The organism is Stenotrophomonas sp. SbOxS2 (assembly GCF_013416715.1).
Lineage (GTDB): Bacteria > Pseudomonadota > Gammaproteobacteria > Xanthomonadales > Xanthomonadaceae > Stenotrophomonas > Stenotrophomonas lactitubi.
In genome coordinates this window covers 170045-226481 of sequence record NZ_JAAVXD010000003.1, presented here as the reverse complement: position 1 = coordinate 226481, position 56437 = coordinate 170045, and the positions used below count along the sequence as shown (strand labels likewise).

Below are 56437 nucleotides of genomic sequence, written 5' to 3'. Positions count from 1 at the left end.
TTCTTCGGCGGCGGCGGCAGGCCGCGCTTCTTCGCTTCGTGGAAGGCATCCAGCTCATCGGCCTTGGGCACCACGGCGAAGTTGTAGAACGGCGGCGGCGACGGCGTGGCCCATTCCAGCGTGCGTGCATTCCACGGGTCGCCGGTGAGGTCGAGGTTGCGCTTGCGGTCACGCACGCTGACGTAGATCTGCACCAGCATCAGGATGATGCCTGCGAACACGAACAGCGCACCAATGAACGCAGCGATCAGGTACGGCGTCCACGCCGGGTTGTCGTACTGGTTCATGCGTCGGGTCATACCCATGAAGCCGAGCATGTACAACGGCATGAAGGCCAGGTAGAAGCCGATCACCCAGCAGGCGAAGGACCACTTGCCCAGGCGCTCGTTGAGGGTGAAGCCGAACACCTTCGGGAACCAGTAGACGAAGCCGGCCAGGTAGCCGAAAAGCGCGCCGCCGATGATGGTGTTGTGGAAGTGGGCCACCAGGAACAGGCTGTTGTGCAGCAGGAAGTCCGCGCCCGGGATGGCCAGCAGCACGCCGGTCATGCCACCGATGGTGAAGGTGACCAGGAAGGCGATGGTCCACAGCATCGGCACGCTGAACTCCACGCGGCCGCCGTACATGGTGAACAGCCAGGTGAAGATCTTCACGCCGGTGGGGATGGCGATGATCATCGTCATGATGCCGAAGAAGGCATTGACGCTGGCACCGGAGCCCATGGTGAAGAAGTGGTGCAGCCACACGATGAAGGACAGGATGCCGATCGCCAGGGTGGCGCCGACCATCGACTTGTAGCCGAACAGCTTCTTGCGCGAGAACGTGGCGGTCACTTCAGAGAAGATGCCGAACGCAGGCAGCACCAGGATGTACACCTCCGGGTGGCCCCAGGCCCACACCAGGTTCACGTACATCATCGGGTTGCCACCCAAGGTGTTGGTGTAGAAGTTGAAGTCCAGGTAGCGGTCCAGGGTGAGCGCACCCAGGGCCACGGTCAGGATCGGGAAGGCGGCGATGATGATCACGCTGGTGACCAGCACGGTCCAGGTGAACACCGGCATCTTCATCAACGTCATGCCCGGCGCACGCATGCGCAGGATGGTGATGAACAGGTTGACGCCGGTCAGCAACGTACCGATGCCGGACGCCTGCAACGCCCAGATGTAGTAATCGACACCCACGCCTGGACTGAACTCGATGCCCGACAGCGGCGGATAGGCGACCCAGCCGGTCATGGCGAATTCGCCAACGCCCAGCGAGATCATCATCAGCGCAGCGCCGACCACGAAGATCCAGAAGCTGAAGGCGTTGAGGAACGGGAACGCCATGTCGCGCGCGCCGATCTGCAGCGGCACGATGATGTTCATCAGGCCGACCACGAACGGGGTGGCCACGAAGAAGATCATGATCACGCCGTGCGCGGTGAAGATCTGATCGTAGTGCTCCGGTGGCAGGAAGCCATCACTGCCCGGCCCGGCCGCCGCCAGCTGTGCGCGCATCATCAACGCATCGGCGAAGCCGCGCACCAGCATGACCAGCGCGACGACCACGTACATGATGCCGATCTTCTTGTGGTCCACGGTGGTGAACCAGTCGCGCCAGAGCACGCCCCACAGCTTGAAATACGTCACCGCGCCGAGCAGCGCGAGGCCGCCCAGCACCATGGCCGCCAGCGTGACCACCACGATCGGCTCGTGCAGCGGCACGGCCTCCCACGTCAATTTACCCAACATGTTCGTTACTCCTGGGAAACCTGGGCACCGGCGGCCGTACCGGACGGTGCCGCAGCAGCGGTGTTCTCACCGACGCCGATGAACTGGTCGATGACTTTCTTGAACAGCAGCGGTTCAACGCTGGAGAAGTGCTGCACCGGCGCGTTCTTCGACGGTGCGGCCAGCGCCTTGAACTGATCGAAGCTGAGCGCATCCGGTGCGCTTCGCACCTCGGCCACCCAGCGATCGAAGTCTTCATTGCTGCTGGCGGTGGCGATGAACTTCATGTTCGAGAAGCCATGCCCGCTGTAGTTGCCGGACATGCCACGGAACTGGCCGGGCTCGTTGGCGATCAGGTGCAGCTGCGTGCGCATGCCGGCCATCGCGTAGATCTGCCCACCCAGCTGCGGGATGAAGAAGGTGTTCATCGTCGAGTTGGAGGTGATGTTGAACGCCAGCGCGCGGTTGGCCGGGAAGTTGAGCTGGTTGACCGTGGCGATGCCCAGATCCGGGTAGACGAACACCCACTTCCAGTCGGTGGCGATCACGTCCACGTGCAGCGGCTCGCCGGCCACGTCCAGCGGCTTGTACGGATCAAGCTCGTGGGTCGACTTCCACACGATCACCGCCAGCACCGCGATGATGATCAACGGCACGCCCCAGACCACCACTTCCACCTTGGTGGAGTGCGACCAGTCCGGCGTGTACTTGGCCTTGGTATTACCGGCGCGGAAGCGCCAGGCGAACACGAAGGTCAGCACGATGGCCGGCACGACGACGATCAGCATCAGGCCGATGCAGATCAGGATCAGGTCGCGCTGTGCGATCCCGACCATGCCTTTCGAATCCAGCAGCACCCAGTCGCAGCCCGTCAGGGCGATGCAGGCCAGGGCGACCAGCGCCAGGCGGATGCGGTTCCAGCAGATATTCATTGGAGGTCAACCCTGTTGAAGATGCGCGCTTGACCGGCTCGCCTGCGCGCAGCGCCCGGGCGTGGAGCGGCTACACTGTGGGTACGAGGTCGCCTACAAAAAGGCGAGCCACTCCAATCAAGCCCATACAAGATACAGCATTGTATGGACTTGTGCATCTGCACGTATGGAAAAATCCGACCGATGACGCCTCCTGCTGCCGGCCGCCGCCTGAAACACCCCAACCGGACCTGGGTTCGCCCCTTCCGCGATGGCGCAGGACCGCTGTACCTGCAGATCGCCCAGCAGGTGCGCGAGGCGGTGGACGATGGCGTGCTGCGCCCGGGCGACCGCCTGCCACCGCAGCGCGATCTGGCCCAGCAGGTGGGCGTGGACCTGACCACGGTCACCCGCGCCTTCGCCGAACTGCGCCAGGCCGGGCTGCTGGATGCACAGGGGGCCGGCGGCACCTTCATCGCGATGTCCGCCGGCAACCGCAGCACCTCGGTCGACCTGAGCATGAACATCCCGCCGCTGCTGGGCAGCGCGCCGTTCGCGCAGGGCATGGAGGCCGGTTTCCAGCACCTGGGCCAGCAGCTGGGCCAGGGCGAGCTGATGAGCTACCACGTCGGCGCCGGCAGCCGCGACGACCGTGCTGCGGCCGTGCAATGGCTGGCGCCGATCCTCGGCCCGGTGGGCGCCGAGCGGGTGGTGATCTGCCCCGGTGCGCAGACCGCGCTGTGCGCGCTGATCCTGGCCCGCACCCAGCCGGGCGAACTGATCGCCGCCGAACAGCTGACCTACCCGGGCCTGCTGGCCGCCGCGCGGGTGCTGCAGCGGGGCGTGGTGCCGGTGGCGATGGACGCCGAGGGCATGCTGCCCGATGCCTTGGAAGAGGCCTGCCAGCTGCGTCGGCCGCGCCTGCTGTATCTGGTGCCGACCATCCAGAACCCGACCACGGCGACGATGTCGGCACAGCGCCGGCAGGCCCTGCTGGCGGTGGCGCGGCGGCACGAACTGACCGTGGTCGAGGACGATCCCTACTGGCTGCTGGCCGGCGATGCCGCCCCGCCACTGGCGGCGCTGGCCGACGGGGGCTGCCCGGTCTATTACATCTCCACCCTGTCCAAGTGCCTGGCCCCCGGCCTGCGCACGGCCTACCTGGTGGTGCCGGCCGGGCAGCCGATGGAGCCGGTGCTGGACGCCCTGCGCGCGATCGCGCTGATGCCCACCCAGTCGATGGTGGCCGTGGCCTCGCACTGGATCCGCACCGGCCAGGCGCAGGCGATGGTGCAGCGCTTCCAGCAGGAACTGCGCGAGCGCCAGGCCATCGCCGCCCGCTACCTGCCCGCCCGCCGCCAGGCCCATCCGGCCGGCCTGCATGTGTGGCTGCCCTTGCCGCCGCGGCTGGACCAGTACCGCTTGATCCAGGCCGCGCAGGAACAGGGCCTGGGCATCGCCAGCTCCGACGCCTTCAGCGTGGAGGAACCGCCACCGGGCAATGCCATCCGCCTGTCGCTGGGCGGTGCCGTGGACCAGGAGGCCTTGGCCGGCGCGCTGGCCAAGCTGAACGAGATTCTGTCCGAGGCACCCGACGCGCGGCATTCGGCGATCGTCTGAGCCCCCCCTGTGAGCCATAACCATACAAGATGATATCTTGTATGCAATGTATGGACCGAGGGACGTGCCGCCGATGGCCGCCGACAAACTGAAGTTCCACTTGGTGATGGCCGGCTGCGGCGGCTTCGTCGTGTTGATGCTGGCTGCCCTGGCCTGGGTCTGCCTGCAACCGCAGACCGTGGATGTGCAGGCCGCCGAGCGCCACGCCATCGAACAGTGCCTGCAACGCAGCGAGGACGCGGCGCGCAGCGAGATCCAGCGCCGCGCCCAGGCCGATTCCTGCCGCGAGATGCGCAAGCAGTACGTGCACAAGTTCGGCGAGGACGGCTCCTGATGGGCGCAGCCGCGCCGCGTCCACGCCGTTCGATGCTGCCGGTGATGATCGCCCTCGCCTGCCTGTTCATGGCCGGCGTGGCGGCGGCACTGTGGCAGTACTTCGGCTATGGCGAGCAGTCCACGTTCGCCGAACAGGCCATCGTCTTCGATGACTCGCAGCTGCGGTTGCCGGCGGAACTGGCCGGCGACACCGGCCGCATCCGCGTGGTGCATTTCTGGGACCCGGCCTGCGGCGTGTGCAACCGCGAAACCGGTGCGCACCTCAGCTACCTGATCAGCATGTACCGCCGCGCCGGCATCGACTTCTATGCGATCCGTCGCCCCGGCACCCAAGGTGAACTACCCGAGCCGCTGCGCAACAAGGTGATCACCCTGCCGACCATCGACGGCATCGAGAACATTCCGGCCAGCCCGGCGGTGGCGATCTGGGACCGCCAGGGCCACCTGGCCTATGCCGGCCCGTACAGCATCGGCATGGTCTGCAACTCGGCCAACAGCTTTGTCGAACCGTTGCTGGACAAACTGGTGCGCGGGGAAACCGTGCGCCCGAAAGGACTGCTTGCCGTGGGCTGCTACTGCCCCTGGCAAGCCAAGCGCTGAGGACGCGCGATGACATCACCGATGCTGGCCGGCGCAGCCGCCACAAACAACAACGGCGGTCACCTGTCCGAACCGACCGATGGTTATGGACAGGCTCCCGCCGTTGGAAGCAACGATACGCTCCGACATCCTCCGTACATGCCGCGACCCGATGTCGCAGTGCCTGGCGTCGCAGGGCTGGGCTGGGTGCAGGACGTGCATGTGCACAGCGGGCCGATCTACCTGCGCATCGTCAACACGCTGGAGCGCACCATCAATCGCGGCGGCCTTGCGCCCGGGCAGCGACTGCCCTCGCAGCGCGCACTGGCACAGCAGCTGGGTGTGGACCTGACCACGGTAACCCGAGCCTTCGATGAAGCACGCAAGCGTGGACTGATCGAAGCACGTGGGCCACAGGGCAGCTTCATCGCACCGCCCAAGGCCGGATTTGATCAGGCCGTGGATCTCAGCATGAACGTGCCGCCGGTACCCGACGCCGATGCACTGGCGGACATGCTGCGTCGAGGCGCAGCGGCGGTACTGGCGCGCAGCAATGCGCCGAACCTGATGACCTATCACCTGGGCGGTGGCAACCCGACCGATCGCCACGCGGCGGCGCGCTGGCTGCAGCCGATGCTGGGCACGGTGGACGATGCACGCCTGTTGCTGACCGAAGGCGCGCAGGTGGCGCTGGCGGCGATCCTGGTCAGCCAGGGGCGCGAGGGCCATGCGATCCTCTGCGACCGCTTGGTGTATCCGGGCCTGCTGCAGGCGGCTGCGGCACTGGGGCGGCGGCTGGTCACGGTGGAGGGCGACGAGCAGGGGATGTGCCCGGAGGCGCTGGCACGCCGGGCGCGGGAATGTGGCGCGCGCCTGGTCTATCTCAACCCCACCTGCCAGAACCCGACGGCGCTGACCGTGCCCACCTCGCGGCGCGAGGCGCTGGCGCGGGTGCTGGAGCGCGAAGGCCTGCTGGCAATCGAGGACGACCCGTACTGGCATCTGGCCGTCACCGCGCCCATTGCGCTGGCGACGCTGGCACCTCGACATGTGTTCCATGTAGCCACCCTGTCCAAGGTGATCAGCCCCGGCCTGCGTACCGCGTTCGTGCAATGCCCAAGCGCCGCCCACGCCGAGGCGATGGCTGCCGCACTGCGTGCCACGCGGTTGATGGGCCATCCGCTGGTATCCGCGCTGGCCAGCCAGCTGCTGCTGGATGGTTCGGCGCAGGCGCTGCTGGTGCAGGTGCGCGAGGAAGCACGCGAGCGCACGCGGATGGCACGGTATCTGCTGGCGCCTTCATTGCTGGAGCGCGCCGATGGGCTGCATGCGTGGTGCCGGGTGCCCGCACCCTGGACCGATGCCACGCTGGTGCGTACGGCCCAGCTGCAGGGCCTGGCGATCGCACCTTCATCGGCATTCTGTCCGCCGGGCGCAGCGTTCGCGAGTGGGGTGCGGCTGTCGTTGGGATTGGCTGCGGACCGGCGGCAACTGGAGAACGCGCTGCGGCGGATCGATCGGTTGTTGTTGTCCGACGCGCTGCCGGCGATTGAGCGGTAGGCGGAAAACATCCACGCATGGCGTGGATCTGCTGGGCCCGTTTCGGTGGATGCCAACCTTGGTTGGCAATGCCCGTCCACGCCATGCGTGGGTGCGGTGCCAACCAAGGTTGGCATCTACCAGAGCGGTGGGCGTTCAGGCCAGCGCCGCCAGCGCCTGCACCAGCGCATCCATCTGCGCGGGGCGGGTGAACACCGATGGCGTCACCCGCACGCAGGCACCGGAGTCCAGACCATCGCGATGCGTGGTGAATATCCGGTGCTCATCCAGCAGCCGTTTCTGCAGCGCCACGTTGTCTTCCACCGAGGTATGGCCGCGCAGGCGGAAGCTGGCCAATGCACTGGCCAACGCCGGATCCGGCGACGACAGCACCTCGATATGCGCCATCTGCCGCGCTGGCACCGTCCACCGCTCGCGCAGATAGCGCAGGCGCGCCTGCTTGTTGGCTGCTCCGATGCGCTGGTGCAATGCGATGGCCTCGGGCAGCGCCAGATAGGCAGCGAAGTTGACCGTGCCGGTGTGCACGCGGCTACCCACGCGACCGTCGTCGGTCTCGCCCATGTAAGGATCCAGGTCGGCCACGCGCCCCTTGCGTACGTACATCGCACCCACGCCCACCGGTGCGCCGATCCACTTGTGCAGGTTGATGCCAACGAAATCGGCCTTCAACTGCGGTACCACGTAGTCGATCTGGCCGAATCCATGTGCGGCATCGACAATCACATCGATGCCGCGCGCACGCGCACGCTCGGCGATCTCCGCTACCGGCAGCACCAGCCCATGGCGGTGACTGACCTGGGTCAGCAACACCAGTTTCAGGCGCGGCAGGCGCGCGAACGCGTCATCGTAGGCCTGCAGGATCTGCTGATGGGTTGGCACTGCTGGCAACGCAATGCGCTCGACCTGCACGCCACGGCGCAGCTGCAGCCAACGCATGGCGTTGATCATGCTGTCGTAGTCGATGTCGGCGTACAGCACCTGGTCGCCGGGCTGCAGGCGGTTGTAGCCGCCGATCAGCGCCAGCATCGCCTCGGTGGCGCCGCGGGTCAGCGCGATCTCGTCCGCACCGACACCGAGCATGTCGGCCACCTGCCGATGCACCGCCATGTACTGCGTGGGAAACGCATGGCGCCCGTACCAGGCGTTGCCGCGATTCACTTCGGCGGTGTGCCGCTGGTAGCTGGCCAGGGTCTCCCGGCCCATCGCGCCCCAGTAGCCATTCTCCAGGTGGTTCACTTCATCGGTAATGTCGAAGTGGCTGGCCACGGTTGCCCAGTAGCCTTCGTCGCGGGCCAGCACGTCCGGCGCCACGGTCGTTGCGGGAATCTGCATGGGCCCAGCGTAACGCGCGGCGCCTGCGGCAGGCAGTGAAGACAACGCCGCACTGGCCGGCAGCAGCGCACCCGCGCGCAGCAGGGAACGACGGCGGCTGTCCATCAGAAGGTCAGCCGGTACTGCGCGTACACATTGGCGCCGTCGGTGTCATACGGGGCGTTGCGCGAATAGATCAGGCCGCGGCTGGCCTGGAACGTGGCTTCATCCGGGTAGCGGTCGAACACGTTGTCGGCACCCACGCGCAGGCTGTGGTGTTCGTTGATGCGATAGCCCACCGCCAGGTCGAGGAAGGTCATCGCACCGAACTGCTGGTAGATGTCGCCCGTAGCGTTGCCGGTGGAGTCGGTCCACTTGCCGTAGTAGCGCACGCGCGCCATCAACGACCACGCGCCGACGTCCCAGCTGCCGGTGAAGCTGCCCTTATGCTCGGGCAGGCGGTCTTCGAACAGCACGCGCTGGGTCTCGTTGGTCGCCACCGAGGTGCTGCCGTTGTCGACGCGGGTCTGGTTGTAGTTGTAGGCCAGGGTCAGCGTCATGCGCCCGGCGCCGAGATCGCGCAGGTAGTTGCCGACCACGTCCACGCCGGTGGTGGTGGTGTCGAAATCGTTGGTGAAGTAGTTCACCGAGGTATAGCCCAGCGGGTTGGGCGTGCCGGCCGGAATGGCGAAGCTGGCCGACTGGCTGAAGCGGTCGCTGAGCGTGATCCGGTAGACGTCGACCGACCCCGACAGCCCCATGTCGGTGCGCCAGGTGAGGCCCAACGAGGCGGTGCGCGATTCCTCAGGGGTCAGCGGCTTGGCACCCAGCAGCTGCGCCAACGGATCACTGGGCGAGAGGCGGCCGCTGGTGAAGATCTGCAGCGTGCGCGTGTCCAGGCCCTGGGTGGTGCTGGTGGTGTTGAGCTGGGCCGGCGTGGGTGCGCGGAAGCCGGTGGAGAGCGTGCCGCGCAGCGCCACGTCCGGGGTGATCGCAAAACGAGCCGACAGCTTGCCATCCACCGTGCTGCCGAAGCTGGAGAAGTCTTCATAGCGACCCGCCGCGCCGATGCTCCAACGCTCGCCCAGCGGCACTTCCATGTCCACGTAGGCGGCCTTGCTGTGCTGGCTCCACTGCCCGGCCTGGCTGGCCGAAAAACCCGGCGCGCCGTTGGAATTCGCTTCCAGACCCGCCGCCGCACCACGGCCCACCGCATACGAGGCAGGGTCACCGGCGCGCACCTGGTAGGTCTCCTGGCGGAACTCGGCACCGAAGGCGACGTTGATTGGCTTCGACAGCGCAGCCACGTCCCATTCGTAGTTGAAGTCCGCATTGGCGTTCTTCTCGGTCTGGGTCAGCCGGCCGAGGTCGAATGCGGTCGGGCTGTCCGGGCCCAGCGATGCGTTGATCGAGTTGTCCAGGCTGTAGTCGATGGCATTGCGGCCATACGAGGCGCTCAGGTCCCAGCGCAGCTTGGGGGTGATTTCACCGCGCAGGCCCGCGACCAGCTGCAGGTCGTTCTGCGTGTTGCCGTACTGCGGGCTGAAGCCCACCGGATACAGCGAGCGCAGGTTCCAGCCCGGGAAGATGCTGGTCGTACGGTACGCGCCAGTGGTGGTATCCGGGTTGCGCCAGTTGAAATCGCTGACGCCATCGCTGTGGCTGTACAGGCCGAAGGCATAGAGCTCCAGGGTGTCGCTGGCATTGGCCTTCAGGTTGAAGCCCACGCGGCGGCTTTCCAGCTCCGGCTGGCCCCAGCGCTGCACCGGGTTGGGCACGTCCAGCTCTGGATGCGCGGCCTGGAAGGCGAAGGCGTCGGGACGCTGGCGGGTGCGCGAGGTCGCATCGGAGTTGGATGATTCGGCGAACAGGGCCAGGCTGCCGTAGTCCCCCAGCGCCCAGCCGGTGCGTGCACTGAAGTCACGCGAGGCGCCATCGCCCTGCGCGTACTGCGAATAACCGGCGGTGATCTCGGTGCCCGGGCTGTCTTCCAGGATGATGTTGATGACGCCGGCAATGGCATCCGAACCGTACTGCGCCGACGCACCATCGCGCAGCACTTCGATGCGCTTGATGGCACTGGTCGGGATCTGCGCCAGGTCGGCGGCCTGTGCGCCGCGGTTGCCAAGCAAGGCACTGCGATGGAAGCGGCGGCCGTTGACCAGCACCAGCGTCTGGTCCGGCGACAGGCCGCGCAGCGTGGCCGGGCGCACGAACACCTGGCCATCGGCCATCGGCAGGCGCTGCACCACGAACGACGGCACCAGCTGCGCCAGCACGTCCTTCAGATCGGTGGAGTCGACCGACTGGATGTCCTGCTTGGTGAACACGTCCACCGGCGCCAGGGTTTCAAACTGGGTGCGGTTGGAGGCACGGGTACCGGTAACCAGCATCGCGTCAAGCTGGGTGGGTGCGGCGTGGCTGCCACTGCTGCTGGTGTCTGCCGTTCCGGCATCTGCTGCGATCGCGCCTCCTGCGCTGACCAGACCAAGGGCGAGGAGGATGGAACGCGACAGCTTCGAACGATGCACGGCAGGACTCCGGGAAGGCACGACAGGGCCAGGTGGGACCTGGACAAGGCGCGCAGTCTCGGGGCGGGATGTGAAGCAGCGATGACGTGGAGACGACAGTTGCAGCGGTTACGGTGCGGGTGCCGCCCGTACCGGGCGCGCGCTAACCCGCAGCGTCGTCGTCGTCGAAGCCGAAGGTGGCTGGCCGCACCGTCCGCAACGGGATGAACAGTGCGATCGCGAAAACGAACAGGAAAGGCGCGGAGAGGATGGCAGTGTCCTCGGTTCCAAAGGCAATCAGGTTCATCTGCAGTTGGCCGATCCACTCGAGGTCCATGAGTACCAGCACAAGGCCACCGATGGTGGGGCACGGCAGGCCGCCATGGCCTGCCATCAACAGCGTGGGCGCCAGCAGTGCTGCCAGCAATGAGAACATCACACGGTACAGCCAGGGGTCCCCGCGCCAGCGCGGCGCCCGCCGCCACATGATCACCAGCAGCGCCAGTGGCAGCAGCGCCGGCAGCAGGGCAATCGCAATGATCATCAACATGCGTCGATCTGCGCGGTCTGGCTGATAGCGGTGACTTCCGGCATGTCCCTGGCCTCCGTCGTGTCCATGAAGGCCGCATTGTTGCCGGTACAACGGCAAACGCAAAGCCCCGCCACCGCAAGAACTGCTAAGCGCTCCACCCTGTCGATCCGTTACGCTGCCCGGCATTCGAACAAGGAACAGCGCGATGAGCGCGGCAGGCAAAGCGTTGTGGTACATCGAAAGCCATGCGGACAAGCCGCTGGCGCTGGCCGACATCGCGGCTGCCGCTGGACTGTCGCCGTTCCATCTGTCGCGCCTGTTCCAGGCCCGCACCGGTACGTCGGTGGTGCGCTACCTGCGCGGACGCCGCCTGACCACCGCTGCGCAGCAGCTGGCCAACGGTGCCGGCGACATCCTGCAGGTAGCTCTTGCGACGGGCTACAGCACGCATGCCGCGTTCACCCGTGCCTTCTGCGAGCAGTTCGGGCAGACCCCGGAGCGCGTGCGCGAGCAGGGCCTGCAGGAGCTGGCACTGGTGCACGCGATCCGTCTCGACGATGCACCACAGGCCTGCAGCGAGGCGCCCAGGCTGATCGACTGCACACCGTTCCAGGTGGCTGGCATCGGCATGCGCCACACCCGCGACAGCGGTGGTGCGATTCCGGGGCAGTGGGCACAACTCAATCGCGAATGGCCAATGCCGGCACCGCTCAGTTTCGGTGTGTGCTGCAACAGCGACGACGAGGGTGGTTTCGATTACATCGCAGCGCTGCCGGTGAATGCACTGCCATCGGTACCGGCACACTGGCAGCGGGTGGGTGTGCCTGCGCGCCGTTACCTGGTGGCCTGGCATGGCGGCCATATCTCCACCATCCGCTCGACCTGGTTCTGGCTGCTGGACCAATATCTGCCCGCCAACCGCCTCAACCTGGCCAACGCGCCGGACCTTGAACGCTACGACACCCGATTCGACGAGCATAGCGGCCACGGTGGCGTGGAAATCTGGCTGCCGGTCGATCAACGCACTGCCTGACCCGGAGAGACTGATGATGCATGCGACGCGATGGATGCTGGCCCTGCTGTTGGCTTCGCTGACACCGCTGGCGATGGCGGCAGCGCCCATCACCGCCGGTGAACGCCACGGCGTGACAACGCTGGAAAGCGCGGCGATACGCGATGGCGCGCACCGCGATGTGCTGCGCTTCACCGTGTGGTACCCGGCAAGCCCTGGCAGCCAGGAAACGCCGCTGACCATCGGGCCAGCGGACGCGCCACTGTTCGAGGTGGGGCGCGCCGCGAAGGACGCCCCCATCACAGGAGGGCGCCTGCCGACGCTGTTGCTGTCGCATGGTAATGGCGGCACCGCGCGCATGATGGGGTGGCTGGGCACTGCGCTTGCGCGTGCGGGCTACCTGGTGATCGCCGTGGACCACCCGGGCAACAATGGCGCCGATGAGATGACGCTGGCCAGCAGCGTGCTGACCTGGCTGCGCGCCGACGACCTGAAGGCCGCGCTGGCCGCAGTGCAGGCCGACCCGCAGTTGGGGCCACACATTGATGCGTCGCGGCTGGGCGTGGTCGGCTATTCCGCCGGTGGCTTCACCGCACTGCTCAGCGCCGGCGCGCGGCCGGACATGGCGCGGCTGTTGGCGTTCTGCAAGGCGCACGCGGACGACGGCGTGTGCAGACCGCAGCAGGAAGCGGCCACACATACGATGGAGGTGCGTCTTGCTGCAGCAGCATCGCCGCAACTGCAGCCCTACGTGCAGCACGCGCAGGATGATCGTTCGATTCCCGGTGTCCGCGCAGTCTTCGTGCTGGCGCCAGCCATCGTGCAGGCATTCGCACCGGAGCAACTGAAGGCGTTGCAGCAGCCGGTGGCGATCGTACTGGGCGCTGCTGATGAGGTGGCGCCGCCAGCAACCAACGGCGATGTGGCGGCGGCACTGATTCCGAAAGCAACGCTGCACGCGCTGCCCGGTGTTGGCCACTATGATTTCCTGTCTGCCTGCACGCCGCTGGCGAAGGAGCGGCTGCAGGCGCTGTGCATGACTGCGGTACCGAAGGAGCAGACGCACGCCGTGGTGGTGGAAGATGCGGTGCGCTTTTTCGGTGAGGCACTGCGGTAGACGCTGTCGAGCACGGTTTGACGTCGGCGGTTGGCAGCAACGATTCGTTGCGCAGGTGATGACGCGGCGCGAAGGTGCGCGGGACTACACTGCACCCAGCGCTACACGGAGGATCGACCATGCGCCTGCTGCACCTCACCCTGCCGGTATCCGACGTCACCCGCGTGGCCGCTTACTTCCGCGACGTGCTGCAACTGGAGGTGGCCGGTGACCAGGTCCGCATCGGCTGGAGCACGATCCAGCTGCAACCTGCCGGCGACCACCCTGTCGGCGGCGTGCACCTGGCCTTCAATGTGCCGGACAACCGCTTCGCCGACGCCATGAGCTGGCTGCGTGTACGCACGCCCTTCCAACGCAACCCGGAAGGCCTCGATTACTTCGCACTGGAAAGCAGTTGGCAATCGCAGTCGGTGTACTTCACCGGACCCGATGGCCTGATCCTGGAACTGATCGGCCGCAGGCGCTTGCCGGCCAGCGACCGCAGTGGCGCCTTCCATGGCAGCGAGTTGACCTGCCTGAGCGAGGTTGGCCTGCCCAGCCACGATGTCGATGCGGTGCGCGAACAGTCCAGCCAGCGCTTCGGCCTGCAGCCGATCAGCCCGCCGTCGCCACAGTTCGCGCCGATGGGCGATGACGAGGGCCTGCTGATCGTGGTCACTGCCGATCGTCGTTGGTTCCCCGAGCTGAAGGACCTGCCCAACGCGCAGGGACTGCAGCTGCAGGTGAGCGATGTGAGCGGCAGCGGCGAACTGCACGATGCCGCGCTGGGCTGGCGGGTGCAGGCGGCCTGAGCTACCAGCTGCCCGAGGCGCCACCGCCGCCGCTGCGGCCACCCCCACCGGACCAGTCGCTGGAACTGCTCGAGGACGAACTGGACGACGAAGTGCTGGAGGAGGAACGGTAGCCTCGGGACGAACCGCGGCCGCCGCGGGCTTTTTCGCCGGGCAGCAGGGTGAACACCCAGATGAAATACAGGAACAGCGTGCCCACGCTGGACACGATCGTCGTCAGTACGCGGGCGTTCTCATCGCCGGCACGGTCGACGGCCAGCAGTGCGCCCAGCGCATAGCCACCGGTCAGCAGCACCAGCACCACAAAGCGGATGGCGAAGCTGTTGCGGTTCTTCCGCCAGCGCGCACGACCGGCCTGCACCAGGAAGAACACCAGCATGGCAGCGATACCGACCGCCAGGTTCAGCAGCGTGTGCAGCGCAAGGCTGGGCGGCAACTGACCACGGACCAGCATCACCGCGAAGAAGCCGGTACTGACGGCCAGCATGCCGTACAGCACGATGCGTACGCCACGGCTGCGATGCCAGCACCAGCCCAGCAGCGTTGCCACCAGTACAGCGGGCACCATCACGAAGAAAAGAACCGGCAGCACGTGGCGCGGCAGCAGCAGCGTCGCAGACAGCAGCCCTGCGGCGATCACCGCCATCACCAGCAGCGGCCGGCCCCAGGCAGGCAGCGTCGGCCACGTCGGCCTGGGCATCGTCGCATTGGCTGCCAGTGCCTTGCGCCGCCGCTCGCGACGGTTGCCCATGAAATCGGCTTCGGTGCGGGTCGCCAGCAGACGCGGTGGCGATCGCCACAGACCGGCCAGGAAGCCCGCCAGCAACGTCAGCGCAGCGACCGAATCCCCCGTGCGCCAATCCGGCGGCAAGACGTTGCGTGCCAATGAATCGTCCCAGGGCGGCAGTTGCTCGCCATCGACCAGCGCCACCAGCACCGCGGTGCCGTCCAGCACGCCCTGGTCCAGGTTTCCCTCGCGCAAGCGCGGCACGATCGCCTTGTCGATGATGCGTGCGGCATACGCATCAGGAATGGTGCCTTCCAGACCATAGCCGGTCTGGATGCGTACGCGCCGATCCTGCACCGCCACCAGCAGCAGCACGCCATCATCGATACCGGCGCGGCCCAGCTGCCATTGGTCGAAGACGCGCTGCGCATAGGCTTCGATGCCTTCCTCGCCAACGCTCGGCACCACCAGCACCTGCAGCTGCGCGCCCTTGCGTGCCTGCAGCTGCAAGGCCTGCTCGCGCAGCGTGGCGCGGGTGCTGGCCGACAGTGCATCTGCGGTGTCCACCACCGGATCATTCAACGCAGGGATCGGGGCTGCCGCCAACGCCAGCAGCGGCAGCAGGCAGAGCAGCAGTGCAAGCCACTCCCACGGCCTGGCGATGCGCGCCTGCCGCACCCGGCTCATGTGCCCTGCCCTGCCTCGATCTGCGAATACAGCGCCTGCAGCCGGGCAGCGTTCTGCGCGAACACCTGCAGATCGGCGTCGACCAGTGCCGGCCAGTCCGGTGCATGACCCAGCAACTGCGCCACCTGTTCCTGCGGGGCGCGGTCGAAGCCCTCACCCAGTACGGTCAGATAGCGCTGGCGGAAGCCCTCCGGATCCTGCTGGTCCTGCACATACAGCTGCACCGCCAGCAATCCGGCATAGAGATAATTGACCAGATACTGCGGGTCGTCATACATCAGGCGCTTGCCGATCCAGGTGCTGCGCAGCTGCGGGTAGCGCTGCGGCTGCTGGCCGTAGCGCGCCAGCACCTGGCCAGTGAGCGCGTCCAGATCATCGGCGGTGCCCAATGTATTGCTGGCCACGCCCTGGTAGATCGACTGCTCCAGCTGTGCTTCCTCGGAGGAGGTGAACAGCTGCAACACCATGTCGTCGAGCAGCGACTTCAGGTAGTACGCCTTGGCGCGCGGGTCCTGCGCCTGCCGGTACAACTGGTCACGGAAGCGCAGCTCGTTGTAGATGGCGAACGCCTCGGTCATCCACGCGCTGCCATTGAGATGCAATGGCGAGGCATGCCCGCGCAGCATCCACTGCCCATGCATGGCGTGACCTGCTTCATGGGCGATCTCCACGTCGCTTTCCAGATCGCCGCTGCGCAGCCCCACGAACAGCAGCGCCGGCGTGTCCGGTGCGAACACATGGAACGCGTCCTGGCTGCGACTGCCCAGCACGGTGGCCAGGTCCATGCGCTTGTGCGCCGGATCCAGCAACGCGCGCAGCTCGGCGACATACTCCGGCCCCAGCGGCTGCATGGCGTCGGCCGCGGTATCGCGCAGCTGCTCCAGGGTCAGCACCGGTGGCGTGTAGCCGGCATCCGGCACGGTGGTATCCCACAATTGCGGTGACACCACACCGCTGCGCCCGGCATGCTGCAGCAGCATGTCCTGGTAGTCACGACGGTCTGCCGCGTGGCGCTCGATCGCCGCCAGCGTCGCGTCGACCGTCTGCGTATCCATGCCCATGCGTCGATAGCCACGTGCGGTGGCCGAGCCGTCGCCCTGCAGACGCGCGGCGGCATCATTCACCTGCACCAGGCCCAGCAGTACCGACGCCATCGGCTCGCGGCGCGACTGCACGCCCTGCCAGTATCCCTTCCAGCCGGCCTCACGCAGCGCGCGGTCCGGATGCTGGGCCAGGGCCTGCTTGTCGGCGCCGGTATCCCAGCTGCGGCCAGCACCCTCGATACGCGGGTATTCCGCGCTGTGCATGATCTGCCGACGCAGGCGCGCGAAAGTATCCAGCGCCGGATCGGCCAGTACATCCACGGCATCATCCAGCTGCGCATTGGCCGGCGCCGCGCCTTCCTGCAGCGCGCGGGCGCGCAGGAATCCATAGGGCGTCAACCAGGTGGCGTCCACCGGCGCCTCACGCAGGGCGGCCCTGCCGGTACGGGCGATACGGCTGCACAGCCCCATCACCTGGTCCAGCGCCTGCGCCGGGCGACGATCGCGTGCGTTGCGCGCGGCCTGCAGATGCAGAAACGCATGGTGACGCATGCACTGTGCCTGCAGCGCTTCGGCCTGGCGGAAGCGCGTGGCCGGCTCGCCCGCCGTGGCGCTCTGCAATGCCTCAACGCGCTCGCCCAAGGTGACCCGTGCCGCCTGTTCGGCGGCGGCGCTGGGGAAGTAAGCGCGGTCATCGGCGTGCAGCGACTGTGCATGGGCGCCGAGGGAGGTGGTCATCGCCCACAGCGTGGCGATGACGACGGTAGTGGTGCGCATCCTGCGGGCCTGCATCGGCGTCTCCGTGCCTTGATCGGGCTTCGAGCCTAGCAGCCGCCGACGGTCCGCGCCTGTCCCGATCTGGCCTCAGATCGACTCGTCTTCACGCTTGACCAGTGTCCAGCACGGCTTCTGCGCGAAGGTGTAGGTCTGCTGGTCGCTGCTGTCCGGCGTGCGGATCTGCACCTGCATCTGCCCATCGGCCATGGCCGTCACCTGCATCTCCCGGCCCTGCCCGGCCAGCCCGGCTGGATCGGGCATCACCGGCCATTCGACATCGGCCAATGCCACTGGGCGTTCCACAGTGCGCGGCTCAGGCTCGGCGCCAGCGTCAACGTAGCTGTCCAGCAGCGGATCGGCGGTGGCCTTTTCCTGCAGGGTGATCTCGTTGCCGAAATGCTTCAGGAAGGTATCGAACGCGGGATGGTGGCACGCCACGGTCGCCACTGCGGGCGCGGGTTCCACCGCCGTCGCTGTGCCGGCAGGTGCCGCTGCAGGGGCCGGGGCTTCAGCAGGCGCTGGCTGCGGCGCAGGCGTGCAGGCGGACAGCGCAAGGCCAAGGGCGGGTGCCAGCAGCGCAAGGGAACGGCGGGGCTTCATGGGGATCGTCCTGATTCCGGTTTGGTCGCGCCATCCTATCCTGCCCCCTACAATCGCGCCTTCCCGCCTGTTCGAGATGCCCATGCGCCGCCTCCTGCTCCTGATCGGCCTGCTGCTGCCCGCCCTGTGGCCAGCCTTGGCGATGGCCATCGAGGTCCGTGAAGGCGACCTGCTGTTCGTCACCGCGGGTCACGGTGGCCTGAGCGCGGCCATCGACGACGCGACGGGAAAACAAGGGGCGCCCAGCTTCGACCATGTTGCGCTGGTGGCGTCGGCACCGCAGGGCTGGGAGGTGCTGCATGCCGACGAGAAGGGCTCGCGCCGGCAGACGCTGGACCAGTTCCGCCAGGATGCGCGTGGCAAGCAACGGCAGGTCGTGGTCTATCGCCTGCGCGCGCCGCCAAGGAATGCCATCACCGATGCCGTGACCACCGCACGCACGATGCTGGGCAAGCCGTACAACACCGCCTACGTGTTGAACGACGAAAGCTACTACTGCTCGGACTTCATCGAACGCGCGTTCCGTGCGCACCATGTGTTCGCGCTGCAGCCGATGAACTTCCGCAACCCGCAGACCGGTGAAATCTCCCAGCATTGGGTTGATCTGTACCGCGGCATGGGCCTGGACGTACCGCAGGGCCTGCCCGGTACCAATCCCAACGACATGGCCGCAGCACCGGTGCTGCAGCGGATCGGCGTGCTCGAATAAGCGAAGCCCCGCACGGGGCGGGGCTTCGTCGGTGATGGATGGCGGCTGCCAGGATCACTCTTCCTCGTCCTGCCCGCCCTGCTGCTGGTTCTGGTTGCGCTTCTGCTGTTCCTGCTGCTGTTGCTGCTGCTGGTCGCGGCCGCGCCCCTGCTGCTGATCCTGCTGGTTCTGCTGGCCCTGCTGCTTCTGGTTCGGGTTCTGGTTCTGCTGTGCCATGTCCGATCTCCAAATGCCACGCGCGGAATGCGGTGGACGGGGCCATCGTCGGCAGCGATTGGTTAACCATGCGTTGTGAGCGGGCTACACCGATGTGTACACGCGTGAATGAACCGGCGCCAGCCCTTGCGGCACAAGCCACTGAAGGATTCATGCGGGTTTGGCATGTAGTCATGCTGCAGCCGGAAAAGAACGCATTCAGCGGCCTGCACTGCCGGGGGTGCACAGCGGCCGCCTACGCCTATGGTCCCATTTGCAGCATGCCGGGGCGCCGCCTATCGTCGGGTGACATCACCCCGGAGATGCGCATGGCCCGCGACACTGCAGCACGCCCCACCTACGAACAGGCACTTGCCGGTTTCAGCATCGAGCTTGCGCAGCGCCAGCTGCATGGCGACCTGCAGGCCGGCATCAATGCCTGCGTGGAGTGCTGCGACCGTCACTGCGGCCGCAATGCGCTGGCGCTGCGCTGGGTGGATGCCCACGGCGTCCTGCACCGGTACACCTTCGAGGACCTGCGCGACGCCTCCGCGCGTGTTGCCCAGGTGCTGACCGCGCAGGGCATCGGCAGGGGCGATGTGGTGGCCGGCCTGCTGCCGCGTACGCCCGACCTGCTGGCGACCATCCTCGGCACCTGGCGGGTGGGCGCGATCTACCAGCCGCTGTTCACCGCGTTCGGCCCCAAGGCCATCGAAACCCGGTTGAACACCGGACGCACCGCACTGGTGGTGACCGACAGCGCAAACCGCAGCAAGCTGGACGAGGTCGATGGCTGCCCGCGGGTCGCCACGATCCTGGCATCCGGACAGGCGCTGCGTGCCGGCGACATCGACTGGAGCGCACGCAGCGCCGATGCCAGGCCCGACTTCGCGCCGGTGATGCTGCGCGGCGATGCGTTGATGGCACTGCTGTCCACCTCCGGCACCACCGGTAGTCCCAAGGGCGTGCCGGTGCCGCTGCGCGCATTGCTGGCCTTTGCCAGTTACATGCGGTTGGCCGTGGACCTGCGCGCAGACGATGTGTTCTGGAACATCGCCGATCCCGGCTGGGCCTACGGGCTGTACTACGCGGTGATCGGCCCACTGCTGCTGGGCCAGGCCACCACCTTCAGCGAAGCCGGTTTCAGCGTGCAGGGACTGAACGACATCGTCGCGCGGTTGGGCGTCACCAATCTTGCCGGCTCGCCCACTGCCTACCGGCAGATCATCGCCGCCGGCCCCGAGGCCAGCGCTGCCATCAAGGGACAGCTGCGGGTGGTGAGCAGCGCGGGCGAACCGCTGAACCCGGAGATCGCGCGCTGGTTCGCTGCCCATCTGGGCACCACGGTGCTCGACCACTATGGTCAGACCGAGACCGGCATGGTGGTCAACAACCACCACGCGCTGGAGCATGCGGTGCGGCCGGGGTCATCGGGCGTTGCGATGCCCGGTTACCGCGTGGCGGTACTGGACGATGCCCGCAACGAACTGCCACCGCGCACGCCGGGCATCCTCGCCGTGGACCTGCGGCAGTCGCCGATCATGTGGTTCACCGGCTACTACGGTGCCGACACACCGGCGCTGGGTGATCGCTACTACCTCACCGGCGATTCGGTGGAATGCGAGGACGACGGCTCGATCAGTTTCATCGGCCGCTCGGACGACCTGATCACCTCGTCGGGCTATCGCATTGGTCCATTCGATGTGGAGAGCGTGCTGATGGAACACCCTGCGGTGGCGGAGACGGCGGTGATCGGCGTGCCGGATCCGGAACGCACCGAGATCGTCAAAGCATTCGTGATCCTGTGCGATGGCTTCATCGGCAGCGACACGCTGGCGCAGGAACTTCAGCAGCATGTGCGGCGCCGGTTGTCCGCCCATGCCTACCCACGGCAGGTGGAATTCGTGTCGGAACTGCCGAAGACACCCAGCGGCAAGCTGCAGCGCTTCCTGCTGCGCAAGGCGGAGATCGACAAGCAGGCGGCGGCTGGCTGAGGGTGTCTGGGGTCAGAGCCCTTCCTTCGGAGGGATCTGACCCCGGGCTCTGACCCCACATGACCCCGTCTTTGCGCTACGGCATCACCGGCGGCACATAGACCAGCGTCATCCCCAGCAGCCACAGCAGGCCCAGCACCAGCGGGATGTGCACCAGCAACTGGATGAAGGTGAAGCCGACGATGTCGCGGGCCTTCAGGCCGAGCACGCCCAGCAGCGGCAGCATCCAGAACGGATTGATCAGGTTCGGCAGCGCTTCGGCCGCGTTGTAGACCTGCACCGCCCAGCCCAGGTGCGCCTTCAGTTCGTTCGCGGCCTGCATCACGTACGGTGCTTCGATGATCCACTTGCCGCCACCGGACGGCACGAAGAAGCCCAGCACTGCCGAGTACACGCCCATCACCAGCGCGAACGTATCGGTGCTGGCCACGTGCACGAACAGGCTCGACAGCCGATGCGCCAGCGTCTCACCATCACCACCGGCGGCGTGGGTGAGGATCATCGCGATGCCACCGTACAGCGGGAACTGGATCAGCACACCGGTTGTGCTGGGTACGGCCTTGGCCACCGCATTGAGGAAGCTGCGCGGGCGCCAGTGCAGCAGCAGGCCCAGCGAGATGAACATGAAGTTGTAGGTGTTGAGGTTGGCGATCGCGGTCACCAACGGCTTGTTGGCGAACTCGTTGAACAGCCAGCCGAAGGCCAGCAGCGAAAGCAGCACGGTCAACAACGGGCTGTATTCCAGCCATTCACCGGGCCGCGTGCGGCGCTGCAGCGGTTCCGGTTCGGCCTGGGCGGCGCCGGGGAAATCTTCGGCGGTGCGAGCACTGCCAGCGGCAGGTGCGGTCAGCCAGGCGATCAGCAACGAGACCAGAATCAGCACGGCGGTCAGCACAATCGACTGCCACAGGAAGATGGTTTCGGTGAACGGCAGTACGCCGGTGATCTCCACCAGCCCTGGCGGCATGCTGGCCGGATTGGCCTGCAGCTGTGCAGCCGACGAACTCAAGCCCATCGCCCACACCGCGCCCAGCCCCAGATAGGCCGAGGCACCGGCAGCACGGTAGTCCATGCGCAGCTCGGTGCGGCGGGCCAGTGCACGCACCAGCAGACCACCGAACACCAGTGAGAAGCCCCAGCTGAGCAGCGAGGCCAGCATGCTGACCAGGCCGACGTACACCACTGCACCACGACCGGTGCGTGGCACGCGGGCGAGGAAGTCGATGAAGCGCGCGACCACCGGCGCAGTGGCCAAGGCATAGCCACCGATGACCACGAAGGCCATCTGCATGGTGAAGGGAATCAGGCTCCAGAAGCCGTCGCCGAAGGCGCTGGCGGTGGCCTGCGGGGTGGCACCAAAGCTGATCGCGGCCACGGCGACGATGACCACGCCGAGCACTGCGAACACGTACGCATCGGGGAACCACTTTTCCGCCCAGGCGGCCGAGCGCAGCGCTGCGCGCGCCATCCAGCCGTCCTGTACTGCCGCGGTCGATGCCATTGCCTACCCTCCCAGGTTCGATGGCCTGATTCTGGGCGGTGGGGTGCGGGCTGTCAGCCACCTATTGGTCGTAGGTGGCGGGAGGCCCGGCGCTGTGCGCCGCCGCCCGAGCATGGGCTCGGGCGCTACAGAAGCACTGTCAGCTGTAGAGCCGAGCCCACGCTCGGCTGCGCGTCTCAATGCAGCGCCAGATCCACGGCGATACCGGCAAACAGCGCGGCACCCACCCAGTTGTTGTGCAGGAAGGCCTTGAAGCACGGCCCGCGCTCGCGGTTGCGGCAGATCCAGAACTCGTACACCACCAGCAGCGTCGCCACCGCAACGCCGGCCAGGTAGTACCCGCCCAGCCCACCGCGCACGCCGACCAGCGCCATCGTGGCCAGGAACAACGCGTACAGCACGCCCTGGATGACCAGGTCCAGATCGCCGAACAGGATCGCAGTGGAGTGCGAACCCATCTTCAGGTCATCCTCGCGGTCGACCATGGCGTACCAGGTGTCGTAGGCCGTAGACCACAGGATGTTGCCGGCATACAGCAGCCAGCCCAGCATCGGCACTTCGCCCTGCACGGCGGCAAAGGCCATCGGGATGCCCCAGCCGAACGACATGCCCAGGTAGACCTGCGGCAGGTGGGTGTAGCGCTTCAGGTAGGGATAGCTGGCGGCCAGAAACACGCCGATGAAGCTGAGGGCGATGGTCAGGCCGTTCAGGGTCAGCACCAGGCCGAAGGCCACCAGCATCAGCACCGCGAACAGCGCCAGCGCTGCCCGGCCGCTGATCGCACCGGTCGCAAGCGGCCGCGCCTTGGTGCGCTCCACATGCGGGTCGAGCCAGCGGTCGGCATAGTCGTTGATGACGCAGCCGGCCGAGCGGGTCAGCCAGACGCCGACGGTGAACACGAACAGGGTCCACAGCGGCGGCAGGCCGCCCGCAGCCAGCCACAACGCCCACCAGGTGGGCCACAGCAGCAGCAGCGTGCCGATCGGGCGATCGGCGCGCATCAGACTCCAGTAATGACGCCAGCGCGGCGTCGGCGCCGGATGCGGCGCGGAAAGGGGGGTATCAGCCATGGCACTAGGATACTCCTGTGCCTTCTGACCGACTTTGCCGGCGGGGGGAGATTTGTGCGGCGAAACTGGATAGAATGCCCATCCCGCACCGCCTCATTGCGTTGCGATGCCCGCCCCGGCCCTGGCCGACGGCGTGGCGGTTCCACCACGCGCTCGTAGCTCAGCCGGATAGAGTAGTGGCTTCCGAAGCCATTGGTCGGGGGTTCGAATCCCTCCGGGCGCGCCATCCTTAACTCCATGACGGGTTTGAACTGGCTGTAGATTGCCAGCGGACGCCGAAGCGTGCTTTCTGTCTCATTGCCTGAGACATCCATGGCACAGGATGAAGTTCCGCACTCGTTGTTTCTCCTACATTGGGTAGACTCACCCGAATGGGAATCGCCCTGCCAGCTCCAGACAGCCTCGGTCTCGGCCTCTATTCGTACGCCGATGCCGCGCGCTTCATTGGCGGCAAACCATCCGAGCTCAGGCGCTGGATCAAGGGATACGAAAGCCGACGTCACGGCAATGTCCAGGAACATCCGCCCCTCTGGTCGTCGCAGTGGGCTGGATCGGAAATTGATGGGATCGGCTTCCGCGACCTCATCGAACTCCGCTTCATACGCACGTTTGTTGCATGTGGCGTACCACTCAACCTGATCCGACGGACCATCGCGGAACTTCACGAGCGGCTGGGCAAGGACTATCCCTTCACCAGTACGAGCTTCAAGACCGATGGCCGGCGGATCTTCATGGAGCTTCTGGACGAAAGCGGAGACGCTGCCTTGGTTGACGTTGTGAAACGTCAGGACGTCATGCGCAAAGTCATCGCGCCATCTCTGCGCGATGGAATCGAACTGGGAATCGATGATCGCGCCGAACGATGGTTCCCCATGAAAGGTTCACGGGCAGTGGTATTCGATCCAAAGCGAAGCTTCGGTCAACCCATTCTCTCCGAATCGGGTGTTCCTACGATCGCCATCGTCGAAGCCTTGCAAGCCGAAGGCGGCGACGCGCGGCAGGTCGCCCGATTGTTTGACCTGCCTCTGGCTGCAGTGAGGAAAGCGCTGCAGTTCGAGGGTCGGGCGGTATCTTGAAGGCGCAGATCGACGAGAATCTGCCGCCTGCTCTTGCCCGGGCGATCGATGCCATTGCACGCGGTTATGATCATGAGGTGCTTCACGTAAGGGAATTCGTGAAACCAGGTACCACTGATCTGGAATTGTTCGAGGCAGCCATCCAACGCGACATCCGCGTTCACGTCACTCAGGATCATCATCAGCGCAAACCTGTTGAACGTGACGCCATCGCACGCCTCGGTTTGACGGTCTTTGTACTTGCCAAGGGGTGGGGCACGCTCAGTCACTATGATCGCGCAGCGCGGCTGCTGGAATGGTGGCCAAAAATGATGCAGCAAGCCGAGCTCGTCCAACCCGGAGCCATGTTCCGCGTACCGCATGCGAGAGCGTCCGGCGCACGGTTGGCGCAGATCAAAGCTACGCGATAGGCGTATACAAAAACGCCGGGCAATACCCGGCGTCTCCGTCGCAGCGTGGAAGGTTGTAAACCTCAATACTTTCCGTCAAACGCAAAAATCGGCTTGCGCTTCTGCCACAGCCCCGCCGTGAAGTCCGGGAACTCCAGCGTCTGGAAACTGTTGGCAATCGACTGCTCGCTCAACGGGGTAATCGCACTCCACGTCACCGCGTCGTAAATATCGATCGGCATCGGTGCCTTGGCCTTCAGCGCTTCCACGAACGCATGGATGACGAACCAGTCCATGCCACCATGCCCTGCACTCGCAGCAGTGTCAGCATTCTGCTTCCACAGCGGATGCTCGTACTGGTCCTGGTACGTCTTGAACTCTTCCCACTGGTGCGGCGGGCTGCGGCCTTCGATGTGGATCGAATGGTTCACGTCCATCCACAGGCCCTTGGTGCCCTGCACGCGGAAGCCCATCGAATACGGGCGCGGCAGCGAAGTGTCGTGCTGCAGCAGGATGGTCTCGCCGTTCTCGCAGGCCAGCGTGGTGGTGACGATGTCGCCGAGCTTGAACTTGACCTTGGTGCTCGGGTGGGTGGTGCCACCACTCTTGGCCACGGTGTAGTCGTGCAGGCCGCGTGCCTTGGTGGCGAACGCGTTGATGTGGGTGAAGCGGTTGCCGCGGTTGATGCCGGTGTACATCGCGCACGGGCCGATGCCGTGGCTGGGGTACAGCTCGCCATTGCGCTCCACCGAATGCTCGGTGCGCCAGCGTGCTTCGCTCCAGCCCTTGGGGCCGAATTCCACGCCGCTGTCGTAGGGCTGGTTCGGGTCGCCGGAGTTGAACTTCACCCCCCGCAGGTCGTGCTGGTAACCGGCCTGCAGGTGTACCAGTTCGCCGAACAGGCCCTGCCGTACCATCTGCAGCGCGGCCATCACGTCGCGGCGGTAGCAGACGTTTTCCAGCAGCATGTACGGGGTGCCGGTGGACAGCTGGGTCTTCAGCACATCCCAGTGGTCCTGCAGGGTGATGCCGGCCACCACTTCACAGCCTACGGCCACGCCGGCCTGCATCGCGGCAATCGCCATCGGTGCGTGGTATTCCCAGGGCGTAGCGATGATCACGCCGTCGACGCCCTTCTGCTCCAGCAGGCGCTTCCAGGCATTGATGTCACGATCCTGGCCGTAGGTCTTCGGCGCAGGCTTGCCCGCCTTGCTGACCATCTCCACCGCGCGACCGAGCATGATCGGCTCGATATCGCACAGGGCAACGACTTCCACATCGTCGCGGCGCACCAGCTCCTTCAGCAGCACCAGGCCACGCATGCCGGTGCCGATCACGGCCAGGCGTACCTTGCGGCCACGTGCCCATGCCGGGGTCTGCGGCAGCAGGCTGCTGGCGGCGACTGCGGCGCTGGCCGCGATGAATTCCCTACGCTTCATGGCAAACACTCTCCTCTTGAAGGCGCGCCAGCCTTGGCCAGCGCGCCTGGTCACGCAAACGGAATTACTTGAACCGGTAGCCGATGGTCACACTGTAACCACGACCGAAGATGGTGGCGTAGTCACTGGAGTCACCCAGGAAGCTGTTCGGATCGTAGAACGGCAGGCGGTTGAACAGGTTCTTGACGGTGAAGCTCAGGTTCCACGCATCATCCGGGCGCCAGGTGACGCTCATGTTGGCCGTCCACCACGACGGTGCACCATCGCACTTGCTCTTCTGCAGTGCCAGGTAGCCGCCGGTACAGGTTTCCTTGTTGTTGCTCACTTCGTCGATCTGGTCGGTGGCCCACTTGGTGCCGCCCACGTAGTTGACGAACATGCTGGTGGTGACCTGCTTGTAGGTCCAGTCGGCATTCAGCGTCGCGCGCAGGCGTGGGTTGTTGTAGTAGCCCACCACGTCGCCGTAGAACCAGCCGTTCTGTTCGTCCATGTAGAAGCGGTTGCGGTTGGCGATGGTCGCGGCCAGGCCGATGTTCAGCCCGCCCCATTCACCCAGCGAGAAACGGCTGCGCGCGTCGATGTCGAAGCCATCGATCAGGGTCTTGCCGCGGTTCTTATACTGGCCCACCACGCTGGCCACGTTGCCGGCCGAGTAGCCCGGCAGCGTTCCCGGGCAGCTGACGCCGCTGGCCGGGTCGGCGCACATCGCCGCCAGCTGCGCCAGGTTGGCGCGGTCGCTGTCGGTGATCGGCGAGCGCGACGACGAGATGATGTCTTCAGCGCGGCGGTAGTCCGGGGCCACGATTTCGTTGTCGCGGTAGATGAACCAGTAATCGGCCGACACCGACAGCCAGCTGGCCGGCTCGTAGACGAAGCCCAGCGTGGCGATCTTCGCCTTCTCCGGCTTCAGGTTCTGGTTCGGCTGGGTCATGCGTGCCACGGTGCGGCTGCAGTCCACGTTGAGCAGGCTCTTGCCCAGGTCGACATCACCGCCGCGCTGCGATTTCAGCAGCAGGTTGGCGATGGCGTTGGTCTCGGCGCAGCGCAGTTCATCGCGGTAGCCGCCCAGCTGCGCGTACACGCCGCCGTTGCCGGACTCGGCCAGGCTGGGGGCGCGGAAGCCGGTGGAATAGGTACCACGCAGCATCAGCTGGTCGAACGCCTGGTACTTGAAGCCGATCTTCGGCGCGACGTTGGCGCTGAAGTTCGGATACTTGTCCACGCGCACCGCGGCATCCAGTTCCAGCTTCTCGGTGATCGGCGCCACCGTTTCGGCGAACAGTGCATAGGTGTTGCGCGCGCCATCGAACCACGAGCCACCCTGCTGGGTGATCAGGCCGGCGGCGGCGTCGGCGTTGCCGGGGGTGTAGAAGGTTTCGCGGCTGGCGTTGAAGCCGAACGCGGCGCGCATGTCACCGGCCGGCAGCTTGAACAGCGGGCCTTCGATCTTGCCGTCCAGGGTATGCAGGCGCGTCCACGACTGGATGTCGAAGGTCGGGAACGCTTCGCGGATCAGTGCGCCGTTGGCCTCGCTGATCTCACCGAACTTGTACGCCGGATGATCGGAAATGATCACCCGGCCCGTGCCCGGGTCGATGCTGTACGGGCCGAAGGCCTTCTCGAAGCCCTTCACGTTGACGTTGATCGTCTGGTAAGTGGTCGAGTGCGTGCCAGCGGTAGCGAACGCGGTTTCCCAGTTCCAGTCACCGACGTTGCCACGCGCGCCGGTCAGCACGCGGTAGCTCTTGTCGGTGTTGCGCTGGCCGAAGTAGTTGGCGCCCGCGTCCTGCAGCAGGTACTGCAGGCCGACCACGCCACCCATCATGGCCTTCAGCTCGGGGCTGGCGTGGTTGTACTCGTTGTTCGGGCCCAGGAACGGATACAGGAACTGGTTGACGTTGTTGCCGGTATCGCGCGAGAACCAGCTGGTCGGGTTGCCGGTGGTGGTGCCGTAGCTGCGCGGCGTACCGCCGTTGGCACGCAGGTCGATATCGGTATAGGTGGCCTCGGCGAAGATCTCGGTGCTGTCGCCCACCAGGAAGGTGCCGTTGAGGTAGGCGGTGTTGCGCTCGGATTTGGCGCCGGCGTCGATCTCGTTGTTCATCCAGGTTTCCCAGACGCAACGCGGGCCGGCCGCTTCACTGGTCAGCACGTTCTTGCAGCCCGGTGCGGCTTCCTGCACGCGGCGGCCGGTCACCGGATCGAACGCGAAATAGCTGCCCGGGTTGAACTCACCCGGCTTGCTGCCCACGCCCAGGCGCAGGTTGTTCAGGTAGTTGGGGTTGTTGACGTAGTACTGGTCCGGGCGCTTGTCATAGAAGTCGGCCAGCGGAATCGCGTCGCGGCGGTACATGTTCACCGCGCCGTAGATGTTGAAGCGGTTCTCGGTGAGGTCACCGAAGCCGGCGGTGATGCTGGCCTGGCGCTCGCCGTAGGAATCGATGCGCGAGGAGGTGTCGTTGGTGAAGCTGATTTCCGCGCCCTGGAAGTTGCGCTTGGTGATCACGTTGATCACGCCGGCCACTGCGTCAGTGCCGTACACGGCCGAGGCGCCGTCGGTCAGCACTTCCATGCGTTCGATGGCGGCGGCGGGAATCGCGTCGATGTTGACGAACTGGGTCTGGAAGCCCGCCGGCGCGCCGTAGTACGACAGGCGACGGCCATTCAACAGCACCAGCGTGCCTTGTGCGCCGAGGCCGCGCAGGTTGGCCTGCGATGCGCCGTCCGAGCCGGTGAACAGCGAGCGCGAATCCTGCTGCGCTGGCCGTGCGGCCGGCAGGTTGTCGAGCACCTGCAGCAGCGTGCGCGCACCCATGTTCTGGATGTCCTGCTTGCTGATCACCTGCACCGGCGAGGCGGTTTCAACGTCGGTGCGGCGGATGTTGGAACCGGTGACCTCGATGCGGGCCAGGTCGGTGGCCTTGTCCTTGCTCTCCTGGGCGAAGGCAGGAACGGTGACCGACAGCAGCACGCCGGCAATGGCCAGCGACAGCGGTGCGATCGAACGACAGGGGGGGCGGTGGTGGCGGGCGGGCAACATCGGGGTTCTCTCCTGGCAGGGGTGCGGCGCGAATGGTGGATCGGCGGGCAAAACGCTCCCGGGCCACGGCCCCCACAGTCGTGGTGAAGCCGTAGTCGGAATGGGCGGGGGAGGAGCGGTGTTACGTGGCGGTCATGGGGCGACGATGCTGGCGGAGTCGCCCTCCTGGCCGATCAGCACGGCGTTGGCCCAGTTGGCACAGACCTGGGCGGGTTGGCTGCCCTGCGCACCCAGCGTGCGCAGGCTCAGGGTGGAAAGGCCACGGATATCCAGCTCAGGCTTGACCACGCCGGGCGCCTTCACCAGGCCGCTGTCGTACAGCAGATGGTTGTCACCCCAGACCTGGAACTGCAGGCCGCCGGCAGTCCGACAGGCGTCGTCGATGCCGAGGTCGGCGCGCAGCAGGCGCCAATCACCCTGCAGGCGCAGGTCGATGCGGCTGCTGGCGGCTACGCCGAGGCCACGGCGGAACTGCAGGCCGTTCATGCGCATGCCGGCGTCACCCGTGAACGCCTTGTCGGCGCGCACCTGGCTGGCCAGCGCGGCCGGCACCGGCAGCTCGGAGAGATAGCGCTGCCGGGCCGGTCGCTCCGGTTCCTGGTGTTCGAGGATGTGGAAGGTGGACAGGGCAATCGGGCCGACGTCACGCGGTTGCAGCGCATCGAAGGCACGCGCACTGCCCTGCGCAGCAGTCACCATCGGATCGGTACTGCTGGCGCCATCACCTTCGGGGTTCTGCACGCTCAGCACGCGGAAGCGCAGCAGGCGACCAGCGTGGGCCGGGAAGTCGATGCGCTGCACGCCTTCCTTCAGCTGCAGGTGGCCGCGGGCGATGGGCTCTCCCCACTCGCCATTGCTGTCACCCAGGTACACCTCGTAGTCGCGCACCTGGCCGTGCTTCCAGTTCTTGTCGTTGCGCGGTGCGATGTCGATGCCATCGATCATCCTGCGTTCGCCGAAGCCGATCACCCACTCATGGGCACCGGTGCGCACGGCCTGGTTGCGCACGCTGCGGAACCACGTGGCCGGATCATCATCGAAGGCGTTTTCCAGCGCATGGCCGGGTTCTTCGGCCGGGCGGTTGACCACCAGCAGGCTGTCGGCCGGCAGTTCGCGGCCCAGCACCGGTGCGGCCGGGTAGGCATCGTCGGCGGCCGCTGCGGCGACGGCGAAGTCCAGCTGCAGCTGCAGCGGCTGGCGGATGTCCTGCGCAGCGGTGCGTACGTGCAGGGTGCCGCGACGCTCCTTGGCGTCGAAGTACCAGCCCTCGTTGGCGCTGTTGAACGCGGTCGCGTCGGCCAGCGCAGGCAGCATGCGGCCGGCAGCCTGCACCGCACGCGGCGCCTGCCGGCTGAGCACGCGCAGGCCATAGCGGCGCTGCGCCAGCTGGCCGTTGTACTGGCCCTGCACCGGATCGATCTGCACCTGCACCGGGCCACTGCCCTGGGCAGGCGCCTGCACGGTGATCTTCTGCGTGCTCGACTCACCCTGCTGATAGCGGCGCGTGTTGCCATCGTCTTCGTACAGCGTGTACTGCGAATCGCCCTGCGGGTACAGATCGAAGGTCACTTCATCGAGGGGTTTTTCGCCGTCGAACAGCATCGACGGGTACATCGGCAGGATCGCACCGGCACGCACGAACACCGGCAGCGTGGCCAGGTCCACCTGGCGGTCAAGCTGGCGGCCATCGGCGGTGGCCTGCACGCGGCGGCCATCCCAGTAGTCGATCCAGCCGCCGGCCGGCAGGTGGATGTCGCGGCGCCAGCCACGGCTGGCGGCCTGGCTGCGGTACACCGGCGCCACCAGCAGGTCGCGGCCGAGCAGGAACTGGTACTTGTAGGTTTCATCCTGCGCATGTGGATCGCGCGGGTTGTCCCACATCAGGCCGCGCACCGGCGGTGCACCGGTCTGCGCGGCCTCATGCACCAGCCCGTACATGTACGGGGTCAGGCGCATCTTCAACTTCAGGTAATCGCGGTTGATGCTGCGGTAGGGCTCGTCGTACCACCACGGGTGCTTGCGCGCATTCGATGACCAGCCGCTCATGCCCATCAGCACAGGAGTGAACGCCTTCCACTGCAGGTCGCGGGTGAAGGTCTCGGCGCTGCCGCCGAAGATCGCGTCCACATCGCCGCTGGCGTAGGCCATGCCGGACAGGCCCGACCCGACCAGGGTCGGCACGTGCCAGCGGATGTAGTCCCAGCTGCTGCTCTGGTCGCCGGTCCAGGCCACGGCATAGCGCTGGATGCCGGCCCAGCCCATCACCGTCCACAGGAACGGGCGCGAATCGGAATTGTCGAGGATGCCGTTGAATGCCTGGCGGTTGGCATCCATCGCGAACTGGTAGCCCTTGCCGGTCCAGGCCACGTCCAGCTTCTGCACGCGGCTGCCGGCCTTGCCCACTTCCCAGGCGATCTTGTCGACGCCGTTCTCGGTCCACAGGCCGGTGCGGAAGCCGTAGCCTGCAAGCCCCTTCACCGTTTCCGGCAGCTGCTTGTAGCCGCAGCCGTAGCCATCGTTGGGCAGGATCCAGCCGCCGGGCATGTCGTTGGCGCGGTACTGCTTGGCCACGCTGTTGATCACGTCGGGGGTGGTGCCGGTCGGGCCGTCGCTCCAGCCTTCGGGCACGGTACCGGGCTTCTTGCTGTTGTCGCCGTCGTTGTAGCAATCGGCATCGCCGTAGGACAGCGCCCAGCGCGCGACCATGTTCGGGCGGCCGGTCAGCTGGGTGTAGCGCTCGATCAGCTTCGGCAGATCGGCGCCAACGAAGTAGTAGGCATCAAAGCGGTCTTCGCGATGCAGCAGGGTGGCCTGGTCGCTCTGGCGCAGGTCGTAGCTGCCGTCGCTCCATGTGTTGCGCAGCATGCCCCAGCCGCGGCTGCTCAGCAGCATCGGCGCCGGGCTCGGGCGATCGCCCTCTTCCCAGCCGCCCGAGTACGAGACTTCCAGCTCACGGCCCTTGAACTGGTAGCGGCCGTTCTGCTGGCCACCACCGTAATAGCCTTCATCGGCCTGCGAGGACAGCACCTGCACGCTCTGCGTGGCATCCAGGTCCAGCGGCTGCAGTTCCTGCCACAGCGCGGTGGGCTGGCCGTTGTCCAGGCGTTCCAGGCGCAGGCGCAGCGGCTGCCGCTGTACATGCAGTACCAGTGCGTCGGTACGCACGCGGATTTCCTGCGCGTCTTCTTCCAGTTGCGCCTGCACGTTGGCCTTGGGCTGCGGCAGTACGATCGGTGCGGCCTTGTCGCCGGCGCCGGTCAGCGTGCCGTTGCGGCCGGCCTGCACGCGGATGATGTCGGCGGCCGGCAGTTCGATGCGGATGCGCGTGCCGTTGTCGGTCTGCAGGTCCCAGCCACTTACACCGTCGGTGCTGGCACTGGCGCTGACCGAGCGCAGGTTGCCGACCGGTGCGGCCTGGGCCGACAGGGACGCCGACAGCAATGCCGGCAACAGGGCCAGCAGCAGCGGCGAGCGACGAACGCAGATTTCCACACGGACTCCCAACCCGTTCACCGGGCGTTTCGAAAGCGGTTGGGCCGACTCTAGGGCAGCGATTCGAAAGATGTCAACAAATTGAAAGGAAAAAGGAAGATATATTTATATGAAACGAAAGTTGCTGCGTTGCAATACTTTGTGTAAGCGCTTGCAACCCCCTGTTAAGCATTGTGCGATACGGCATTGGGCGGTTTCTTTCGTTTCCGGCGGCACGCCGCGTCGGGAAAGTCGGCACGGCAATATCTTTCTTTTTACTTTCGGTATTTGACATTTCGAAAGAAAACGAAGATGGTGCGCTGGCCCAACTGGAACCTCCGAATGGACGTCACCCTGCTTTCTGATGTGTCCGCCTGGCAGCGCCGCGGCGGAGCCGATACCGCTACCGAAATCGCCCAGCAGCCGGCGCTGTGGGAAGCCCTTGCACAGGATCTGTCGCGTGCCCGCGACCGCCTGCAGGCCTTCCTCGGCGACAGCCTCAATGACCCGAACCAGCGCGTGCTGTTCACCGGCGCCGGCAGTTCCGGCTTCATCGCCGAAATGGTGGCCGATGCCATCAACGCGCAATGGCCTGCCGAGGTGCGCGTGGTGCACACCACCAGCCTGCTCACCCATCCGGCGCTGTACCTGCAGCGCGACCGTCCGACCCTGCTGGTGTCGTTCGGCCGCAGCGGCTCCAGCCCCGAAAGCGTCGCCGCCGTCGACCGCGTGCGCAGCGACGTGGATGACGCGCGCTTCCTCGACATCACCTGCAATGCCGATGGCGAACTGGCCCGTCGCGGCGCCGGCCGTGCCGACACCTGCACCCTGCTGATGCCGTCGGCCAGCTGCGACCGCGCCTTCGCCATGACCAGCAGCCTGACCTGCATGCTGCTGGCCGCGCTGACCGTGTTCGACCGTTCGCCGTGGGATGCGCGCATCGCGCGCCTGAAGCAGATTGCTGGTCTCGCCCGCGAAGGCCTGGCGCAGTGGGACGCACCGGTGGCCGCGCTGGCGCAGCGCCCGTTCAACCGGGTCATCTACCTTGGCAGCGGCCCGCTGGAAGCACTCGCTCGCGAAGCTGCGCTGAAGGTGCTGGAGCTGACCGCCGGCCGCGTGCTGGCGCTGGCCAACACCCCGCTCGGCTTCCGCCACGGCCCGAAATCCACGCTGGACGGCACCACCCTGGTGGTCGTGTTGCGCAGCGGCCAGCCGCTGGCGCGCCGCTATGAACAGGATCTGCTGGAAGAACTGCGCCGCGATGGCGTGGCCGGCCAGGTATTGTCGATCGGCCCGCATTCGGATATCGGCGCCGACGATGACTACACCCTCAGCGTGCCTGCCCTGGATGACCCGTGGCTTGCGCCGGTGTGGCTGGGCTTTGCGCAGCTGTACGCGCTGCAGCGGTCGGCCGCACTGGGCCTGACCCCGGACAACCCGTTCCCGGACGGCACCGTCAACCGCGTGGTCAAGGGTGTCACCATCCACCATGGCTGAGCTGATCGCCAACGCCTGCTACGGCATCGACATCGGCGGCACCAAGATCGAGCTGGTGGTGTGCGATGCGGCGATGCAGGTCACCTGGCGGCGCCGCGTGGCCACCCCGCAGGGTGACTACGACGGTTTCCTGCAGGCGGTGGTGACACTGGTCGCTGAGGCCGATGCCGCGCTGGGTCGCAGCGATGCGGCCATCGGCATCGCCCTGCCCGGCGTGCGGGATCGTCGCAGCGGTCGTCAGCTCAGCGCGAATGTTCCTGCGCTGACCGGCCAATGCGTGGCGAGCGATCTGCAGGCACGCCTGCAGCGCCCGCTGCATTTCGGCAACGACCTGCAGTGTTTCGCGCTCTCTGAAGCGCATGGCGGCGCCGCCGATGGCTACCCCAGCATGTTCGGCGCCATCCTCGGCACCGGTGCCGGTGGCGGCTTCTGCCTGCAGGGACGCCTGCTGTCCGGCTTCAACGGCCTGGCCGGCGAATGGGGCCACTGGAGCGTGCCAGGGCACCTGCTGCAGCGCCATGGCCTGCCGTTGATCGATTGCGCCTGTGGCCTGCAAGGCTGTGTGGAACGCTACGTGTCCGGTAGTGGCCTGGCGATGATCGAGCGCCACCTCGGTGGCAGCGCTGCCGATGCCAGCGTGGTGATCGCCCTGGCCGAAGCCGGCGACGCGCGTGCACGACAGGCGCTCGACATCCACCGCGACCTGCTCGGCCACAGCCTCGCCGCACTGGTGCTGGCACTGGACCCGCACGTGATCGTGCTCGGTGGCGGCCTTTCCCAGTACGCACCGCTGTACCAGCTGCTGCCTGCGGCCATCGCCGCGCATCTGTTCAACGGCGTGCAGGTGCCGCCCATCGTGCCACCGCGCTTCGGTGATGCCGGTGGCGCACGCGGTGCCGCCCTGCTGGCCTGCCAACCCTCGTTTTCCTGATTGACCGGAGCTTGACCATGTCCCCGTTGCAGACCCTGCTTGCCTCCCACCGCGCCGGTGCCAACGTCGGCCTGTACAGCGTCTGCTGCAGCAATGAACAGGTGCTGCGTGCGGCCATGCACGTGGCGTTGGCGCACGATACCGTGCTGCTGATCGAAGCCACCTCCAACCAGGTCGACCAGTTCGGCGGCTACACCGGCATGACCCCGCCGCAGTACCGCGACTACGTCGGCACCTTGGCCGATGAAGAAGGCTTCCCGCGCGAGCGCCTGATCCTCGGCGGCGACCACCTCGGCCCGAATGCCTGGCAGAAACGCCCGGCTGCGGAAGCGATGACCCATGCGCGCGTGCTGATCGAGGCCTATGTCGCCGCCGGTTTCCACAAGATCCACCTGGACTGCAGCATGTCCTGCGCCGATGACCCGGTGCCGCTGCCCGATGCCATCGTCGCTGCACGTTCGGCCGAACTGGCTGAAATCGCCGAACGCACCGCCGCCGAACACGGCCTGCCGCCGCCGGTCTATGTGATCGGCACCGAAGTGCCGATTCCCGGTGGCGAAGCCTCGCTGGCCGGTGGCCTGCAGGTGACCACGCCGGCCGCCGCCGCACAGACCCTGGCCATCCACCAGCAGGCCTTCGATACCCCGCAGCTGCGTGATGCGTGGCAGCGTGTGCTGGCAATGGTGGTGCAGCCGGGCGTGGACTTCGATCACAGCAGCGTGCACGAGTACGACGCTGCCGCCGCCAGCGAGCTGGCCGACTTCCTCGAACAGCAGCCGCGCATCGTGTTCGAAGCGCATTCCACCGACTACCAGCGCGAAAGTGGCCTGCATGCCCTGGTGCGCGACCATTTCGCTATCCTCAAGGTCGGCCCCGCGGCCACCTTCGCCTACCGCGAAGCGCTGTTCGCGCTGGCTGCCATCGAAGCCGAGCTGCTGCCGGCCGCACAGTGCTCGCGCCTGCCGCAGGTGCTGGACCGAGTGATGGTGGCCCAGCCGAAGTCCTGGCAGTCCTACTACCAGGGCGACGAAGCGACCCTGCGCCTGCTGCGCAGCTATTCCTTCAGCGACCGCTGCCGCTACTACTGGGGCGAGCCGGCGCTGCTGCAGGCCGTGCAGACCCTGTTCGCCAACCTGGAACAGCACGCACCGCCGCTGGTGCTGCTCAGCCAGTATCTGCCGGAGCAGTACCGCGCCGTGCGCGAGGGCACCCTGGCCAATACGCCTACCGCCCTGGTGCAGCATCGCATCGGCCTGTGCCTGGGCGAATACGCCCGCGCCTGCAGCGCCAACCAGGCCGGATCCCGCAAGCAAAACGCAAGTCCGGCTGCCGCCGCACTTGCGAACGGCTAATCTCTACCTTTCCCTGCGAAACCGAGAATGGCCATGCGCAACACCCGCTCCCGCCGGCAACAGATCCTGCAGCTGCTGATCGAGCACGGCTCGGTGCAGGTGGCCGATCTGGTCGAGCGCTTCGGCGTGTCGGCGGTGACCATCCGTGCCGATCTGACCCACTTCGAAGCGCAGGGGCTGGCCACGCGTACCCACGGTGGTGCCACCCTGGTGCGAACGCCGCCGCAGGAACAGGACATCCATGAAAAGGATGCGTTGAACCTGCCGCTGAAGGATTCCATCGGCACCGCGGCTGCGCGCCTGGTACAGGCCGGTGACAACATCATCATCGACTCCGGCTCCACCACGATGACGTTGGCCCGCCACCTGCGCGAACATCGCGATGTGACGGTGATGACCAATGGCCTGAACATCGCCTGGGAACTGGCCAACGCCGCCGGCATCACCGTGCTGCTGACCGGTGGCCTGCTGCGCCAGCAATCGCTGTCGCTGCAGGGCAGCCAGGCCGAAGCCAGCCTCAACTCCTACAGTTTCGACACGCTGTTCCTGGGTGTGGATGGCCTGGACCTGCAGTTCGGCCTGACCACCCACGACGAAGCCGAAGCCCGCCTCAACCACCGCATGGTCGAACGCGCGCGGCGCATCGTGGTGCTCACCGACGCCTCCAAGTTCGGCCGCGTCAGCCTGCACCGCATCGCCCGCCTCGATCAGATCCACGCCATCATCACCGACGCCGGCATCGACGAGGCAACCCGCGAAGGGCTGCAGCGGCTGGGCATCGAAGTGATCATCGCCGAGCCACCCGCATGACCGACACCCGCTCCCTGCACGGCCGCATCCTCACCCCGTTGGGCTGGCGTCGCGGCCAGGTCCAGTTCGATTCGCACGTGCGCCAACTGCAGGTGGACGACCACAGCGGCGGCGATGACCCGCAACTGCCGGTGATCCTGCCCGGTTTCATCGACCTGCACGTGCATGGCGCGGCCGGCGTGGACCTGATGCAGGGCGGCGACGTGGCCCGCACCATCGCCCGCACCCATGCGCGCTTCGGCACCACCACCCTGCTGGCGACCACCATGACCGCCGGCCTGGACGAGATCGAATACGCGCTGCAGGGCGTTGCGGCAACGATGGCCGCGCCCGATGCCGACGCGGCCTGCATCGCCGGCGTGCACCTGGAAGGCCCCTTCATCAGCCCGCAGCGGCTGGGCGCGCAGCCCAACCGCACGATCGAGGCGACGATGGCGCTGGTGCAGCAGCTGCACGCACTGGCACCGATCCGGGTGATGACGCTGGCGCCTGAGATCGGCGAGCACACCGCACTGATTCCCGCGCTGTCCGCACTCGGCATCCGCGTGCAGCTCGGCCATAGCGCCGGCACCTACGAGGAAGGCGTGGCCGCTTTGCAGGCCGGTGCTTCCGGCTTCACCCATCTGTTCAACGGCATGACCGGCGTCGACCACTACCGGCCTGGCATCGCCGCGGCTGCCCTGGCGCACGCGCAGTACGCCGAGATCATTCCCGACCTGCAGCACATCCACCCCGGCGTGATCCGTCTGGCCGCACGCGCGATTCCACGCCTGTACGCGGTGACCGACGCGACCGCCGCCACTGGCATGCCCGATGGCGAGTACGCGCTGGGCGAGCAGCGCGTGCACAAGTGCGGCGGCTGCGTGCGCCTGGCCACCGGCTCGCTGGCCGGCAGTGCGCTGACCATGGACCAGGCGCTGCGCAATCTGGTGCAGGTGGGATTGGATCTGGCTGAAGCGTCGCAGCGCGTGTCCACCTTCCCCGCCGATTACCTGGGCTTGAGCGATCGCGGCCGCATTGCGCCCGACGCCCGCGCCGACCTGGTGGTACTGGATGCGGAACTGCGTCTGCAGCAGGTGGTGGTCGGTGGCCGCGTGATCGACCTGCACTAGGCGACGCACGTCTGTAGAGCCGAGCCATGCTCGGCTGCTTTTCGCACCGACATCGACGACGTCCGCGCCGCGCTTCGCGGGGCAAGCCGAGCATGGCTCGGCTCTACATGAAGCGCGCAAGCGCATTGCATCAGCCACGCACCATCCCCGTTATTCCAGGAATACGCCGATGACCGCAGCCACTGCACCTGCCGTACCCGCTTCCACCGCCCCGCGCTGGCCCGTACGCTATCTGCTCTTCATCGGCGGCCTCGGTGGCCTGCTGTACGGCATCGACATCGGCATCATCGCCGGCGCCCTGCCCTATCTTGAAGCCACCGCCAGTCACGCCTGGCAGCTCAGCAGCCAGCAGCTCGGTTTCGTCGTCGCTGCGGTGCTGCTGGGCAGCGTACTGTCCTCGTTGTTCGCCGGCATGATCGCCGACCTCATCGGCCGTCGCGGTGCGATGCTGCTGGCCGGCATCCTGTTCACCGCCAGCATTCCGATCATGGCGCTGGCGTCGGGCTACACCCCGCTGCTGCTGGGGCGCTTGCTGCAGGGTGTCAGCGGTGGCCTGATCGGCGTGGTCATTCCCCTGTACCTGGCTGAAGTGCTCAGCCCCGAGCGGCGCGGTCGCGGCGCGGCGATGTTCCAGCTGCTGCTGACCGTCGGCCTGGTGCTGGCCGCGTTGATTGGGCTGTACCACGCGCATGCCGTGGACGCCGCCGCGGAAGCGGTGCGCTCGCTGCCGGTCGCACAGCAGGCGCAGGAACTGTTCACGGTGAAGGACCACGCCTGGCGCACCATCTTCTGGACCTGCCTGGCACCAGGCCTGCTGTTCTGCGCCGGCATCTTCTGGCTGTCCGAATCGCCGCGCTGGCTGGTGCGCCGTGGCCGTATCGCTGATGCCCGCCGCAGCCTGCAACGCGTGCTGCCCGCTGCCGACGTCGAGCCCACGCTGGCGCAGATCCAGGCGCCGGAGTCGAGCAGCAGCAGCGGCAAGCGCGACCCGCTGCTCAGCCGTCGCTACGTGGTGCCGTTCGTGTTGGCCTGCGTGGTGCTGGCCTGCACCCAGGCCACCGGCATCAACTCGGTGCTGGCCTATGCGGTGAACATCCTCAACCAGGCAGGCCTGTCCGGCTCGGTCGCCAACGGCGCCGACGTGGCGATCAAGCTGCTCAACGCGGTGATGACCGTGGTCGCGCTGCTGCTGGTCGACCGCAAGGGCCGCAAGTTCCTGCTGATGCTGGGTAGCGGTGGCATCTGCGTTGCCTTGCTGGCCGCAGCAACGCTGTTCTTCCAGGCCGAACGAGGCCGCGCCGACGTACAGCCGCAGCTGCAGGCCGCGGTAAGTGGCGACGGCCTGCAACTGGTACTCGACGACGCGCAGTGGCAGCGTCTTGCCGGTGGCGTCGACCGCGAGGGCCGGCCGCTGCAGCTGACCGTGTCCTACGCCTACGGCGACTTCACCAACGTACGCGCCCTGCGCAGCGACAACCTGACCGACCGCGAGCTGCGCATCGAACGCGCCGGCACCGTGCAGCCGGACAGCGTCATCGGCGCGTTCTTCCGCACGTTGCACCTGAATCCGTTCGCCGACCCCGCCAGTGCCGCGCAGGCACCGCTGCGCATCGAGCAGGCACGCATCGGCCCGGTCCCGCCGCCCGCGCATGGCTGGGCCGTCGCCGCCTGCATCCTGGTGTTCGTGGCGTTCTTCGCCGTCGGCCCCGGTGTGTGCGTATGGCTGGCGCTGTCCGAGCTGATGCCCAACCGCATCCGCTCCAACGGCATGAGCATCGCACTGCTGATCAACCAGTTCGTGTCCACCACCATCGCCGCGATCTTCCTGCCCACGGTGGGGCACTACGGCTACGCCAGCATGTTCCTGTTCTGGGCGGGCTGCACGTTCGTGTTCTTCCTGGTGGCCGCGTTGTGGCTGCCGGAAACCAAGGGACGCTCGCTGGAAGAGATCGAAGCCGGGTTTGCAGGAAAGCAGCGCTGATTCAGCGCTGCTGTGACGGCGCAGGGCCACCGTGGACGATGTAGCGCGCCATGTCGTGCACTTCGGCCACGCTCATGTCCGTACCAGCCACCTGCATGGACTCGCCAAAAGGGCCCGCTATGGTGGCCACGGACAGCACGTGGTCATCGACGGTAAGGGCGACCTGCTTGCCCACCAGGGCCTCGGTCGCGTGCAGCAACCGGCCGGCGGACTCCTTGCGGAACGTCAGTTCGAGCACGGGCTGGTGGGCGGCGTCCAGCTCCGCTCGCACGTCGAGGATATCGGCACTGGTGAGCATCGGCGGCTCTTTCACTGCGATGCTGCGCCCTTGCCACTGCAGGGTGGCGCGGCCATCGGGATCGACCACACGCATCTGTACCTGCACACCCTGCCGCGGCGGATGCCGTGTCTCCGCAGGAGGCACCCGGTTGCAGCCTACCAGCAGCAACACCGCGAGGCCGTTGCCGAGCAGCGCCCATCTGCTCCAGCCCCGCATCAACGCAGCTTCCTCAGCTTGAACGCCACCAGCACCTGCAGCACGCCGTACAGCAGGCTGCCGATGCCGATCCACAACGTGGTTACCGCCACGCCGGCATACGGGTTGGCTGCAAACAGCAGGCCCAGCACGATGGCCAGCACACCGCTGAGGATCAGCAGCCACTCCCCCTGGATCTGCTTGCGTACGCGTAGGGCGAAGACGATGCGGTAGATACCCGCCACCAGCAGCCATGCCGCCAGGAACAGCACCAGCACGCTGGCAGTGGCGAGCGGATTGATCACGGCCAGGATGCCGAAGCCCAGCGAGGCGACGACGTAGAGCAGCAGCCAGCCGCGCGAGGCGCCGCTGCTACCCGTGACCAGCGCCAGCAGGCTGATGACACCCTCGACGATGGCCATCACGCCCAGCGTCCACGCCAGCGCGATGGCCGCCGACATCGGCCAGCCGATCGCGATGATGCCGAAGCCCAGCGCGACCAGACCGTACAGCAGCAGGATCCACCAGCTGCGTCCAACGGCCGACAACAGGGGAGACAAGGGGGAATTCATGACCACTCCTTCGATCCGGGTTCGTGATCATCCTAGCCCCTGTCGATGAAAGGAGCGATCACGGCACGCGCGCGCAGACCCATGCACGCACCTCCCCTGCGCCCACCAAACGCAGCGTCTCTGCAATCTCCAGCACGGTGCTGCCGGTGGTCATCACATCGTCGACGATGGTCAGCCGCACTGGGACAGCGCCGCGCACATCGAAGGCGTCGAACAGGTTGTCGCGGCGCTGCTCGGCGCTGCGTTGGGACTGCGGGGCGGTGTAGCGACGACGATACAACCCGCGCCACGTCGGCAACTGCAGCAGGCGACACAGCTCGGCGGCCTGGTCGTAGCCACGCTGACGCAGTCGCTTGCGGTGCAGTGGCACGGGTACCAGCAGCGCACGACCACGGCGGCGGGTTGCGCAGCATCAACTGCGCAAGCAGACGTCCGGCAGCCAGGTCCTGATGGAATTTGTAGCGGACCAGCAGTTGATCGACCGGCGGCAGATACAGCAGGCTGGCATGGGTCGCGGTCTGCGCTGGCGGCTCATCGCGGCAGGTTCCGCAGATGGGCAGGGCTTCATCCGGTAGCGGCAGCGCGCAGCGAAGGCAGGCGCGACCGGCCCACGGCAGCTCGGCGAGGCAGGCGGGGCAGAGATCGAGGGTGTCATGGCCGCGCTCGCTGCAGACCAGGCAGCGCAGGGGCAGCAGCAGGCGGAAGGCAGCCTGCAATGGTTCACCGAGGGCAGAAGGCAGTGGGAGGCGCATGCCGCAGCATCGCCCTGCAGGCGCAGGCTGCCCATCGGCATATCCAGCGTATTCGCGTCAGGGAAGAGACTGATCCGTCTCTCCCACTTACTGGCTGGAGTCCTGAAAGTGACGGCAGTGTTTCCGTTTTCGCTTGGGAACCCGGCCCGTATCCACAGGCCCCTAGTTCCTCACCGTGCCGCTCGGTCTTCTGCAGCTAGGGCTATGCACATCGACCAGCGCCGTGCACGAAGCTCCGAACGGATCGACGTCAGGCACGCGCAAGCGCGATCCATCGGTAGCCGAAATAGACGGCGCCTGCGGCGACGGGCGCCAGACTCATCCAGAGCGGCAGCCCGAGCACGAAGAACATCAGCGTGGCGGCAGCAAGCGCGAGGATCGACAGCCCGATCACCCTGATATCAAACAGCGCGATGTCCGCGGCGTCTTCTTTCCAGGTGTTTTGCGCCCGGCCCCTGCTGGCGCGCTGCCGACGCAGCAGCCATACATCGGAGACGAAGCTGGCTATCCCTTCCAACAGATCACCGATGAAGCCAGACATGGACGATCCCTGACGGCCGGATTGAAGGGGTAGATCTTCATGGCACGCGCGTTGGCCCGTCAAGCGATCGTTCCCGGGGCCCGGGGGAGCCTATCCAGCTTGGTGGATCGTGGCATGCGCTGCTTGACAGGCAACCGGGATGTCCTGACTCTCCGCTGCATGACTATCGACGTTGAACACCTGAGCCTGCGCGAACTGAACGCCCTTGTGACTGCTGCCGAGCAGCGGAGGGCGCTGGTCGCCAGCCGCCGCCCCGTGGCCGTCGTCCGCCGCAAGCTGATCGCCTTCGCTGCGCAATGCGGTTACACGATCGAGGAACTGATCGGCACCGCGCCCGCCGAGGCCACGGCGCCGGCGAGAAAACCTGCCGCACGGCGCAAGCCCGGCAAGGTAGCCGCCAAGTACCGCGATCCGGACAACAAGCGCAACACGTGGTCGGGCCGCGGCCGGATGCCGCGCTGGCTTGCCGAGAAGACCAAGCATGGCCGCAGCCCCGCTGATTTCCTGATTCCCGGGCTGGGCCGGTCCGCCGCTCGCAAGACCAGCAAGATCGGCCAGCGAACGGTCTTCAAACAAGGCTGACTGTAGATGCTGGACGCCCGGAGCGGACGCTGGCCGGCCGCTCACGGCGGCGTCTCATCGCTGAACCGTGCAGCCAGCGCACACGTTTCCGGGTCGGGCGGTGCATCCGCTGGTCTGCCTGCTGCGTACCTTCCATGCCCCCATGCCGGGGGCGGAAGTACTCAGGAGACGCACCATGCACGCTCTTCTTCAACGTATCGCCCTCACCGCCAGCCTTGCTGTGCTCTGCGGCACCGCCTCGGTCAGCTTTGCCGCTGACACGGTGATGGTCGGTGGCGCTGCGATGTACCCGAACAAAACCATCGTTGAGAACGCCCTCAACTCGAAGGATCACACCACGCTGGTCGCAGCCGTGAAGGCCGCCGGGCTGGTGGACACGCTCAATGGCAAAGGCCCGTTCACGGTCTTTGCGCCCACCAACGAAGCATTCGCCAAGTTGCCCGCAGGCACGGTCGACACCCTGGTCAAGCCGGAGAACAAGGCAGATCTGACCAGGATCCTGACCTATCACGTGGTCGCCGGCACCCATACCTCGCAGCAGCTGATGGCCGACGCCAGGAAGCACGGCGGCACGGTTTCGCTGAAAACCGTGGAAGGCGAGCCGCTGACCGTGAAGCTGCACGACGGCGCGCTTTGGGTGGTTGATGCCAAGGGCGGCAAGGCCGCCATCAGCATTGCCGATGTCAGGCAGTCCAATGGCGTGATCCATGTCGTGGACACGGTGCTGATGCCGAAGTGATCTGATGCGCCGGGCGGGCATTCAACGCAATGCCCCGCTCGGTGCATGGCTCGTGCACGCTGGCCGCTCTACTGCATCGTAGCGACAGCAGTTACCTGCAACGCGATCCAGCCGCTCACTCCTCGCCCAGTGCCACCGGCAACGGCACCTTGCGGATCAACTTGAGCGCGCGTCCTTTCAGCACGTAGAAGAACGCGAAGTTGCCGGTCCTTGCGTAGTTGTCGTCGAACTCCCCGCCCTCGGCCACTACCAGCGCGCTGTGCGGATCAACCTTGACCACCATCGGGCCGAGCTCTCCGCCCAGCGATGGCCTAGCCAGCTTGCCGCTGCGCTTGCTGATGAAGGTCATCGAAACACAACTGGTTCCGCAACCCCAGCCCACCAGCGTGTACTCGCCGGCAAAGCCGACCTCTCCGTCCTCCAGGGCTGCAGACAGGCGCGTCCTGAACATGCGGGCGCGTGGATCGCTGAGATCCAGCGATGCGGTTGGCCCGCTGTAGATCTTTGTCACGGGGTAGTCGGCGAACCTGGGATTGCCGCCTTCACCATTGAAGATCGCCTCGCGGATGCGTGCGTTTTCTGCGACCTGTGCGGCTGTCGGGCCAATGGAACTTGCGGCATCCGTGGTATCCGGGGCGCTTGTCTGCATCGCCTCCACCTGCATCGCCAAGCAAAGAGCCAGTCCTGCGCCGGCCATGGCCAGCAGGACGGTCAGCGATGTGCGACTTCTGAACATGCTCATCTCCTCAAGACACCCTATTGCTCTGCACATACTTCAGCGGCAAGCGAACAGACTTGCACGACAGCGGCGACCTGCGGCGTTTCTTCCGCATGCCTGCAGTCCTGCAACCAGATCAATACGTGCTGCCCCACCTTGAGGTCGGTCTCCTCGATACCGCCGCCATAGACCGTCCACAGACCAGTGCCATCGTTGACGATAGTGCGGTGAACCAAGCCGGCTTTGGTCTGGACCGTCAGCCGGTGATTGTGGATCTTCACGATCTTCCCCGTTACCGAGGGCGGCGAGGGAGGAATGTCATCGCCATCGGCAGCCGGGAGCACGCACTGCGTCGTCGCCAGGGCGATGCCGGGAATGGGGGTCAGCATCAAGGCAGTGGCAATGGCCGTCGCCTGCAGCGCGTTCGCCGCCACGGCCTTCAGTACGGCGATCAATGGGTTGTTCATGGCAATCCTTTGCGTGAGCGCCCAGTCTAAACCTCAGATGCAATGTAAACTTATCAATATCCGCACAAGTTGACAGTTCGCCACGAGCCACCCAGACTGCGCCCTCGCTCCAGCCCTTCCAAGGTCCCGCCATGGCAACCGCCATCCGCCACGACTGGCACCACGACGAACTGCAGGCGCTGTTCGACCTGCCCTTCCCGGAACTGCTGTTCCGAGCCGCCGCGGTCCACCGCGAGCACTTCGACCCAGCCCAGGTGCAGGTCTCCACGCTGTTGTCGGTGAAGACCGGTGGCTGCCCGGAAGACTGCGCGTACTGCCCGCAGGCGCAGCGCTACAGCACCGGAGTCAACGCGCAGAAGCTGATGGAGACCGACGCGGTACTGGCCAAGGCACGCCAGGCGAAGGCGGCCGGTGCCTCGCGTTTCTGCATGGGTGCGGCGTGGCGTTCGCCGAAGGACCGCGACATTCCCAAAGTGGCTGCGATGATCACCGGAGTGAAGGCGCTGGGCCTGGAAACCTGCGCGACGCTGGGCATGCTCAGTGGCGAGCAGGCGCGCGCGTTGAAGGATGCCGGCCTGGACTACTACAACCACAACCTCGACACCGCGCCGGATTACTACGACTCGATCATCCACACCCGGCAGTACCAGGATCGCCTGGATACGCTGGGCCATGTGCGCGATGCCGGCCTGAAGACCTGCTGCGGCGGCATCGTCGGCATGGGCGAAACGCGCGCGCAGCGCGTCGGCCTGCTGCTGGCGCTGGCCACCTTGCCGGCGCATCCCGATTCGGTGCCGATCAACAAGCTGGTGCAGGTCGCCGGCACGCCGCTGCATGGCAGTGCCGAGCTGGACCCGTTCGAGTTCGTGCGCATGATCGCCGTGGCGCGCATCGCCATGCCGCGTTCGATGGTGCGGCTGTCGGCCGGCCGCGAAGCGATGAGTGACGAACTGCAGGCGCTGTGCTTCCTGGCCGGCGCCAACTCCATCTTCTATGGCGACACGCTGCTGACTACCGGCAACCCGGAGAGCGAGCGCGACATGGCCCTGTTCGCACGGTTGGGCCTGCAGCCGATGGCGGTGCAGGTAGACGCCGACGGTCACGACCATGGCGGCACCGTGCATGCCGATATCAGCGCCGATGCCCCCGGCTGCGGCTGCGCCCACGCGGCCTGAGCCGGCGGCCAAGCAGGCGTCGCGGCAACGCGCTACCCTAGCCGCCCCGTCGCCGCATCCAGCCGCCATGGCACGCCCCGACCTGACCGCCCGCCTCCAAGCCCAGCGCGCGTTGCGCGATGCACAAGGCCGTCGCCGCCCGCGGCGCACGGTCACCCGTCGCGATGGTGTGCGCCTGGAAGTCGATGGGCGCTGGCTGACCGGCTTCTGCAGCAACGATTACCTGGGCCTGGCCCAGCAGTTCAGTGTGGTCAACGCACTGCAGGATGCCGCCGCGCGCGAAGGTGCTGGCGCCGGTGCTTCGCACCTGGTCTGCGGCCACCACGCGCTGCATGACGCATTGGAGCGCGAAGTGGCCGAGTGGCTCGGTTACCCGCGTGCGCTGCTGTTCGGCAGTGGCTTCGCCGCCAACCTGGCCGTACAGCAGGCGCTGCTGAGCGAAGAGAACGATGTCTGCGTGCAGGACAAGCTCAACCACGCCAGTCTGCTCGATGCCACGCGGCTGGCCGGCGCGCGCCTGCGCCGCTACCCGCACCTGGACGCGGAAGGTGCGATGCGCCAGCTCAAGCATGCGCCCGATGGCGCGGCGATGCTGGCCACCGATGGTGTCTTCAGCATGGATGGCGATATCGCGCCGCTGCGTGCGCTGTCGCTGGTCGCGCGCCTGCAGCAGGCGTTGTTCTACGTGGACGATGCGCATGGCGTGGGCGTGCTTGGCGATGGCCGTGGCGCGGTCGCCACCGCCGGCCTGGGCGTGGACGATGTGCCGCTGCAGCTGGTCACCCTGGGCAAGGCGCTCGGCGGTTCCGGCGCGCTGGTGCTCGGCCGCGAAGACCTGATCGAGCATCTGGCCGAAACCGCACGCCCCTACATCTACACCACCGCCATGGCGCCGGCATTGGCGGCATCCGCGCTGGAAGCGGTGCGGCTGGCCCGACGCGATCATTGGCGGCGCGCGAAGCTGGCCGATCTGATTGCACTGTTCCGCGGCGAAGCGCGCCGTCATGGGCTGGATCTGATGGCATCGGAAACGCCGATCCAGCCGTTGCTCTGTGGCGACGACCACACCGCCGTGGCGATGTCGCAGGCGCTGGAACAGGCCGGCTGGCTGGTCGGCGCGATCCGCCCACCGACCGTGCCGGAGGGCAAGGCGCGCCTGCGCGTCACCTTGTCCGCGCTGCACACCACCGAACAGGTGCGCGGCCTGGTCGAAGCCATCGCCGTTGCACGCGACCGCGTGGCCTTTGCCGCGCGCGAAGTACTGCCACCGTCGTTGCCGGCGCTGGCCTGAGTGATTGCGTAGTTCCCCCATGCATATCGAAGTGACCGGCCATGGGCCGGACCTGGTACTGATTCACGGCTGGGCCCTGCAGGGCGGCGTATTTGCGCCGCTGGTGCAGCGTCTGGCCGATCGGTTCACGCTGCATCTGGTCGACCTGCCCGGCCACGGCCACAGCCGAGACGACAGCACGCCGCTGCGTCTGCCGTTCGTGGTCAACGCCATTGCCGCGGTCACGCCGCCAGCGGTGTGGTGCGGCTGGTCACTGGGCGGCCTGTTCGCACTGCACGCGGCGGCCACGCTGCCGAAGGTACGTGGTCTGGCGATGATCGCCGCCACGCCGCGCTTCGTGCGCGCTGATGACTGGCCGCACGCCGTGGAGCCGTCGGTATTCGAGCAGTTCGGTCGTGACCTGGCGCAGGACTTCAGTGGCACCCTGGAACGTTTCCTGGCACTGGACGTGATGGGTTCGGCGCATGCCCGCGAGGAACTGCGCACCCTGCGCCAGCGTCTGGTCGAACGCGGTGCGCCTACCGACCGCGCACTTCGCGAGGGCCTGCAGCTGCTGGAGAACACCGACCTGCGCGGCGCCCTGCCCGCACTGGGCAAGCCCAGCCTGTGGATTGCCGGCCAGCGTGACCGCCTGGTCTCTCCCGCTGCCATGCAGGCCGCTGCCGCGCTGGCACCGGGCGGGCAGTCGCTGACCGTCGCCCACGGCGGCCACGCCCCCTTCCTCGGCCATGCCGACGAAGCGGCAGCCGCCCTGCAACACTTCGTTGCCGGCCTGTCACCGGCCGATGGCGGACAATGAGCCTCCCGACGCTTCTGCAGGACTGACGCATGGATCTGGGCATTTCCGGCCGCTGGGCACTGGTCTGCGGCGCCAGCAAGGGGCTTGGCCTGGGCTGCGCGCGTGCGCTGGTGCGCGAAGGCGTGAACGTGGTCATCGTCGCCCGCGGCGACGCTGCGCTGCAGGCTGCGGCTGAAGAACTGCGCACGCTGCCCGGTGCCGCTGAAGTACGCGCGATTGCTGCCGACGTCACCACCGAGGCGGGCCGCGCCCACGCGCTGGCCGCCTGCCCGCAGGTCGACATCCTGGTGACCAACGCCGGTGGCCCGCCGCCGGGCGACTTCCGCACGTTTGAGCGCGACGACTGGATCGCTGCGCTGGACGCCAACATGCTGGCGCCGATCGCGCTGATCCGCGCCACCGTGGACGCGATGATCGAACGCGGCTTCGGCCGCATCGTCAACATCACCTCGTCATCGGTGAAGGCACCCATCGATACGCTGGCCCTGTCCAACGGTGCGCGCAGCGGCCTGACCGGCTTCGTCGCCGGGCTGGCGCGGCGCACCGTCGCCCACAACGTCACCATCAACAATCTGCTGCCCGGCCAGTTCGATACCGACCGCCTGCGTGCCAACTTCGCCCACGCCGCGGGGCAGGATGGTGATGCGCAGGCTGTGGCAGAACGCCGCCGCCAGCAGATCCCCGCCGGCCGCTTCGGTACGCCGGACGAATTCGGCGCCGCCTGCGCCTTCCTGTGCAGTGCGCAGGCGGCTTACCTCACCGGACAGAACCTGCTGATCGATGGCGGCGCCTACCCTGGTACGTTCTAAGAGACTTCTGCAATGCCGTCCCATTTCGATGCCCGCCATGTCCGTCGCGCTTTTGCCCGCGCCGCCAGCAGCTACGATGCTGCCGCCGCCCTGCAGCGCGAGGTGCAGTCGCGGCTGCTGGAATCGCTGGATTACCTGGAGGCGCGCAAGCCGGAGGTGGTGCTGGATATCGGCGCCGGCACCGGTCATGCCAGCGCGCTGATGAAGAAGCGCTGGCCGAAGGCGCAGGTGATCGCGCTGGACGTGGCACTGCCGATGCTGGACCAGGCCAAGCGCCAGGCTGGCTGGTGGAAGCCGTTCCAGCGCCTGGCCGCCGATGCCACCGCCCTGCCGTTGGCCGACAACAGCGTCGATGTGATCTTCAGCAACCTGTGCCTGCAGTGGGTGGACGACCTGCCGGCGGTGTTCGCCGGTTTCCGCCGCGTGCTCAAGCCCGGTGGGCTGCTGCTGTGTTCAACCTTCGGGCCGGACACGCTGGTCGAGCTCAATGAAGCCTTCGCCGCCGCCGATGACCGCCCGCATGTCAGCCGCTTCGCGCAGATCGCCCAGTTCGGCGATGCGCTGATGATGGCCGGCTTCCGCGACCCGGTACTCGACCGCGACCTGTTCACCCTCACCTACGACGATCTGCCTTCGTTGATGCGCGAGCTGCGCGCGATGGGCGCGACCAACGCGCGGGTCGATCGCCGCCATACGTTGACCGGTCGCGGTCGGTTTGCAGCGGCAGCAGCGGCGTACGAACCGATGCGCCGTGACGATGGCAAGCTGCCCAGCAGCTGGGAAGTGATCTACGCCCATGCCTGGGCACCCGACCCGGGCGCACCGATCCGCGAAGGCGGCCATGACATTGCTTCGGTGCCGGTGTCGGCGATCCCGATCCGGCGCAAGCAGACCTGATCGAGCGGCCGCAGGTCATGCGCCGACCAAGGTCGGCGACTACCGATTCATGCACGGAATCTGCTCTGGTAGGTGCCGACCTTGGTCGGCGCTGTGCTTCCCGTGCCGACCAGGGTCGGCAACTACCAACAGCAGGTCCGTGCTCAGGTATTGGCCGGTGAACTCAGCGGCGGCCGCACAAGATCACGGTGGAAGAAGTAGATCTCCTGCACCAGGAAGCGCCAGCTGGTATGGAAGCTGCGGAAGCGCGTGCTCGGCGTGGACGACGCCAACGCCTGGATGCCCAGCGCCTTGCTCAGGCGCAGCGCGCGCGCCATGTGCAGCGGGTCGCTGACGATGATCACCGAATGCAGCTTGCGCTGGTCCATCAGCCGCTTGGCCTCGACCAGGTTCTGCACGGTATTGCGCGAGGCGGTCTCGATGAGGATCGCGTCATCGGGAATGCCGTGCTTGAGCGCATAGCGGCGGGCCACCTGCGATTCCGAGAAGCGCGCGCCGCTGCCGCCATAGCCACCGGTGAAGATCAGCAAAGGCGCGTAGCCGGCGTCGTACAGATCCAGGCCGTGGCGGATGCGTTCTTCAAATACCGGCGACGGCTTGGCATCGTAGGCCGCCGCGCCAAGCACGATGATCGCGTCCGCCTTGGCCGCCTGGTCGCGTTCGCCGACCCAGACGATCCAGGCGGTCACGCCCAGCAGCCAGATCACCAGCAATACGAACAACCGCCACAACCAACCGAGCAGGCCGGTGCGTTCGCGATGGCGGCCGCGGCTCATGGCGCTCCCCAACGCAGGGCAGGCAGATCGACATTGCCACCGGACAGCACCAGCCCCACGCGCAGGCCGGCGAAGCGCGCAGGCTGCGCAAGCACCGCCGCCAGCACGATCGCCGAGGACGGTTCGACCACCTGCTTGAGCACGTCCCACAGCAGGCGCATCGCCGCCACGGTGGCGGCATCGTCAACCACGATGACCTCCGCGCCCGCAGATTGCAGCAGCGCGAAGTTGGGTGCGCCGATCAGCGTACGCAGTCCGTCGCAGATCGTGTCCGGGGTAAATGCCTCCTGCCGCTTGCCAGCCGCCAGCGAACGGGCGGTGTCGTCGGCACCGGCCGGTTCGGCCAGCACCAGCCGGGTGCCCGGACTGGCGTGCTGCAGGGCCAACGCGGTGCCACTGGCCAGGCCACCGCCGCCCACCGGCACCACCAGCACGTCGAACGGACCCTCGCTGTGCAGCAGCTCCAGCGCGGCCGTGCCCTGCCCGGCCATCACCGCGGGATTCGTATAGGGATGGACCAGAGTGGCGCCGGTATCAGCCTGCACCTTGGCGCAGGTGGCCTCGCGGTCAGCGATGGTCGCCGGGCAGCGCCAGAGGGTGGCGCCATGCCGGGCAATGTTGGCCAGCTTGGCGGCCACCGCCCCTTCGGGCACCACCACGTGGCAGGGAATGCCCCGCGTGCGGGCAGCCAGCGCCAAGGCGGCGCCGTGATTGCCTGAGGAATGGGTCACCACACCGGCACTGGCGTGATCGGCATCCAGCGACCACACCGCATTGCAGGCACCACGGAACTTGAACGCGCCACCCCGCTGCAGGTGCTCGGCCTTGAACGCCAGTCGCGCGCCAGCCAATGCGTCCAGCGTGCGCGAGCGCAGCACCGGGGTCACGCTGGCATAGGGCGCTATCCGCGCAGCGGCGGCAAGGACGTCATCAGCGCGGGGCAACAGTGAATCGCTCATGACGCAAGATTAACGTATGCCTCCGCGCTGGCGAGGGCGCCATCGGTCATGCCAGCATGCTGGCGTACACCGCCATTCATCCTGAGCGGTGGAGTTAAGGGCTGATTCAACGCTGGCGGCTGAAGCTGCCTGCATACCCGTCCTCTGGGGGGACCCATCATGAAAACGCGCCTGATGCTTGCCGGTGGCCTGTTGCTGGCCCTGACCGGTTGCACCACTTACGACTATGTCGGTGGCCGCAGCGGTGGTTACTACCACGGTGCGCCGTCGGTGGAGTACCGCTACCCCAATGGTTACCCCTATGACGCCGGCTACCCGTATTACGGTGGCTATGGCGGCTACGGCGGTGGCTATTACGGCTACGGCGGCCCGTACTACCAGCGGCCGATCTACCGCCCGCCGCACAACAACCACCGCCCGCCGCCGCGTCCGGGCAATGGCGGCGAGAACCGTCCGCCACCGCCGCCGCGCCAGAACAATGGCGGCTCGCCCTGGCGCAACATGGATTCAATGCGTCGTCCGGCGCAGCCCGCGCAGCGGGTAGAGCGCCCGTCGCCGCCGCCGCAGGCACGACCGGCTCCGGCTCCGCGCGCGCCGAGGATGAACAGTTCCCCCTGGCGTGCGATGGATCAAGAGAGATAGCTCACAGTTGCGGGTGTTCCGTCTTGCATTTCACACGGTCCAAGCCTCAATCTACGCAGGTGGTGACGGCCCGCGTCACAAAGTGACAAAAACGTTAAGGGCACGTCCCAAACAGCTCTGCGTCGATATCCGACAGGAACATCTGGATCCCCCCTGTTCCGGCCCTGTCGGATGTCGGCACCTTTGAAGACGAACGGCCCCGCACTGCGGGGCCGTTTGTTGTTGGGGGCACCAGGACGCCCGGGACAGTAGATCCACGCCATGCGTGGATGACGCTTTCCCGGAAGCCAAAAAAACAGGGCCGGACAGTCCCCCGACTGCCGGCCCCTCTGCTTCCCCACCGTGCGCCTGTACCGGCCCCTGTTCCAATTCCGGTCACCAGCGCCTGCGGCGCCAGCCACGGTGGGTGCTATTGGGTTATCTGCAAATATCCTGCCAACTTTAGGGTTGATTTCGACGCCAGCCGGCCGGCGCCAGCGTCCCTGCCCCGATTGGCGCTAAAATCGCCACCCCGGCACGGCCCCCCGGCCGCGCCTGCCCCTTGTTGAACAGCCTCCATGATCGATTCCTTCCATCGTTACGACGTCATCGTCATCGGCGGCGGCCACGCCGGCACCGAGGCCGCGCTGGCTGCGGCCCGTACCGGCGTGCGCACCCTGTTGCTGACCCACAACATCGAAACGGTGGGGGCGATGAGCTGCAACCCGGCCATCGGCGGCATCGGCAAGGGCCATCTGGTCAAGGAAATCGACGCCCTTGGCGGTGCGATGGCGCATGCCGCCGACCGCGCCGGCATCCAGTGGCGCACGCTCAATGCCTCCAAGGGCCCGGCCGTGCGCGCCACCCGCTGCCAGGCCGACCGCAACCTGTACCGCATGGCGATACGCGCCATCGTCGAAGGCCAGGCCAACCTGACCGTGTTCCAGGCGGCGGTGGATGACCTGGTCATCGAGGGCGACCACGTGCGCGGGGTCATCACCCAGACCGGCCTGCGTTTCGACGCCGAGGCCGTGGTGCTGACCGCCGGCACCTTCCTGGCCGGCAAGATCCATGTCGGCCCGACCCAGTACGCCGCTGGCCGCATGGGCGACCCGCCGGCCACCACGCTGGCCGCGCGCCTGCGCGAGAGGCCGTTCCAGGTGGACCGCCTGAAGACCGGCACGCCGCCGCGCATCGACGGCCGTTCGCTGGACTACAGCGTGATGGACGAACAGCCCGGCGACACACCGCGCCCGGTGATGTCCTTCCTCGGCTCGGTGGATGAGCATCCGCAGCAGGTCAGCTGCTGGATCACCCACACCAGCGAGCAGACCCACCAGATCATCCGCGACGCTCTGCACCGCTCGCCGCTGTACAGCGGCCAGATCGAAGGCATCGGCCCGCGCTACTGCCCGTCCATCGAAGACAAGGTGGTGCGCTTCGCCGAGAAGGCCAGCCACCAGATCTTCGTCGAGCCGGAAGGCCTGGGCATCGTCGAGATCTACCCCAACGGCATTTCCACCTCGCTGCCGTTCGACGTGCAGCTGGAGATGGTGCGCAGCATCCGCGGTTTCGCCAACGCGCACATCACCCGCCCTGGTTACGCCATCGAGTACGACTTCTTCGATCCACGCGGGCTGAAGGCCTCGCTGGAAACCAAGCTGGTCAATGGCCTGTTCTTCGCCGGCCAGATCAACGGCACCACCGGTTACGAAGAAGCCGCCGCCCAAGGCCTGCTGGCTGGCCTCAACGCCGCACGCCAGGTGCGTGGCCTCGATGGCTGGTGCCCGCGTCGCGATGAAGCCTACCTTGGCGTGCTGGTGGACGACCTGATCACCCACGGCACCAACGAGCCCTACCGCATGTTCACCAGCCGCGCCGAATACCGCCTGCAGCTGCGCGAAGACAATGCCGACCAGCGCCTGACCCCGGCCGGCCGCGAGATGGGCCTGGTCGATGACCGCCGCTGGCGTGCCTTCGAGGCCAAGCAGGCCGCCGTGGCCGCCGAGCGCACCCGCCTGGGCGCGCTGTGGGCGACGCCGGCCAATGCGCTGGGCCGCGAAGTACAGGAAACGCTGGGCGTGGCAGTCAGCCGCGAAACCAACGTACTGGACCTGATCAAGCGCCCGGAACTGGATTACGCGCAACTGATGCAGGTGCCCTCGCTCGGCCCGGCCGTGGCCGATGGCAAGGTGGCCGAACAGGTGGAGATCGGGGTGAAGTACGCCGGTTACCTGGATCGCCAGCGCGAGGAGATCGAGCGCCAGCAGCGGCATGAAGCAACCCCGATTGCCGGCGATTTCGACTACGCCATCGTGCGTGGGTTGTCAGCCGAAGCGCTGCAGAAGCTGGAGCGCGTGCGGCCGCAGACCATCGGCCAGGCACAGCGCATTCCGGGCATGACCCCGGCGGCGATCTCGCTGCTGCTGGTACACCTGGAGCGCGCGCGGCGCGGACGCGTGGCGTAACGCGGGATCGGCAAATGCCATCCACGCATGGCGTGGATCTACTCGCGGTCCGATCTGGTAGGTGTCGACCTTGGTCGACACGGATGCATGAAGCATCCCGGTCGCTGCAGGCGCCCGCAGGGTCGGCATCGGCAGAGCGCGTATCATCGTCGTGTCAGCCCCACCTGGAGACATCGATGACCCCGCTGCGCCCTTTCCGCGACAAGATGCCGGTACTCGGCCAGCGCGTGTATGTCGATCCGGCCTGCACCATCATCGGTGATGTCGAACTGGCCGACGACGTGTCGGTCTGGCCGGGCACGGTCATCCGCGGCGACGTCAATTTCGTCCGCATCGGTGCACGCACCAATGTGCAGGACGGCACCATCATCCACGTCAGCCACCACAGCCCGTACAACAAGGCCGGCTACCCGACCCTGATCGGCGAAGGCGTGACTGTCGGCCATGGTTGCATCATCCACGCCTGCAGCATCGGCGATTACAGCCTGATCGGCATGGGCGCGTGCATCCTCGACGGTGCCCGGGTCGAGCGCCATGGCTTCGTCGGTGCCGGCGCCGTGGTCGGCCCCGGCAAGGTGGTGGGCGAAGGCGAACTGTGGGTGGGCAACCCCGCCCGTCCGGCGCGCACGCTCAGCGACAAGGAGATCGAGTCGCTGCATTATTCGGCCGACCACTACGTGCGGCTGAAGGACGAGTACCTGGGCTGAGCCCGCATCGCCAATGGCCGGGCTCTGCTAAAGTCTTGGCCCGACCAGGAACCGTCGAGACCCCCATGCCCGTGGCTGCACGCCGGAGAGGACTCCAGCGCCCACTTCGGCGGCCATCGCGCTGATGGCCGCGCCGATGCTCGATACCTACCGCGAGGTGGTAACGCCGGAAGGCGTGCCGCTGCAGTTGCCTGCGGCCGGACCGATGCCGCGCGCCCTGGCCTGGCTGGTCGACCTGGCAGTCCGCTTCGGCGCGCTGACCGCGCTGTCCATTCCACTGGCCCTGCTGGATGAGTTCGGCCGCGGCCTGTACATGGCGCTGATGTTCCTGCTGATGTGGGCCTACCCCATCGTCTGCGAAGCGCTGTGGGGGCGCACCCTCGGCAAACGTGTTCTTGGCCTGCGGGTGCTGGCACAGGATGGCGCACCGGTGGGCTGGATGGCATCGATCACCCGCAACCTGCTGCGCACCGTGGACATGCTGCCCTTCGGCTACGCGCTGGGCCTGATCAGCAGCCTGTTCGATCCGCATGGCCGCCGCCTGGGCGATCTGGTTGCCGGCACGATGGTGGTGCATTCGCCACCGCATTACCTGCCGCCGCCGGCCACCATCGACAGCGTGCTGGCGCCGCCGCAACCGCTACGGCCGGAAGAACAGGCCGCAGTGATGGCCTTCGCCGAACGCGCGCCACGCCTG

The 56437-nt window shown here is 66.8% G+C and carries 49 protein-coding genes, 1 tRNA gene and 1 pseudogene (2 of these 51 cut by a window edge); 29 read left to right on the top strand and 22 right to left on the bottom strand.

The window, feature by feature from the left end:
* A protein-coding gene (cyoB, locus tag HFK18_RS06190; protein WP_100553897.1) for a cytochrome o ubiquinol oxidase subunit I crosses the window boundary here: on the bottom strand, window positions 1–1733 show its 5' portion. 244 nt of this gene lie to the left of the window's left edge; the window shows 1733 of its 1977 coding nt (coding positions 1–1733); the start codon lies at window positions 1731–1733; its stop codon lies beyond the left edge, outside the window.
* Between the two features lie 5 nt (window positions 1734–1738).
* Window positions 1739–2644, bottom strand: coding sequence for a ubiquinol oxidase subunit II (gene cyoA / locus HFK18_RS06185; RefSeq protein WP_180165136.1), 906 nt, complete (start codon window positions 2642–2644; stop codon window positions 1739–1741).
* 183 nt (window positions 2645–2827) lie between these two features.
* On the opposite strand from cyoA, the gene HFK18_RS06180 reads away from it, so the two are divergent.
* From HFK18_RS06180 to HFK18_RS06165, 4 genes are all read left to right on the top strand, one after another.
* Window positions 2828–4243 carry a PLP-dependent aminotransferase family protein gene (locus HFK18_RS06180; protein WP_180165133.1) on the top strand — a complete coding sequence of 472 codons (1416 nt, stop codon included), beginning with the start codon at window positions 2828–2830 and terminating at the stop codon, window positions 4241–4243.
* Window positions 4244–4316: 73 nt separating this feature from the next.
* Window positions 4317–4577: a hypothetical protein gene (locus HFK18_RS06175; RefSeq protein ID WP_099819766.1), complete on the top strand. Its 261-nt coding sequence runs from the start codon at window positions 4317–4319 to the stop codon at window positions 4575–4577.
* A complete protein-coding gene (locus HFK18_RS06170; RefSeq protein WP_100462102.1) occupies window positions 4577–5179 on the top strand; it encodes a DUF6436 domain-containing protein in 603 nt (200 codons plus the stop codon). The genes HFK18_RS06175 and HFK18_RS06170 overlap by 1 nt, the downstream gene beginning before the upstream one ends.
* A 9-nt stretch (window positions 5180–5188) precedes the next feature.
* Window positions 5189–6718 (top strand): PLP-dependent aminotransferase family protein, encoded by a 1530-nt coding sequence (locus HFK18_RS06165; RefSeq protein ID WP_180165131.1) that lies wholly within the window; start codon window positions 5189–5191, stop codon window positions 6716–6718.
* 135 nt (window positions 6719–6853) lie between these two features.
* On the opposite strand, the gene HFK18_RS06160 is transcribed toward HFK18_RS06165, so the two are convergent.
* The 3 genes from HFK18_RS06160 to HFK18_RS06150 all read right to left on the bottom strand — a co-directional run bounded on the left by HFK18_RS06160 (window position 6854) and on the right by HFK18_RS06150 (window position 11089).
* The gene (locus HFK18_RS06160) at window positions 6854–8155 is read right to left on the bottom strand and encodes an aminotransferase class V-fold PLP-dependent enzyme (protein ID WP_180165129.1); all 1302 of its coding nucleotides are present in this window, start codon (window positions 8153–8155) and stop codon (window positions 6854–6856) included.
* Window positions 8155–10560: a TonB-dependent receptor gene (locus HFK18_RS06155; RefSeq protein ID WP_180165126.1), complete on the bottom strand. Its 2406-nt coding sequence runs from the start codon at window positions 10558–10560 to the stop codon at window positions 8155–8157. The genes HFK18_RS06160 and HFK18_RS06155 overlap by 1 nt, the downstream gene beginning before the upstream one ends.
* Before the next feature lie 142 nt (window positions 10561–10702).
* Window positions 10703–11089 carry a hypothetical protein gene (locus tag HFK18_RS06150; RefSeq protein ID WP_180165618.1) on the bottom strand — a complete coding sequence of 129 codons (387 nt, stop codon included), beginning with the start codon at window positions 11087–11089 and terminating at the stop codon, window positions 10703–10705.
* 187 nt (window positions 11090–11276) lie between these two features.
* Between HFK18_RS06150 and HFK18_RS06145 the strand changes: the two genes are divergently transcribed.
* The 3 genes from HFK18_RS06145 (at window position 11277) to HFK18_RS06135 (ending at window position 13991) form a co-directional block, all read left to right on the top strand.
* Window positions 11277–12104 carry an AraC family transcriptional regulator gene (locus tag HFK18_RS06145; protein ID WP_180165124.1) on the top strand — a complete coding sequence of 276 codons (828 nt, stop codon included), beginning with the start codon at window positions 11277–11279 and terminating at the stop codon, window positions 12102–12104.
* A 16-nt stretch (window positions 12105–12120) separates the two neighbouring features.
* Complete coding sequence (locus HFK18_RS06140; protein ID WP_180165616.1) at window positions 12121–13200, top strand: alpha/beta fold hydrolase; 1080 nt, start codon at window positions 12121–12123, stop codon at window positions 13198–13200.
* 119 nt (window positions 13201–13319) lie between these two features.
* The gene (locus tag HFK18_RS06135) at window positions 13320–13991 is read left to right on the top strand and encodes a VOC family protein (RefSeq protein ID WP_180165122.1); all 672 of its coding nucleotides are present in this window, start codon (window positions 13320–13322) and stop codon (window positions 13989–13991) included.
* 1 nt (window position 13992) lies between these two features.
* On the opposite strand, the gene HFK18_RS06130 is transcribed toward HFK18_RS06135, so the two are convergent.
* The 3 genes from HFK18_RS06130 to HFK18_RS06120 form a co-directional block, all read right to left on the bottom strand.
* The gene (locus HFK18_RS06130; RefSeq protein WP_180165120.1) at window positions 13993–15405 is read right to left on the bottom strand and encodes a TPM domain-containing protein; all 1413 of its coding nucleotides are present in this window, start codon (window positions 15403–15405) and stop codon (window positions 13993–13995) included.
* Window positions 15402–17240, bottom strand: coding sequence for a M3 family metallopeptidase (locus HFK18_RS06125; protein WP_180165118.1), 1839 nt, complete (start codon window positions 17238–17240; stop codon window positions 15402–15404). The genes HFK18_RS06130 and HFK18_RS06125 overlap by 4 nt, the downstream gene beginning before the upstream one ends.
* Before the next feature lie 72 nt (window positions 17241–17312).
* Window positions 17313–17825, bottom strand: a complete 513-nt coding sequence (locus HFK18_RS06120; protein ID WP_180165116.1) for a hypothetical protein — start codon at window positions 17823–17825, stop codon at window positions 17313–17315.
* 82 nt (window positions 17826–17907) lie between these two features.
* On the opposite strand from HFK18_RS06120, the gene HFK18_RS06115 reads away from it, so the two are divergent.
* On the top strand, window positions 17908–18534 hold the full coding sequence (locus HFK18_RS06115; protein WP_180165114.1) for a YiiX/YebB-like N1pC/P60 family cysteine hydrolase: 627 nt from the start codon (window positions 17908–17910) through the stop codon (window positions 18532–18534).
* Window positions 18535–18588: 54 nt separating this feature from the next.
* Here the strand turns inward: HFK18_RS06115 and HFK18_RS06110 are convergent, their stop codons facing one another.
* Window positions 18589–18750, bottom strand: coding sequence for a hypothetical protein (locus tag HFK18_RS06110; protein WP_164745118.1), 162 nt, complete (start codon window positions 18748–18750; stop codon window positions 18589–18591).
* Between the two features lie 308 nt (window positions 18751–19058).
* Between HFK18_RS06110 and HFK18_RS06105 the strand changes: the two genes are divergently transcribed.
* Window positions 19059–20723 carry an AMP-binding protein gene (locus HFK18_RS06105; RefSeq protein WP_218946570.1) on the top strand — a complete coding sequence of 555 codons (1665 nt, stop codon included), beginning with the start codon at window positions 19059–19061 and terminating at the stop codon, window positions 20721–20723.
* A 76-nt stretch (window positions 20724–20799) separates the two neighbouring features.
* On the opposite strand, the gene HFK18_RS06100 is transcribed toward HFK18_RS06105, so the two are convergent.
* Both HFK18_RS06100 and ubiA read right to left on the bottom strand, forming a co-directional pair.
* A complete protein-coding gene (locus HFK18_RS06100; RefSeq protein ID WP_180165112.1) occupies window positions 20800–22224 on the bottom strand; it encodes a TIGR00366 family protein in 1425 nt (474 codons plus the stop codon).
* 176 nt (window positions 22225–22400) lie between these two features.
* Window positions 22401–23294 (bottom strand): 4-hydroxybenzoate octaprenyltransferase, encoded by an 894-nt coding sequence (gene ubiA, locus HFK18_RS06095; protein ID WP_180165110.1) that lies wholly within the window; start codon window positions 23292–23294, stop codon window positions 22401–22403.
* Between the two features lie 149 nt (window positions 23295–23443).
* Between ubiA and HFK18_RS06090 the strand changes: the two genes are divergently transcribed.
* The 3 genes from HFK18_RS06090 (at window position 23444) to HFK18_RS06080 (ending at window position 24780) form a co-directional block, all read left to right on the top strand.
* Window positions 23444–23520, top strand: a tRNA-Arg gene (locus HFK18_RS06090).
* Window positions 23521–23665: 145 nt separating this feature from the next.
* On the top strand, window positions 23666–24370 hold the full coding sequence (locus HFK18_RS06085) for a DUF433 domain-containing protein (protein ID WP_180165108.1): 705 nt from the start codon (window positions 23666–23668) through the stop codon (window positions 24368–24370).
* Entirely contained in the window at window positions 24367–24780 is a 414-nt protein-coding gene (locus HFK18_RS06080; protein WP_180165106.1) for a DUF5615 family PIN-like protein, read from the top strand. Before HFK18_RS06085 ends, HFK18_RS06080 begins: the two co-directional genes overlap by 4 nt.
* A gap of 62 nt (window positions 24781–24842) precedes the next feature.
* Here HFK18_RS06080 and HFK18_RS06075 read toward each other — a convergent pair whose 3' ends face one another.
* The 3 genes from HFK18_RS06075 to HFK18_RS06065 form a co-directional block, all read right to left on the bottom strand.
* The gene (locus HFK18_RS06075) at window positions 24843–26198 is read right to left on the bottom strand and encodes a Gfo/Idh/MocA family oxidoreductase (RefSeq protein ID WP_180165104.1); all 1356 of its coding nucleotides are present in this window, start codon (window positions 26196–26198) and stop codon (window positions 24843–24845) included.
* Window positions 26199–26262: 64 nt separating this feature from the next.
* On the bottom strand, window positions 26263–29238 hold the full coding sequence (locus HFK18_RS06070) for a TonB-dependent receptor (RefSeq protein WP_180165101.1): 2976 nt from the start codon (window positions 29236–29238) through the stop codon (window positions 26263–26265).
* 132 nt (window positions 29239–29370) lie between these two features.
* Window positions 29371–32730: a TIM-barrel domain-containing protein gene (locus HFK18_RS06065; protein WP_180165612.1), complete on the bottom strand. Its 3360-nt coding sequence runs from the start codon at window positions 32728–32730 to the stop codon at window positions 29371–29373.
* 321 nt (window positions 32731–33051) lie between these two features.
* Here HFK18_RS06065 and HFK18_RS06060 point away from each other — a divergent pair, with 321 nt between their 5' ends.
* The 6 genes from HFK18_RS06060 to HFK18_RS06035 all read left to right on the top strand — a co-directional run bounded on the left by HFK18_RS06060 (window position 33052) and on the right by HFK18_RS06035 (window position 40392).
* On the top strand, window positions 33052–34206 hold the full coding sequence (locus HFK18_RS06060; RefSeq protein WP_180165099.1) for an SIS domain-containing protein: 1155 nt from the start codon (window positions 33052–33054) through the stop codon (window positions 34204–34206).
* A complete protein-coding gene (locus HFK18_RS06055; RefSeq protein ID WP_180165097.1) occupies window positions 34199–35137 on the top strand; it encodes an ROK family protein in 939 nt (312 codons plus the stop codon). The genes HFK18_RS06060 and HFK18_RS06055 overlap by 8 nt, the downstream gene beginning before the upstream one ends.
* Before the next feature lie 17 nt (window positions 35138–35154).
* Window positions 35155–36489 carry a D-tagatose-bisphosphate aldolase, class II, non-catalytic subunit gene (locus HFK18_RS06050; RefSeq protein WP_180165095.1) on the top strand — a complete coding sequence of 445 codons (1335 nt, stop codon included), beginning with the start codon at window positions 35155–35157 and terminating at the stop codon, window positions 36487–36489.
* A gap of 33 nt (window positions 36490–36522) precedes the next feature.
* Complete coding sequence (locus HFK18_RS06045) at window positions 36523–37299, top strand: DeoR family transcriptional regulator (protein WP_099819958.1); 777 nt, start codon at window positions 36523–36525, stop codon at window positions 37297–37299.
* Window positions 37296–38411, top strand: a complete 1116-nt coding sequence (locus tag HFK18_RS06040) for an amidohydrolase family protein (protein ID WP_180165093.1) — start codon at window positions 37296–37298, stop codon at window positions 38409–38411. Before HFK18_RS06045 ends, HFK18_RS06040 begins: the two co-directional genes overlap by 4 nt.
* 169 nt (window positions 38412–38580) lie before the next feature.
* The gene (locus HFK18_RS06035) at window positions 38581–40392 is read left to right on the top strand and encodes an MFS transporter (RefSeq protein WP_180165091.1); all 1812 of its coding nucleotides are present in this window, start codon (window positions 38581–38583) and stop codon (window positions 40390–40392) included.
* Between the two features lies 1 nt (window position 40393).
* On the opposite strand, the gene HFK18_RS06030 is transcribed toward HFK18_RS06035, so the two are convergent.
* The 4 genes and pseudogenes from HFK18_RS06030 to HFK18_RS06015 form a co-directional block, all read right to left on the bottom strand.
* Entirely contained in the window at window positions 40394–40888 is a 495-nt protein-coding gene (locus tag HFK18_RS06030) for a hypothetical protein (RefSeq protein ID WP_180165089.1), read from the bottom strand.
* Window positions 40888–41439 (bottom strand): HdeD family acid-resistance protein, encoded by a 552-nt coding sequence (locus tag HFK18_RS06025; RefSeq protein WP_180165087.1) that lies wholly within the window; start codon window positions 41437–41439, stop codon window positions 40888–40890. Before HFK18_RS06025 ends, HFK18_RS06030 begins: the two co-directional genes overlap by 1 nt.
* Before the next feature lie 58 nt (window positions 41440–41497).
* A pseudogene (locus HFK18_RS06020) lies at window positions 41498–42191 on the bottom strand (ComF family protein).
* 250 nt (window positions 42192–42441) lie between these two features.
* Window positions 42442–42732, bottom strand: coding sequence for a hypothetical protein (locus HFK18_RS06015; RefSeq protein ID WP_180165085.1), 291 nt, complete (start codon window positions 42730–42732; stop codon window positions 42442–42444).
* Between the two features lie 114 nt (window positions 42733–42846).
* On the opposite strand from HFK18_RS06015, the gene HFK18_RS06010 reads away from it, so the two are divergent.
* Both HFK18_RS06010 and HFK18_RS06005 read left to right on the top strand, forming a co-directional pair.
* On the top strand, window positions 42847–43314 hold the full coding sequence (locus HFK18_RS06010) for an H-NS histone family protein (protein WP_257216081.1): 468 nt from the start codon (window positions 42847–42849) through the stop codon (window positions 43312–43314).
* A 175-nt stretch (window positions 43315–43489) separates the two neighbouring features.
* Window positions 43490–44053, top strand: coding sequence for a fasciclin domain-containing protein (locus tag HFK18_RS06005; protein ID WP_180165608.1), 564 nt, complete (start codon window positions 43490–43492; stop codon window positions 44051–44053).
* A 115-nt stretch (window positions 44054–44168) separates the two neighbouring features.
* On the opposite strand, the gene HFK18_RS06000 is transcribed toward HFK18_RS06005, so the two are convergent.
* Together HFK18_RS06000 and HFK18_RS05995 are read right to left on the bottom strand one after the other, a co-directional pair.
* Window positions 44169–44789, bottom strand: coding sequence for a hypothetical protein (locus HFK18_RS06000; RefSeq protein WP_218946569.1), 621 nt, complete (start codon window positions 44787–44789; stop codon window positions 44169–44171).
* A 20-nt stretch (window positions 44790–44809) separates the two neighbouring features.
* Window positions 44810–45238: a hypothetical protein gene (locus HFK18_RS05995; RefSeq protein ID WP_180165083.1), complete on the bottom strand. Its 429-nt coding sequence runs from the start codon at window positions 45236–45238 to the stop codon at window positions 44810–44812.
* A 131-nt stretch (window positions 45239–45369) separates the two neighbouring features.
* Between HFK18_RS05995 and bioB the strand changes: the two genes are divergently transcribed.
* The 5 genes from bioB to bioC all read left to right on the top strand — a co-directional run bounded on the left by bioB (window position 45370) and on the right by bioC (window position 50209).
* Entirely contained in the window at window positions 45370–46413 is a 1044-nt protein-coding gene (gene bioB / locus HFK18_RS05990; protein WP_180165081.1) for a biotin synthase BioB, read from the top strand.
* 67 nt (window positions 46414–46480) lie between these two features.
* Window positions 46481–47704 carry an 8-amino-7-oxononanoate synthase gene (gene bioF, locus HFK18_RS05985; RefSeq protein WP_100553932.1) on the top strand — a complete coding sequence of 408 codons (1224 nt, stop codon included), beginning with the start codon at window positions 46481–46483 and terminating at the stop codon, window positions 47702–47704.
* A gap of 19 nt (window positions 47705–47723) precedes the next feature.
* Window positions 47724–48503, top strand: coding sequence for a pimeloyl-ACP methyl ester esterase BioH (gene bioH / locus HFK18_RS05980; protein WP_180165079.1), 780 nt, complete (start codon window positions 47724–47726; stop codon window positions 48501–48503).
* 29 nt (window positions 48504–48532) lie between these two features.
* Window positions 48533–49312: an SDR family oxidoreductase gene (locus tag HFK18_RS05975; RefSeq protein WP_180165078.1), complete on the top strand. Its 780-nt coding sequence runs from the start codon at window positions 48533–48535 to the stop codon at window positions 49310–49312.
* Between the two features lie 12 nt (window positions 49313–49324).
* On the top strand, window positions 49325–50209 hold the full coding sequence (bioC, locus tag HFK18_RS05970) for a malonyl-ACP O-methyltransferase BioC (protein WP_099819814.1): 885 nt from the start codon (window positions 49325–49327) through the stop codon (window positions 50207–50209).
* Window positions 50210–50352: 143 nt separating this feature from the next.
* Here bioC and HFK18_RS05965 read toward each other — a convergent pair whose 3' ends face one another.
* Both HFK18_RS05965 and HFK18_RS05960 read right to left on the bottom strand, forming a co-directional pair.
* Window positions 50353–50985, bottom strand: a complete 633-nt coding sequence (locus tag HFK18_RS05965; RefSeq protein WP_180165076.1) for a YdcF family protein — start codon at window positions 50983–50985, stop codon at window positions 50353–50355.
* Window positions 50982–51944 carry a pyridoxal-phosphate dependent enzyme gene (locus HFK18_RS05960; RefSeq protein WP_180165074.1) on the bottom strand — a complete coding sequence of 321 codons (963 nt, stop codon included), beginning with the start codon at window positions 51942–51944 and terminating at the stop codon, window positions 50982–50984. The genes HFK18_RS05965 and HFK18_RS05960 overlap by 4 nt, the downstream gene beginning before the upstream one ends.
* Before the next feature lie 159 nt (window positions 51945–52103).
* On the opposite strand from HFK18_RS05960, the gene HFK18_RS05955 reads away from it, so the two are divergent.
* From HFK18_RS05955 to HFK18_RS05940, 4 genes are all read left to right on the top strand, one after another.
* Window positions 52104–52586 carry a hypothetical protein gene (locus tag HFK18_RS05955; RefSeq protein ID WP_180165072.1) on the top strand — a complete coding sequence of 161 codons (483 nt, stop codon included), beginning with the start codon at window positions 52104–52106 and terminating at the stop codon, window positions 52584–52586.
* Window positions 52587–53143: 557 nt separating this feature from the next.
* Entirely contained in the window at window positions 53144–55033 is a 1890-nt protein-coding gene (gene mnmG / locus HFK18_RS05950; protein WP_180165070.1) for a tRNA uridine-5-carboxymethylaminomethyl(34) synthesis enzyme MnmG, read from the top strand.
* A 176-nt stretch (window positions 55034–55209) separates the two neighbouring features.
* Window positions 55210–55740, top strand: coding sequence for a gamma carbonic anhydrase family protein (locus HFK18_RS05945; RefSeq protein WP_099819819.1), 531 nt, complete (start codon window positions 55210–55212; stop codon window positions 55738–55740).
* Window positions 55741–55864: 124 nt separating this feature from the next.
* Window positions 55865–56437, top strand: the 5' portion of a protein-coding gene (locus HFK18_RS05940) for an RDD family protein (RefSeq protein WP_180165068.1). Its footprint extends 117 nt past the window's final position; the window shows 573 of its 690 coding nt (coding positions 1–573); it begins with the start codon at window positions 55865–55867; its stop codon lies off the right edge, out of view.

Bases quoted from the DNA above. Each gene is read 5' to 3' on its own strand.
- HFK18_RS06165 (WP_180165131.1), top strand. From the start codon at position 5,189: ATGACATCACCGATGCTGGCCGGCGCAGCCGCCACAAACAACAACGGC.
- HFK18_RS06120 (WP_180165116.1), bottom strand. From the start codon at position 17,825: ATGAAGCCCCGCCGTTCCCTTGCGCTGCTGGCACCCGCCCTTGGCCTT.
- HFK18_RS06010 (WP_257216081.1), top strand. From the start codon at position 42,847: ATGCGCTGCTTGACAGGCAACCGGGATGTCCTGACTCTCCGCTGCATG.
- bioC (WP_099819814.1), top strand. From the start codon at position 49,325: ATGCCGTCCCATTTCGATGCCCGCCATGTCCGTCGCGCTTTTGCCCGC.
- HFK18_RS06145 (WP_180165124.1), top strand. From the start codon at position 11,277: ATGAGCGCGGCAGGCAAAGCGTTGTGGTACATCGAAAGCCATGCGGAC.
- HFK18_RS06030 (WP_180165089.1), bottom strand. From the start codon at position 40,888: ATGCGGGGCTGGAGCAGATGGGCGCTGCTCGGCAACGGCCTCGCGGTG.
- HFK18_RS06085 (WP_180165108.1), top strand. From the start codon at position 23,666: ATGGGAATCGCCCTGCCAGCTCCAGACAGCCTCGGTCTCGGCCTCTAT.
- ubiA (WP_180165110.1), bottom strand. From the start codon at position 23,294: ATGGCTGATACCCCCCTTTCCGCGCCGCATCCGGCGCCGACGCCGCGC.
- HFK18_RS06115 (WP_180165114.1), top strand. From the start codon at position 17,908: ATGCGCCGCCTCCTGCTCCTGATCGGCCTGCTGCTGCCCGCCCTGTGG.
- HFK18_RS06000 (WP_218946569.1), bottom strand. From the start codon at position 44,789: ATGTTCAGAAGTCGCACATCGCTGACCGTCCTGCTGGCCATGGCCGGC.
- HFK18_RS06150 (WP_180165618.1), bottom strand. From the start codon at position 11,089: ATGTTGATGATCATTGCGATTGCCCTGCTGCCGGCGCTGCTGCCACTG.
- HFK18_RS06175 (WP_099819766.1), top strand. From the start codon at position 4,317: ATGGCCGCCGACAAACTGAAGTTCCACTTGGTGATGGCCGGCTGCGGC.
- HFK18_RS06005 (WP_180165608.1), top strand. From the start codon at position 43,490: ATGCACGCTCTTCTTCAACGTATCGCCCTCACCGCCAGCCTTGCTGTG.
- HFK18_RS05955 (WP_180165072.1), top strand. From the start codon at position 52,104: ATGAAAACGCGCCTGATGCTTGCCGGTGGCCTGTTGCTGGCCCTGACC.
- bioB (WP_180165081.1), top strand. From the start codon at position 45,370: ATGGCAACCGCCATCCGCCACGACTGGCACCACGACGAACTGCAGGCG.
- HFK18_RS06070 (WP_180165101.1), bottom strand. From the start codon at position 29,238: ATGTTGCCCGCCCGCCACCACCGCCCCCCCTGTCGTTCGATCGCACCG.
- HFK18_RS06075 (WP_180165104.1), bottom strand. From the start codon at position 26,198: ATGAAGCGTAGGGAATTCATCGCGGCCAGCGCCGCAGTCGCCGCCAGC.
- HFK18_RS05945 (WP_099819819.1), top strand. From the start codon at position 55,210: ATGACCCCGCTGCGCCCTTTCCGCGACAAGATGCCGGTACTCGGCCAG.
- HFK18_RS06050 (WP_180165095.1), top strand. From the start codon at position 35,155: ATGTCCCCGTTGCAGACCCTGCTTGCCTCCCACCGCGCCGGTGCCAAC.
- HFK18_RS06130 (WP_180165120.1), bottom strand. From the start codon at position 15,405: ATGAGCCGGGTGCGGCAGGCGCGCATCGCCAGGCCGTGGGAGTGGCTT.
- HFK18_RS06055 (WP_180165097.1), top strand. From the start codon at position 34,199: ATGGCTGAGCTGATCGCCAACGCCTGCTACGGCATCGACATCGGCGGC.
- HFK18_RS06015 (WP_180165085.1), bottom strand. From the start codon at position 42,732: ATGTCTGGCTTCATCGGTGATCTGTTGGAAGGGATAGCCAGCTTCGTC.
- HFK18_RS06105 (WP_218946570.1), top strand. From the start codon at position 19,059: ATGGCCCGCGACACTGCAGCACGCCCCACCTACGAACAGGCACTTGCC.
- HFK18_RS06110 (WP_164745118.1), bottom strand. From the start codon at position 18,750: ATGGCACAGCAGAACCAGAACCCGAACCAGAAGCAGCAGGGCCAGCAG.
- HFK18_RS05995 (WP_180165083.1), bottom strand. From the start codon at position 45,238: ATGAACAACCCATTGATCGCCGTACTGAAGGCCGTGGCGGCGAACGCG.
- mnmG (WP_180165070.1), top strand. From the start codon at position 53,144: ATGATCGATTCCTTCCATCGTTACGACGTCATCGTCATCGGCGGCGGC.
- HFK18_RS06135 (WP_180165122.1), top strand. From the start codon at position 13,320: ATGCGCCTGCTGCACCTCACCCTGCCGGTATCCGACGTCACCCGCGTG.
- HFK18_RS06035 (WP_180165091.1), top strand. From the start codon at position 38,581: ATGACCGCAGCCACTGCACCTGCCGTACCCGCTTCCACCGCCCCGCGC.
- HFK18_RS06180 (WP_180165133.1), top strand. From the start codon at position 2,828: ATGACGCCTCCTGCTGCCGGCCGCCGCCTGAAACACCCCAACCGGACC.
- bioH (WP_180165079.1), top strand. From the start codon at position 47,724: ATGCATATCGAAGTGACCGGCCATGGGCCGGACCTGGTACTGATTCAC.
- HFK18_RS06100 (WP_180165112.1), bottom strand. From the start codon at position 22,224: ATGGCATCGACCGCGGCAGTACAGGACGGCTGGATGGCGCGCGCAGCG.
- HFK18_RS05960 (WP_180165074.1), bottom strand. From the start codon at position 51,944: ATGAGCGATTCACTGTTGCCCCGCGCTGATGACGTCCTTGCCGCCGCT.
- HFK18_RS06025 (WP_180165087.1), bottom strand. From the start codon at position 41,439: ATGAATTCCCCCTTGTCTCCCCTGTTGTCGGCCGTTGGACGCAGCTGG.
- HFK18_RS06045 (WP_099819958.1), top strand. From the start codon at position 36,523: ATGCGCAACACCCGCTCCCGCCGGCAACAGATCCTGCAGCTGCTGATC.
- HFK18_RS05975 (WP_180165078.1), top strand. From the start codon at position 48,533: ATGGATCTGGGCATTTCCGGCCGCTGGGCACTGGTCTGCGGCGCCAGC.
- HFK18_RS06140 (WP_180165616.1), top strand. From the start codon at position 12,121: ATGCATGCGACGCGATGGATGCTGGCCCTGCTGTTGGCTTCGCTGACA.
- bioF (WP_100553932.1), top strand. From the start codon at position 46,481: ATGGCACGCCCCGACCTGACCGCCCGCCTCCAAGCCCAGCGCGCGTTG.
- HFK18_RS06125 (WP_180165118.1), bottom strand. From the start codon at position 17,240: ATGCAGGCCCGCAGGATGCGCACCACTACCGTCGTCATCGCCACGCTG.
- HFK18_RS06060 (WP_180165099.1), top strand. From the start codon at position 33,052: ATGGACGTCACCCTGCTTTCTGATGTGTCCGCCTGGCAGCGCCGCGGC.
- HFK18_RS06040 (WP_180165093.1), top strand. From the start codon at position 37,296: ATGACCGACACCCGCTCCCTGCACGGCCGCATCCTCACCCCGTTGGGC.
- HFK18_RS05965 (WP_180165076.1), bottom strand. From the start codon at position 50,985: ATGAGCCGCGGCCGCCATCGCGAACGCACCGGCCTGCTCGGTTGGTTG.
- cyoA (WP_180165136.1), bottom strand. From the start codon at position 2,644: ATGAATATCTGCTGGAACCGCATCCGCCTGGCGCTGGTCGCCCTGGCC.
- HFK18_RS06170 (WP_100462102.1), top strand. From the start codon at position 4,577: ATGGGCGCAGCCGCGCCGCGTCCACGCCGTTCGATGCTGCCGGTGATG.
- HFK18_RS06160 (WP_180165129.1), bottom strand. From the start codon at position 8,155: ATGGACAGCCGCCGTCGTTCCCTGCTGCGCGCGGGTGCGCTGCTGCCG.